The sequence below is a fragment of the Lacinutrix sp. MEBiC02404 genome (genome assembly GCF_053601575.1).
Genome location: NZ_JBSHNV010000153.1, coordinates 230687 through 271156 on the forward strand (window position 1 = coordinate 230687; position 40470 = coordinate 271156).

Sequence of the window (40470 nt, forward strand, 5' to 3'; positions counted from 1 at the left end):
CTCCATCATAAGTATGTAATTCATCTAAAACCAAAAACTGAAACAAACTAGGGTCGTTAAAATTATAAGCCCATAATTTGTGATAATTATGTTTCATTAAAGCATAATCTAACATCTTAAAATTCGTTAATAAAATATCGGGAGGCGAATCTAAAATACTATCACGATGCTCTATAATATGATTTTCACCCATAGATTTTGGAAACTGACCTTTTGGACCATTTCCTTCTCCAATAAATAAACCAGCAGTAATTTTACCACGTAAACGCACATCTTCATGAATCATCTCTGCTAAACGTTTGGCTTGATCTGTTGCCAAGGCATTCATAGGGTATAGAATAACTACTTTTATCCCAGGCCGATGTTGTTGATGATAACAATAGTCTAATACTGGATAAAGAAAGGATTCTGTTTTACCAGAACCTGTACCGGTAGTAACAATGGTCGGCTCTGGCTTTTTATCTAAAGTAGAAAGCCGAGTCCACGATTTTACCTGGTGGTCATAAGGTGGCCAGTTGGGTTTTATTGTAAGCGGTATTTGTGCCACTGCTTCAGAATTAGCCTTTACAAAACGTAACTTCAAGGAAACATAAGGTCCTTTAAACATACCTAAGGCAGGTCGGTCTATAAATGCCTCAAATGCTTCGGCAACCTCACGTTTTCGAAACGTAAACGTAGCTTGAAGATACGATTTAATCGATTCCTTTATTTCTATGGCTTGTTGTAAACTCAGCATGCTTTTTATGGATCTTAATTATCTTTATTATTAACCTTAAAATTAATTTTAAACTCGGTGGATTCGGCATTAAATTTAGAATTCATATCAAAGGTTTCTTCATCCTTAAAGTTAAAGGGATTTTTAATAATATGAATATTATTCTGGTTAACAATAGCAACATCATACTTTTCTCGAATCGCATCAGAAACAGCAGTTTGCTTTTCATAGATACTCATATAAAAATAACCACCAGAATCTTTCTTAACTTCTAAAAAACGCCATGCCTCGTCAGCTTTCTTGTATTCAATATCATAATGTTTACTGTCTGTTGTTTTAGAAACGGGGCGCACTTGATAGCCATTAGCTTTTAAAGCTTTAATCACCTTGTTTTCTTCTTTTTTGCCAGCTACAGCTTTTTTTCGTTCCCCTTTCGAAGTATGCGAACCTCCTTTTCCTCCAGATTTACCCGTTCCTGATGGTTCAGTACATAGTATATCGCTTTCTATAAGGATTAGATTAGATGCATCATCATTATCGGCATCAGCCTCACCTTGAACTTCCTTCACTTTATCTGCTTGTTGAGCATCTAAAGCTATCTTAATTTCTTTATCAAAACCTTCAAAGTAGAAAAGACTATATACTTCGGGTGTATCCGCTTTAATAATTTTCTCCATATCTTCTATATCAATACCAAAAGTGTAAGAATTAAAAAGCGTCTTGTATTTTGTTTCTATTAATAGATTATTATCTGGTATTTCTTTTAGATCAACAGAGAAGTTGCTGAGAATATATTCTGACACAGCATGCTTATAATTCGGCTCTAAATGGTATTGATTTTCTTTTAAGAATTTTTTGAAAGCTCCAGTATTGATTGGCGGTTCCAATTTACCCAAACGTTTAAAGAATTCCTTTTTATCTCTGTTATCATTCGATGCATTCGCTTTTGCCCAAAGTAATTTTTCGAAAACAGGAAACATATCTCTAATAACATCTTCTAAACGACCTTGATGATATTTAAATAAATCTGCATCCTTCAGTACTGTACTTAAATCAAAGTCTTTTTTAAGTTGTAACCATTTCAAGAATACAACCCCTTTAATGTTCCCTAGATTAATAAATTCCACATGTGAATAAAATTCTGGAAGCGCAACTCCTAATTCGTTTTCAATTTCTTTCTTTAATAATTCAGCATCTTCAATCGAACTCAAGTCCCTTTTTAAAATTTTGTTCCAAAAGAATTTTTCATCGTTACTAATTCCTAATAGTTTTTTTGCTTCTTCTAAAAGTTCTGATTTCTCATCAGAAATTAAATTATGCTTAGCATCGGCAATACCATTTTTAAAAATGCGCCAAAAAATATCTTTTAAATCATTTACCTTAAAAGTAATACACAACATTTCTGTTATCGCATCACAGAAAAAACGATCATTTTGTAAATCCTTAAGGTCTCTTTCTTTTCCATATTTAATCAAAAATGCTTTATCTTGAGGTATAAATTCACAATCTTCTAATTCACTGTAAGCTTCATCTCCAAGTTTAAATTTTGCTTTTTTAACCAATTGTACTTTAAAGGCCTTTATATTCCTAACAATTTCCTCTTTACTATCCTCTTTCTTTTGGCTCCCTAATCTATAGCATAGTAAATAAACCTTTAGTTGGTTTATATAAGATTCTAATTTTGTATTTAGTTTATTATCTTCGATGCCCGAAGTCTGAATATTCGAACTAACATCTTTAATCAGTTTTACTCCAAAAAAAGTTTGCACCCTGTTCTCTCCAATCCGTTTTGGTAAATTAATAAACCAATAGCGATCTAATATCTTTTGGGGTAACATTTTGTTATCCGAATAATAGACTTCCGAGTTCGGTTTTATTTCAAACGAATTGCCAAGGCCTCCTTTTCTACAAACATAATTTATAGCATCAAGTTCTAAGTCATAATCTTTTAATTGCGTTTCTTCATTCACTTTAAAATACTCATAAAATAGTTTATATACTTGTTGACTTTTTTTTACATTATCAAAATTTCCAAAATCCCTTAATAAAGAGTAGACGTGTTCTGGTTGTAACTCGTTAAACGAACTTTTAATATGTAATAAATCTAATATTTCTAGTATTTTATAATTTTGTAAGCCTACTAACAATGGGTGCTTAAAATTAACGGATTGAATATTATCCAGATGGCCTCCAGGAATTTCTGCAATTACGTTATTTGTTATGCCTGATTTAGATATTAAAAAAGAAAGATAAGATGGTTTTTCTATGTAGTCCTTTGGATCTACCCCAAACTTCGTGACAAATTTATCGGTATTATTCAAACGGAGTTTTTCCAAAAAGGTCACATCCTTTGAAATCCAGGCAATCAGTTTCTCCAATGTAAAATTTTCATCTACTAAAACATCTTCAATCCCCGTAACACTCTCTATAGAATAGGTTTTATAAATATCTTCACGATTAGGTTTTAAGTATTTAAATATAAAATCAACGTACTTATCGCTTTCCCAACGTCCCAATTGTTTCTCAATTATCTCATACTTAGAATACAAATTAACATTTAACCATTTAAAGAAATTTATTATATTTTCTTCGTCAGCTTCTAATTCCCATATTTTATTGCTAGCGAGGTAATGCTCTGCTGTTCTTATTCCATCAAAAATTTGCTCACAAAATACTCCATTTGCATAATCCTTTCCAAAATATAAATCTTCTGAATTCACTATCCTACCGCTACGTGATATTAGAGGTATATTATTAAGGGTACTAAGGTTACCTCTTCTATCTTTATTGCTATTAAAAATGGAAAACAGTAATTCCACCATTTCCATAACAATTCCTTTAGGATATGAAGCTGTAGTTTTAACCTGATTTGTTTTTCGGATAATATATTGAATTACAACGTTAATATCATCGGAACCTATATTGACAATGCTTTCTAACAATCTTTTTATGGCACGTGAATCTCCACTTTCATTATCTCGCCGATGCTTAGGAATCTCTTCAGATAATTCTTTCTTAATTAATTCATATAAATCATGAGATATAAAAGAAATATTTTTAAGGTGATTTGGGAAATTATATTCTAGATCCTTAACATCATTCGTAAAAACCTGTATTGCCGAAGGAACAACCTCATCTTTTGTATTTAAAAGTAATGATAGCTTAGTTTCAGAAACCTTTATATTATCAAAGTAATTATATTTAGTTTCAACAAAAAATTGGATAAGCGCTACCCTATTTTCAAGATCTAAATGAGGATTTAATTCCTTTATTATAGTTTCCCATTTTAGAAATGAATAGCGTCTAGGTATAAAAACACTTAATGACGCTATTGGCAACAATAAGTTATGAAAATACGCGCCAAATTCATTTTCCTGAACCCAATTGGTAAATTCATCTCCTTGATAAACAATTTTATCTTTAGATAAGTATTCACCATCTACCGTAGGATAACAACTAATATCTTCTCTTTTAGCTTCTATAGTTTTATAAAAGTTTTTAAAATGATCTCTACTATTACTTTTCAATGGAGTTAAAAAAGAATACGCATCCCAATCTGGGGTTTCCTTTTTTAATCGTGTTGTAACAATTTCTCCTAAGCTTTCAACAATACGATCTAAAATATATGTATTATCTACACTATTATTAATCTCTTTTCTATTATTGGTGAGGTTAAAAGTAGCATGAATAATACAAGGTAAACTCGTGGGTACGTCAGTTTTAAAATAGTTATAGAAGTAGCCAGCATCTTCCATTTTATCCTGCCAAGCAATAGCATAATTAAATTTCACATTATCTTTATAAACCTGATCTTTTTTTCTGTAAACATTCCAGGTTTTATCATTAACCGTAATCAGCTGCTCGGCATCTACTGTTTTATGGAGTTCCTTTACTGTTTCTCCATCTTTAACCACCACTATTTTTCTAATATTAGGAAGAAACAATAAAGTTTCTTCGCTAATTTTTTCTAGTTGTTCTAGTATAGGCTCTAACTGCCCTTCTTTAAATTGAAGAATAACACTGGTTATATATTCTGCTTCTTTGTCTTTAAGCAATTCAGGAAAAGCTAAAGTCGCTATCGGGATTTCGTTCTTAAGAAGTCTTTGTTCTGCTATTTCCTTTACAATACGTGCTTGTATTAAAGGACTGCCTTGTAAATATCTCTCATAGAAACTAACGGAATAATCTTTAGAAAAACGAAAACTTACATCTCTAGTTCTCACCTCAACCCAATTAACCCAACTTAATATAGAACGAAAACCTAATCCTTTATTACCGATGTACTCAAACTTGTTTTTTGTAGACAAACCGGTGTACATTAAAGATTCCACACCATCTAGACTAAAAGGCTCTCCATTGTTAGACACTGTTAGTTCTTGCTTTTGGGTATCTAATGCAATATAAACAACATCACTTTTGGCATCATCTGCATTTTGCATGAGTTCTAAAAGCTGACGCCCCTCATAATCTGCTACCGTTTGGTTTTCTTGACTATAACCAGATAATAATATAGAGGGATTACCAAGATATGTTGCTTTATAACGTTCTATTAAATCTGTAATTCCAGTTTCACTTAATTTTGTCATAAACAGTTATGCGTCTTTAAATCGTTCTTCAAAATGGCCCCAAGCTTTTTTATAATCTTCTACACGATCACACTTAGTAAAAGGTGCGTAATAGGTTACTATTTCTCCTTGATATAATTCTGATTTCGTTATAGTATGCGCATAAGTTTCTCCTGCCGGCATATCTATAATTTCATTCCAGTCTTTTCGGTCTAAGCCAACACCAACTAAACCTTTACTACAAGTAAATACAATATTCCCTTTTGCATCATACCAAGTATCGTCTTCATTTTGCTGTAAAACAGGGAATTGAATATTATACATTAAAATCAACTCCTCTAAAGTTAAGTTTAATGCCATTGCCGTAATAACATCTATTTCTACCAGTGCCATACGACGCTCAAAATAATTACGTAATGGTGTATCCCATGTCCAATCTGGTGTTAAGTTAGAAAATGGTTTAAGACGGGAATCTTGTACTGACCAGGAGTCTTCATTGAATTCCTCCTGATACATTTCTTCCCAAAGCGGTGCGTAATATTTAGTTATACAATTTAACTGAAGTGTTCGAACGAACAAACTTGATTTGAATTTAGGATGGACACCTATGGGGAATTTACTTATCGTTTCGTCATATAAATTTGATTTCCCTATTGTTTTTATAAAAAAGTCATAGACAATGGAACTAACTAATGCTTCTAATTCAACTAAAAAATCAATCTCCTTAAAAATAACAGATATTAACCCATTAACATGTGAAGTTTTTGGCGGAATAACCCCTCCGGATAATGTTCTTTCTCCAGCTTGATTTAACATTTTTCTAAACACTAGTTTATAATAATTCAACCAATTATCAAAAGTGCCATCTTTCTTTTCAAAACCTTGAATTATTGAGTCATATCCACCTATTACATTTAAAGGAAGATAGTTTGTACGCGCAACATAACCTTCTTCAATTTTAGTAAAATCTATAATATCATAATCAGCTTTTTCAACGCAGGTAGTTCGAGGTGTTTTATATAAAGGGTTTCCAGCAAAAACATGAGGCCCCGAATAAATCATTTCGAAATCCTCCAATTTTGGGTATTTCGTATTTCTAATTATATTAACATCTACATCATTTGTTTCATGCCACCCTTCAGAAACTTTAGTTTCGAAATTTTCAACAGAAGTAGGAAATTCTCCAATTTTACGAATGACATTTATTACTTCTTGGGCATGTATTGAAACTAGTTTGGTTCCTTCCCAATCCTCTGAGTTTTCAAATGTTTTTGACAAAATTCTTAAAACAGCTTCATCAATAAAAACCTTTCTCGAAGGATGCGATTTCGTATTCCATTCAAAAGATTGAGTGTTTTCATTCTTAGTTTTCAATCCATCACAAGGCTCCAAAATATTCTTATCGATAAACGTGCCTTCTATAGTTGAAGGATGAAAAATATTATTAATTGAATAAAATCCTAACTTTTCCTTTAAACCAGAATAAATATGAATACCGTATTTTTCTCTATGCGCTACTTCAGCAAAAAGATTAAAAGCATTTTGAAATTGAAAATGATATTTTAACCTTGGGTAAATTTCTTTTCGTAATTCATAACCTTTAGGTTCATCATAAATAGTCTCAGGGTGTATTAACCCTAAATAACCTTCCTCTTTAATCCAATGCAAGCCATTCTCTAGAACACATTTATATAAATTGGTTTGCTGCCCTTTTAATAGTGGGTAATTTTGGTAGGCATTCATAAACACAGAAGACGTCTCATTTTCTATGTTTTCACTAAAATAAATATCTTGTCTAGCTTTATCATTTAAAAAGTCTGTACGTAGTTTTTTAACTTGTGGCGCAGACACTTTACGAATTTCTAGTTCTGGGTATATTTCAGACATTAAACCTTTTTCTTCAAAGGTTACTTTTAACCAAGGTGGATTCCCTACAGCTACATCAAACCCATTATTTTCACGAAATACTTCTATAAATTCTAACTCATAATGAAAGTATTTATATTGGTCTGCATATTTATTAACGAGTATAGACCGTTCATTTTCAAACAAAGAATAAGGCGATTGCTTTAGGGCATCTACCAATTGGTTTTCAATGGTTTTTTTATCCTTACGGTAATCGCGTACGGCTTCTTCTTCAGTTACTTTTAGTTGGGAAACTTCTGCTAAATTAATATTTAATATTTGCTCTATATCCTGGTACCATTGGCTTCGTGTTGGTAAATCTTTAGCATCGCGCACATCCCAAAACCATAAACTACACCAATAGTCCATAATTTGTTTTAGCTTGTAATAAGGCGCATTGGGCTTTAAGCGTTCTTGTGCAAAAGTTTGCTTCTGCTCGTAAGAGTAGGATTGAAAATCTAGCGTTATTGCTTCATTTGGGTTTCCAAAATAATTGGCATTCACCTCAGTTACCAAAGCAATGTTTTTCTGTATCTCGTAATGTTCTAATAAAAGGGCATCAATAGCATTAGAAATGCGTTGCACTTTAATAAACTCTTCTTTTTTAAGCGGTGTAATAAAGTCTTTTCGCCAATCCGTGACATGTTTGGCCTCCTCAGGATAAGTATGTTTTAATAATTTAATATTCCCGGAAGATACCATTCCTTTATCTGGCAATAAGAAATGATAGATATCGTCTTCACGTCGTAAAATGCCTTTTTTACCAAATTGCAAATGTTTTGGAGCAATATCCCACCAGGCTTTTTTTACAAAACCCTTTCCTTTTGGCTCAAAAGAAAAATCTTTATGTTTAAACACTTTTAACCAAGATCCTACAACAGCATTACCCACACCCAAACGATAACCAAAAAAGGGTGTTTGCATGTCTTTATGAATAACGTTTAACCATAGAGATAGTTTACCCAACTCGACAGCTGTAGGATTTAAATCGACGCCGTACACATTGTTTAAAGCAATATGCGCTTTTATTTTTTGTAATTCTTCTTGGTATTTATTGGGGTCAACTTGTCTTTTAAGTTCTTGTTGCCTATACGTTAAATACGCATGCGCCAATTGATTAATAACCTCGTTATGAAAAGCTGCTGCTCCCATAGCAGGTTCTAATATTTTTAGATTCAATAAATCTAAGGCTTGAATCTCTCCTTTATCTAATCTTTCTAAAATGGGCTTTAGGGTATATTTTACAGTAGTTTGCGTTAACACTTCTGGCGTATAGAATGATGCTGATTTTTGTCGGTCACGTCCACTTAATCTATAAATAAAAGTCCCTTTAGGAATCACTTTCAAATCTTCAGAGCCATCTTCTTTTTCATCGTAGAAAATTTCTTTAGGATCAAAATCATCTAATCGATGGCGCGGTACTAAATAAGAACCATCTTTGTTTACTACCTTTTGTGAAGATTCTCCTTTTTTACGTTTACGATGTACTTCTATATAGTCTGTTTCTGCCAAGAAACCACGAAAAGCTAGTAAGCTTTCGTACACCGAGCCCAATTGGTTAATACCTAAATTGGCATACGAAATACGACCTCTATTTTTTTTGTGCTGTTGCTTAGATAACGATAATTGACAAATAACATCTTGCCATACAGCATTCCTAATTTGAATAGTATTCAAATAATGTAAATTGCGCGAGGCAAACATTGGAGAATCTAAATGACGTATTTTAAAACTCTTATTATGGCCTTCGTTTTCACGATGCCCTTCGTTTAATAAATCGAACAATTGGAATAACGATTGATGAAAGAAATTACCATTGATACTGGATTCTGTAATCAAAGGTACTTGCTCTAAATCACGCAACATTTCTAAAGAATAGCCACGGTCGTATACATCATCGTTAGCAGGAAGAATATCCAAGTCATCACGCGATTCAGCATAAAACAAAAACAGTAGACGATAAACCATATTTAAACAGTCTTCTTTTAGTTTATCTGCATCAATATCTTCATAATTTATACCTTGCTCGTTCAAACGATTAACAGCTTCATTTGCTAAACGCTCTACAGCATGAATTACACCTTCTTTTAAATCTTTAGTGACCTCATAAGCAGCTTTGTGAGCGTCTTCTTCTAACTGCTCCATCAACACGGTTTCTGCGGTAGGCGCTAATAACTTTTTACCTAACAATAAGTAGAATAAGGCATAGTTGTCTTTATGAACGGATGCGTCATCAAACAAAACTTCTAAATCCAACTGCAAGTAAGAACCACGAAACCAATTTTCTGCTTCTAATAAAAAATATTGATTACCACCGCATAGTAAAACATACTTAGGACGTTTATGTATTGGTAATAAAAACAATTCATTAATGGCCTGATTAATTATCATAGGTGAAATACTAACACCTTCTGGTACCGTAAAAATATCTGCCCATTGCGAGCGATGGTATTTTTGCTCCTTGCTTGTTTTACTATCTGTATCTTTTTTTACATGGTAACGTTGCTCAAACAAACCATCAGGTTCTTCGTCTAATGATGTTTTAATTAAAGCATGCATTTCCATGACCATTAAATGCGGCGTATCACCACGATATAAAATATGTCGAATAGGTAAAACCGCCTTATCAGTAATAGGATATAAATCGTGATAATCGGTATGAGAGGCATCATAACCCAGAGCTTCTAATACTTTTGTATGAAACGCATGCGTTAGATTTACTTTGTCTTTAACCCGCAAATGATCTTCTATAAACCGTTGTTTCAGTTTAAAATATTGAGGTTTAATTCTAGTGATAGCTTGGTTAATAGATTTAATAGCATCTTTACTAAAACCAGATTTATCGATTACTTTTTTAGAGAAGTCTTCATCAAAATAATTTGACGCAAAATAATCTCCTATATTATTTATAAAATGAATCATATGCTTTTACTTCTTCTAATTATTATAAAAAACAGCGATAACTTTTAAATAAGGATCTCCATTTAAACTCGTTAAATTCTTAAAATACTGGCTAGAATTATTTAAGATTGTTTCAATTTCATAAGCCTTATCTTTCCGTCTTTTCTTAACAAAACCATAATCTGATTTTTCACCAAATTCTAATTCCATCTGCTCCTCTTTACTTGCTTTCCAATTTTTAATTCTTTCTTGATATACAGCCATTTGTTTTTCCATATCGTGCTGTACCATTTGTTGTTCTTGGTCCATATGTAATTGATGTGCAAAGTCTATAGTTTGCGGTAATATCTCTTGAAGTTGTACGATATCAGCATCAGGAATTTCTAAAGTATGCAATTCTTTATCTAGTGGGTATTGTGTTAAGAAGTCCTCAAAAGGCAAAGGCCTATTTTTTAAACCACCACTTAAATTCATCGGTATTACAAAAAAATCTGAAAGAATAGACTGACCAAGATTATTAGCCACAATGCCTTGTATTAAAAAGTATGCAGTCTTTTCTGGCAAACGGGTTAATTTAGAAACTAAGGCTACATCTTTATCTACAGAAGCTTCTAGCTGCGTCATTAAATAACGCACTACCGGATGTAGCTCATAAAGCATTTGAAACTTTGCCCATTCTCCTTTTTTCTTTCTCGCGTCTTCAATAGCTTTTTGAACGTCGTCTTTATTTAGTGACAATTGATAAACATCACCAAACTTCTTAGGTTTTACTTCTTTAGGTAAATCATATAAAACACGATCTATTTCTTCTGTATGTTTCACCTCTAATAAATTACCTTCAAAAACAGCGGCATCCTCTTTTAAATATTGATCAGATTTTAACTGCTGAATCAACGCTTCATAATAGGCTTTATCATTGTTAAATAAAGAAATAGTATTAGCTATTGGTTGACTAACTTCTAGTTGAGGTGTAGCATCATCAAATAAAGCATCAAAAGCATCATCTTCAATTTCTTCAGTTACTTTGCCTTCTACTAAATCTGTATTTCCTGTTGCAATTGCTTTAGTAATTAAGTCTTTTTCTGCAGTAGAGTCATAAAGTTTGTAAACCGAAGCAGCATCCCCTAAAGATTCATAGACCGTTTCTTCTTTTTCTTTTAATTTATTAACAATATGTAGATCATCTTTAAGTCCTTTTAAATCTGATTTCGCAATCATATAATTAATAAATGGAGTCTTGGTTTGTCCATATCTATCAATACGTCCGTTACGTTGTTCTAGAGTAATTAGGGACCACGGAATATCATAGTTAAACATATGATTGCAATAGTAATGTAGGTTTACTCCTTGTGCACCAGCATCCGAGGTTAATAAAACACGAAAATCCGAATCTGCTTTACCAAATTCATCAATAATACGCTGCTGTTCCATATCAGTTAGCGAGCCATGAAAATCAGCGATAACCTTGTCATCAAGATTAAAATCTTGTTGCATTTTTCTCTTCAAAGATTTTAGAGTTTCTATGCGTTCTGCAAATACTACAATTCTAAAATCATTTTTTCTACCGTTCCATTTTAAACGAATTAATTCATTTCTAAACGCTCTATATTTAGCATCTTGCCCTTCATCGATAATCAATTCTAATTTTGTCTTTAAATCATTTAGAATCTCAAGATTATCTTCTACGACATCTTCATTTACATAATTATCTTTTAGCTTATTAATCCTTTTCTTTATGGAACTTAAAGCAGCCTCTGGAGAAGACATATAAGATTTAAATAAACCTATTGCGAACAAAAGATCTTTCTTTTCTTTCTTTTTTCGTTTTTTACCAAACAAATCCTCCTGTACTTCAGTTTCTTCTAAACCCGATAAAGCATCAAATTTTATTTTCTGCTGCAGCGATAGAAAATCATTTTCTGCGGAAGTTAATGGTGCATGAATAGAGATAACCTTGCGGTCTTGAAAGTTAGATCGAACAGCCGCATCATCAATATCATTTTTAAATCGACGTACGTAATAGGGTAAAATATCATCCTTGGTGTAGTTCTCTTCATCTTTGATAGCCAAAGGCTCAATCATATTAATCAAGTTCGCAAAATTTTGCTTTTTCCCATTATGTGGTGTAGCAGATGTTAAAACCAAAGATTCACATTTCGTACTTAAAAGTTGCGCCAAGCTCCCGCGTAAAGAATCACTATTTGCAACTGTATGACACTCATCAATTACAATAATATCCCAATGGGTCTTTTCAATATATTGTTGAAATTTTTTGTTTTGTTTTAAAGTATCTATAGAAACAATGGTTTTATCATAGTACTCAAATGGGTTTTTGTTTATAGGTAAGGTAGATTTTATTTTAGAAATCCCATCGGAATCTAAACGCACTAAAGGAATAGCAAAACGATTCCATATTTCTTGTTGAAATTGTGCTAGAATGGACTTTAAAGCCAATACCATAATTCGCTTTCCTTTTCCTCTCTTAATCATTTCTGAAAGAAAAATACCAACCTCAATGGTTTTACCCAATCCAACCCCATCGGCAATTAGAATTCGGGGTCTTGGTAACTGAAAAGCTTTTAATGTAGGCTCTAATTGATATTCAGCAAGATTAAAAGCAGCCTTATGCGCTATTGTTATTTGCTTACTATAAACAGCGGCATTTCTAATTTGATTCTCTACAAAAAGCTTTGTTTTACGATAACCATAATCTCCATCTGGCACCAAACGTGTATATCTAGGATCTAAAACACGGATTTCCGTATCAATTTCTGTATCAAAAATAAAGCGCTTCCCTTTAACAAGTTCTGAGATTCCTTCTACAGTAAGAATCCATTTGCCATTATTTTCATCGATGTCATTTATAATAAAATCCTCATCACGATTTGTGATGCGTTGCCCAGGAGTAAAATTCATTCGGTTAATTAGATATGTAGTTATTTGCTATCAAATATAGGAAAGAAAAGATAAAATATCCCTCACATAAACTTAGAATGTTTTTAAATACATTTAGGTGTTATCATTCCTTAAAAACAGGTTTCTGTTAGAAATAAAAAACAGAAATTAGACACCTAAAAGAAGTGATTTTTGTCAAACAAATCTACCCCATCATAATCCAATAGCAACTGTTCCCAATCAAAAGGCGTTTGTAATACAGACACCTCCTTACCTCCTATAGCTTTTAAATCCAATGCTTCAATATGTTTTTTATCTAATGAAAATCTATGCTGTTCAAAATAGTTACACTCCTTAATAAGTCCTTCAAGAGACTCCTGTATTCCAGCATCAAACCGTTCTAAATAATCTAAATAGCGAATACCGTGAATTAAATATTTTTCTACAGTCTTTTTTGACGAGTCTTCAATAACCATATATATCTCAATCCCTTTATCAAAATCGGGTGAAGATTTAAATCGAGCATCCTTTCCTCCTAGTTCAATTGCATTCCCTGAATCCAAATAGCACTGCAAATCTATACGAGCTTGAGCATCCGAAGTTTGCTCCTTACCTAAACCCTCATATAGCACGTCTATAATACTATTAAAATGATTAAAAGCTGCAGATCTAGCTACAAGTGGTGAATCATTTTTATACAAAGTACTCGTTTCGGCTATATCCGAATGGGTAGGCACCCCAACCGAAAGTGCATCATGAATATTCGGTACTTCCCTACGCCAATATTTAGTTTCTACTTGGTAATATATATTTGTATTCATTTCAATTTTTCTATTAAAAGATGTAACTCAATATTCGCCATCTTTGTTCCTTTATTATATTATAAAACAGGAAGATTCCTTTACAACCATTCCATAATATTTTGCACCAAAATAGTACTACTATTTAAATAAGTTTTATCGCTATTCTCTAGACTTAACTTCTTTATCGTTAAACTATGGCTTTTAAAAACATTTCTAATAAACACATCCATATCGGCTATATAATGTTGCGATTGTGGAATCTTAGCTTCTTGCACCAACTGCACAAAACGAAATGTAGTTTGTAAAAATGCATATCCATTATTTAAACCAGGTTCTTCACATCTATACATTATACCTTTGCTTATTTCATTGGCAGAAGTAGCGCGTTTATTGATCCCATTATTAACCAATACTCGAAACAATTTCTGATCATTTAATTCTGTATGAAATGAAAATATTTGAGACAAACCTCTATTTCTATTTTCAAAACCAACAGCACCTTTTGTGCCTTTTGAAAACTGGGTAAGTACATGCATTAAAATGGAAAGCGTGATTAAAGTTTGCTCTCCATCTACGACTTCTAATTGCTTTTTTTCGCGCTTTTTCACAACTATAGTTCCTAAATCAGTAGCCATGGTGCCGTGCGCTTCTTTAGTTCCCAACTTTTGGTCTTCATGAGATTTTAAAAGCTTTTGCCACAAAGCATCAACTTCAAGTGCATTATAGATATAGACATCTTGGTAAACAGGGAACGTATACCTTTTGTTACCTTTAAAAAGGGAAACTAAATGCAACTGTTTTGTTTCAGAAAAGTTATTGCTACTACTATTTGTAGTGTTGTAATTGGTATTCCTACTTGCTAAGAAATGATGAAGAAAAAGCCTATATTTAAGGAATCCAATCCGCATTGCTTCCAACGCCTTAATAGGTATGTCTATATCCTTACAAAATCCATTGTACTCCATTTTATCTAATACCTTCAAAATTATTACCTCAACACCTTGAGGATTATTACAAATTATTTCATTTTCCAATGCATCCATAAAATCAAATGGAAACTCATTCCCTAAAACAAAAATGCTATGTATTTTATTTATTTGGTAACTGTAAAAGGAAGATTTAAAACAAAGGGTTTCGTTTTGTAAATCTAGCCAATGCGTAAATTCATCTTGGAGCAAATATTCATTTTTCATAACAGATATTTTTAATTATAATACAAACATCGATACCCACTCCGCCAAATGATGTCGGACTCATAAAAACTTTATAAATTATAGCTAAATAAACTCCAATCACCTTGTTATAAGCAATGGAAATTCTATTTTTGAAGGAAACACCTACTATGGCAGATTATAAAATTCTTAAGCGATTAAGTTGTATAGCACAACTAATTAAGGCCAATCCTAACTTTAAAAAAAAGGAGATTATTAATCGATTACGCCAAGATTATGATGTAGACCTTACCGAACGCACTTTCGAGCGTGACAAGAATATATTAGAAGTAGATTTTGGTATTGTAATCACCTATAACCATAAATCACGTGGCTATACCTTAGAGGAGAATGAAGAAGCTTTAAGCCAATTTTTTAAATTTGCTCAGTTTGCTGCTATGGCAGAACTTTATGAAAACGGATTTAAAGATTATAAGTCCTTTCAAAAATGGGTACTCCCTGAGGACACTGCCAACTTCTCTGGAGTACAACATTTCAAAAAATTAATTCAAGCAATAGCCGCAAACCATAAAATATCTTTTCTAAAAGAAAATTACTATGGGGCCACAAACAAGCCATATATCGTTTCCCCACTTTGCTTAAAAGAATATGCCAATCGTTGGTATTTAATTGCAGTAGTGGATGGCGAAAGTGAAATCAAAAATTTTGGAATTGATAGACTCTCACAAATAGAAATTAAAAACATCAAGTCCCTTCAACTGGATGATTTTCAAAAACAATTAAAACAATACGATGATGTGGTCGGTTTAAATTATACCGAATCGAAAAAAGAAGTACCTGAAAAAATTGTACTCAAAGCACATAACAACCAGATTAAATATTTACGCAGCTTACCAATACACAAATCCCAAATTTGTATCGACGGCATAGATAACCAATGGGGTCAAGTCACCTATGTTTTAAAACCAAATTACGAGTTTGAAATACAAATCTTAAAACTGGGCAATATGGTTGAGGTTCTAGAACCAATATGGTTTAGAGAGAAAATCAAAAAACATATTAGTGAGATGTATCACTTGTATAACTAATTATTAAGGATTATAAGCGTCAGTTATAACTACAAATGCCGAAACATTTTTGAATTTAGCATTAGTAATAATATAGAAATAAAAGCCCATAAAAGTCAAAAAAAGGAAAAAACCATTGGTATTAGTTAAACATTTATGGTCTCTTTCAATAAGACTTAAAAATTAAGAATGAATCTTCTTATCTTTTTACATATGTTTTATTCCCATTTGAATTAATATAATATTTACCACCACGAGCTCCTGTATAAATAGTTCTAGTAGATTTTATAGATTGACCAGGATTACTATTTGGAGTCGAATATTTTAATCTGGTCTGTTTTATTGTAGGAGTTGAGTAATAATTAGGGGCATTTACCTTATATGTACTATACGTATTCGTTTTTGCCCTCGTAGATCTTTCTCTTGCAGTTTTAACTTTGTGCTGATAAACGGTTAGTAGTTGCATATTTGATGGATCATCTGTACCTCCTTGCGATAACGGCACTATATGATCTATTTCATAACCATAAGGTGTTCTGTTATATCCCTTTGATTTCAAAAACGCACTCTTATTTGCTGCACTCCTAACAACTTTAGGCTTTCCTGTTGTACTATAATATTCTCCATAAATATATTCGGTATTACCAATAGTGTAAGTGGATTGCGCATTTGAAATTGCAAAGCCAACAAAAATAGCTAGAACGGATAAAATGTTTTTAATGTTTTTCATTTTGAAATAATTTAATAGTTAAAATAATTTATTCCTTAATAGCAACTAGATTATAAGGTAACCCAATAAAAAATTATTTTACTTCAAAAAAGAATTTGAAATTTATGTTCCAACATAGTTTACGTTAATAAAAATTTAAAATAACATGACAATTTAAAACCATCAAGGGTTACCTTTTTAGAGTTGTGTTATTAATGGTAAATTATTAAAACATAATATCATGAAAATCCAAAATACAGAATCCTTATACCTGTCATGGGAAGTTACAAATGCAGAATTAAACAAGTCTGAAACATTAAGTTTTAACCATTCCAAACATTCTTTTAAAAGAGCAAACGAGAGAAACATAAATCATGAAAACATATCAGATGTTATTGAATATGGTAAAGCCTTTTTTAAGCAAGGATTAGTTTTTTATGTTTTAGGAGAGCATCAATTGCCGGATGCATTGATTCAAAAGGGTCATGATAAAAGCCAAAATATAATAGTAGTTATAGCAGGAGATTCAAATACAATCTTAACCTGTTATAGGTCAAAGAATCCCTTTAAACACATTAAGAAAAAACAAAAAAACCTATCTATAAAATGTAAGAACACTGCTTAAAATCCTGAATTAAAATTCACTAAGGACGAATTCACAAAAAACTCTAATTAGTTTTATTAACACAACACCTTTTTCAAAAAACAGAAATTCAAACAATCTATAATTTATTCTATTAAAATAAATGGTGCCCAATAAAATGGCTCTGGAAATTCATCCTTAAGTTTCAATTTTGCCAAACGGAAGGCTTCTTGTTTTGGTATATTTTTTTCAATCCAATTAGTGTAAAAATAGATCATCAATTTTTGTGTGGTTTCGTCATTAACATTCCAAAAACTCATAATAACACTTTTAGCTCCAGCGAGCATAAACGAGCGTTGCAACCCATAAACACCTTCACCTACCATGCGATCCCCTTTCCCTGTTTCACAAGCACTTAACACTACAAGATCCGTCCCCTTTAAATCTAAACTTTTTGCTTCTTGAGCTGTTAAAATCCCATTATTAGACAACTTAATAATATTTCCGTCAACAGTGTTCTGCGCTCCTGTAAATAATAATCCTGATTTCAAAAGGCTATTATCCTGAACATAATTAGCAGATACTCCGAAAAATTTATTATCACTTAATGTTGAATTTTTATCACTAATAAAATAGCCATGTGTGGCAATATGCAAAACTTTAGGTGATTCAACTTCTTTTAAATTATCCTCCGTAGCTGTTTTTAAATGATATAATTGAGAATCCCAGTTGGCAGTCTTTAAAATAGAAGATATAGTTTGTATTTCTAGCTCTGTCCCTGGCAAATAAGATATAGTTTTTGAAGAGTTATAGTCTCTTAATATTTTAGAAATAGCTGGGTCCAAAACAACCTCATCAGGTTTTGGAATAGTAAAATTTTCCAATTCAAACTCTGGGTTCCCTATTAATACAGCACTTAAGTTTTTAGAATCCGTTTCTATTTCCATTTCTTTTGTTAAACTTCTTGCGCTTAATATGGGGTTAATCTGGAGGTAATCTATAACATACTCATTCTTTTCAGTATTATAGAAAGCTTCCGTGTTAATAGCGTTATAAACACCATCAGTAACTAAAAATACTGATTCAAAACCAGATAACTCTACCTCAATAGGCTTAAAAAACAAGTTATAGCTATAAGTATCTTTTTCAAATTTTTGTGCTCCTAAACTATAATTTTGGTAAGTTTTTAAAAAATTATTTTCCAACTCACTTGTACTGTCTATAAGTATAAATTTAGGCACTTCATACTTCTTTACAATAAATGCACCATAATAAATAGAGTCCGTAAATTTATTCAGAATGTTTAGTTTATCTTTTGTTGCATTTCTAGATTGCTTATTTATTCTTATAATTTCCACATAAGCTTCCTTATCTTTTAATTGCTTCTGAATCTTTTCCAAAGTTGGAGATTCAAGTGCACTACTACCATGCGAAAGGGTCTTTTCTAGTTCTCTATTTTTATATTCGAGTTCTTTAATCTCTTTTGAAAAATCTTCACTTTGTTCTAAATATTTATTTAACAAAACAGTATTTTCTTTAAGTTCCTTATAATTAATTAGATCTAGATTCTTTAGGTTATTTTCATTTTTACTACTAGATAAAAGTAACGACTTAAAATAGAATCTTAAATTAAGATACTCATTCAAAAAAGCTTGATCAGAATTAAGTAGTAAATGTGTGTTAAGAAATTCAAACTCATCCGTAAAATCTATATATAGCATTTCTCTTTCAAAATTGCTTAAAAGATGAAAATACGCATCATTTTTAGAAATAATCCCATGAATACCATTTAACAAAAGCAACCTGGCTTCATCATCTTGCTCTGTATTGAATTTTAATAAATATATTATTTTTAAAACTTTGGCAACATCTCCATTGACCTTATAAAATTCCTCTAACTGTGTTATGGTTTTATGAACATCATTCTCAATAAAATAATCTGATAAAATATAATTCATTTTCCTGCCTTTAGATAGTTCATCTCCATAAAATGAGAAGCTCTTTTCATAAGCAAGTTTAGCTTTTAAAAAGTCGTCCTGATAAAAATAATAATGCCCTAAAGCATCATAATAGTCCCCTTCGGCTATGGGCATCAGATTATTCTGGCTTTCCATAAACACTCGTATTTCTTCAAGATAATCCCAACAACTAGAATAGTCTGCTTGAAGTAATAATGTGTTTGCCAAGCCTAATAAACAAGAATTATATAAAATCGGATTAGTAACATCTTCTTGTTTACTATAAATTTCATAAGCCTTATTAAAATAGCGTTTGGCATCTTTATAATTATTTTTCAATCTAGCTTCTGCCCCTAATACCCCCATAATTGGGCCGCTATATCAGTGTATTTCAGATTATTAGCGTAAATTACCTGAAGAGCCTCTGTAGCAATTGCTGTAGTTCTATTATCATTTCCATAAACATTTATAATTAATGGGAGTATTAAATAAGGTAGTATTTGTGGATTATTATTGCCATATAATAATCTGGCATATTCAACAGTTTCATATGCACTTTCTTGAGCATTTGGTAGTCTAAGCATATGCTCGGAGATAGTTTTAAGCTTAAGAAATAATAATTTATACTCATCTATAGCCCTACCTAAGTTTCTATTACATAATTTTAATGTTGTTAAAAAATCTTGTGTGAAAAACGAAAACTCAGCCAACAGCAAATCAAAAAGAATTTTGTCTTCTTCACTTAATTCGCTTCTATACAATTTCAAAAAATTTAGTTGACCTTCAATCGTTTTTTTATCATATAAGACACTGCGTTCAAAAAGAGTAATTGAAAGCGTATAAATGGAAAGTAATTCACCGTAATTCTGTTCAGTTTTTAATATCGTTTCATAGATATTAAATTGATTTATAAAGGCATTGTAATCGGATGCATAAATTAGTTTATTTAATTCTTCATAATAATCAATATCATCAACATTCGGGAAATATTTATATTTTAATTGTTTATATTTTTCTTCGTTAATATTATCACCTATTTGATTATATGAGTGAATTAAAAGTGTATACATTAATTCTTGCTCAGACAATTCATTTAATTGTAACTTTGTATTTGTGTCTAACGCTTCCTCTCCATACTTTATAGCATTTACATAATTTTCATTACCATAATAATACATGGTTAACTCAACTAAAATTTTAAGCAATAAAGAACTATTATCTAATTGTTCTGTTTTGTAATTATTTAGAAAGGTGATTAAAACATTTTCTTGCGTATCAATTTGATCTATATATAAATAAGCCTTAGCATAATTAAAATCATATAATTTGAATGCTGAAGTTCTATTTAATTCAATATAGGTTTGTGCATACTGCTTTGATAAATTAAAAGTCTCATTTTTCTGATGTAAAAAGGCCAAAAAATAGATACTCTGATTATAATTTTGATTAAACTCTAATTCATTTTCCTCATTTATGATAGAACACAATTCAAAATGCTTAATAGCTAAAGTATTATTTTTATCGTAGAAATAATTTAAGCCAATAAAATAATGCAACTTCATGAACTTATAAGAATTCTTTGAGCCCAATTTATTTCTTAAAGTCAAAGATTCTTGAAAAAAATCTAAGGAAGGTTTCCCTTTATAAAACGACACTAAACCTTTTCTGTACAGAAAATCGGCATAAACCGTATCTTTAATAACTTTCGAATCACCAATTAATTCATTAGTCAATTCTAAAAAAACTTCAGCTTTTTCAATATTATCATTTAAAATATTATTGTAAATAGAATCCGATAATCTGTGCCAATCTTGACCTTGACATATACTAAAACATAGAGTTATTGTAAATAATAGAAGTTTCTTTTTCATATAGTATAAATTATTCCAATAATACAAAACCAGCCCAATAATATGGTGAATATTTTAATTTCATTTCTGCTTGAGCCATTCTTAAGGCTTGATGAATGCTTTCCCCATTAAAGCAAAACCCGTAAAACAATTCAAATAATTCGGCTGTTTGTGCATCAGGCACTTTCCACAAGCTCATAATAATGTTTTTTACACCTGCCATTTTAAAAGCACGCTGTAACCCAAAAACACCTTCACTACTTTTAATATCACCTAATCCAGTTTCACAAGCACTTAATACAACTAGTTGACAGGCACTCAAATCTAAATTAGATATTTCTTTAGCTGTTAGTATCCCATCATCATTTACTATTCCTTCTATAGGTTTTCCCCAATAACTATTAACACCTGCAAATACTAATCCTGAACGAAGCATTGGATCATCCGACGCTTTGTATAAGCTGTATATTGAAGGATCTAATGAACCTCGATTACTTAATGTCTTTTCTTGTTCTAGTAATGTATTTTTAGGGTTTTCAAAGAAGTAACCATGGGTAGCTAGATGCAATACAAAAGGAGTTATTTTACTATCTAATTCTAGAATACTCGATTTAGTTGCATTTTTTCCATTTACAATACGGGCAACATACCCATTAGCATCACTCTGTTCCTTTATTATGCTAACCTCTCTTTCAGTACCAACCAAATAGCCCCAGTTAGAAACACCACTCCTATTTGCCATTTCAATAATTTCATTATTTGATTCAACAATTGGACTATTACTTATATCTCGATTAACAACACTTTGCTTATCATAGTCTATATCGCCATATAAAAGAAGTTCTAAATTCTGTTGTTGCATAAATACAGTTAAATCATAATTTATCAAACTAGATGAAGAACCTAAGAGATGTACTTTAAATGATTCACCCAATGTTTTATTTCCAGAAAATGGTAATGCTGCAAAATCTATTTGATGCCCCAATCCTGAAGGAACAATATAAATGGTAGAAATTCCTTCTAACTCTTTAGATAAAGGTTTTAAAAACAAATCACTAATTGCCTTATCGGTATAGAGCCTATTTATAGAAGTTTCAGGGACATCTGTTTGATTCAATAGTAAATCTAACTGTTCTTGTTCAAAAAGAGGTAGATATTTCGGCGATTTATAATTCTTTCCTATGATAAACGCACTATACATAATATTATCAGTCCATTTTTTATCATAATAATTAAAGGCTACTAGGTCTATAATTAATTCATTTGATTTAAGCTTCTCTTGCACCTGATTAAAGCTTATTGAAAGAATATTTTCTGATGTTTCAAATTCAGAAGAGTTTCTACTCAAATATTTTTCTAGCTTTTCAGTGTCTATATCAAGTTGCTCATAAACTTGAGGTCTATTAGAAAGTGGAAGTTTCTCCCATTGTGCCAATTGCTTTTTTTGTTTAATAAATTGAGAATAGCGATTAACAAGAAGGGTGTCTTTTGTTTTTAAAATATTATTCTTAATGCGTTGTTGATTACGCAAGGATAAATTTTTAATCAGTATTTCGTTTTGATAACTAGAAAGTTTTAAGCTATCCGACAAAGGATAGTCCGTCATAAAAGATAATGTGGAATAATGAAGATTTAAGTTTACTTTCTTAAAAAGCGCGAGTTCGTCTTGAGATAAAAATGTAAGAACTTCTAAGTAATTTTCATGAGCCAATTTAGCCCCTTTTTGTAAATAAAAGGAAGCCTTTTCATATCGGTTCATTTCTATATATAGAAGTGCAAGGTTGTTAACAGTACTATTATAATATCTACTATCTATTTGATCAATATTTTCTAAAATGGTCAGTGTTTCATAATAGGTAATCTCAGCTTTATCAATCTGGTTCGTTTCAACATATAGTAAGCCTAAATTACCAAGAGTTATAGCATAGTTTAAACTACTCTCACCATAGATGTTTTTTTTTACTTTAAGAGTAGCTAATAGAATAGGCAGTGCTTCCTCGTAATATTTTTCTTCAAAATATAATAACCCCAAATTATTAAGTGCAGTAGTATAGATTCCGCGAAAGCTATCCACTTCTTCACACTTTTTAATAACATGAACATACCACTTTTCGGCTTCCACCTTATTTCCTAAATTATCCAAACACATAGCATAATTATTTAATAACAACAGGTAGTTTGGATGTTCTGTTGATATTAAAGGAAAAGCCTCAACAAAAGAATCGTATGCCTTTTGATACTGTCCTATATCTAAATAAAAACTACCTAAATTGTTTAAAGCTAACCCATATTCGTAACTATTATGATTTGATAATGATTTATGGATATCAATAATTTCAAGATAAAATTTCTCTGACTGGCTCAGTTCTCCTATATCAAAATATATTTCTGCTAGATTACCAAGTATGGAAGTATAGCCTAAATTATTTTTTCCATATTCTTCTTCCTGAACCGCTAATGCTTCTAAAAATAATTTTTCTGCTTTTTCTAATTCACCTTTTTTATAATATAACAAAGCTAAATTACTAGTTGGCTGTATAATAACAACTCGATGTATTTGTGTAAAATCTTGAGCTTTTTGTAGAGTAAATTCTAGCTGTTTTTCTGCTATCTTGAGTTGATCAAGTTTTAAATAACCTAAACCTTTAAAAGATAAATACCCCAAATAAATTATAGAATCCATTTGTGTATTTAACTCATGCCTTGCAATCAGTTTATCAGTTAAATCAATTACTTTTTGATATTTCCCTTTAGAATAGAATAAATTGAGGCTGTCAATACCATTCTGGCAAAAAACAGTTGATTGCCAAATAAATAAAGAAATGAGAAGTAGTTTCTTTTTAATCATTTTATAAATGCTAAATAGTTATTTCAATAATTGAGAAAAAGTAATAATATTCCTTACTCTAACAATACAAATCCAGCCCAATAATACGGAGAATATTTTTTCTTCATATCTGCTTGTGCCATTCGTAAAGCTTCATGAATACTTTTTCCTGTAAAACAATATCCATAAAATATTTCAAATAACTCTGCTGTTTGGGCATCAGGTACTTTCCACAAGCTCATAATAATATTTTTCACACCAGCCATTTTAAAAGCACGCTGTAAACCAAAAACACCTTCACTACCATTAATATCCCCCAAGCCCGTTTCACAAGCACTTAAGACAACCAGTTGACAGGCACTCAAATCTAAGTTAGAGATTTCTTTGGCTGTTAATATTCCATCATCAATGACAGAACTTTCAATAGGTTTTCCCCAATAATTATTAACACCAGCGAATACTAACCCAGATCTTAGCATAGGGTCTTCAGAAGCCTTATAAAAGGAAGCTTTTGTTAATCCCTGGTTTTCGTAATTTATTGGAAAACCTTGTTTTACAGACAAATCTGTTTTAAGGTTTTCGAAAAAGAAACCATGAGTTGCTAAATGCAAAATATAATTATCCGTTTCACCGTCTAACTTTAGAATACTAGATTTTGTGGCTTGCTTCCCATTAATAATCTGCGATTTGAAGCCAAAAGAATCACTATTCGCCTTGATAATATTAATTTCATTTTCTGAACCTGATAAATAGCTCCATTTTACTATTCCACTTCCTGATCTCATAGCATAAAGATCATCTTTAGCTTTAGGATTAATAATATCATTAATAAATGCATTAGGATTTGTCTCAGCGTTATCAAAATCAATATCGCCATACAGCAACAACATCAAATCATCATTCTTATCAATAACAAGATCCTTTGACTCCAACAAAGCAGCAGAAGAACCTAGTATATGTACCTCATATTTTCCACCTAAAGTTTTACTGTCGGAGATAGGTATAGCGGAAAAATTTATCTGGTGACCCAGTGATGACGGTATTATATACAAGGTTTTAATGTTATTTAGACTTCCCAGAAATGGTTCTAAATAGAAATTTCTAAGGATAAATGAAGAGTACAACGAATCAATCTCACTAGAAGATTTCATTTCATTTAAATCCGTTATTTCTGAATTAGTAAATAAAGATTTATATACAGGGAAGTCAAACTCTTTATTTACCAGAAAAGCACTAAAAATCTTGTAATCTATATTTTCTAATTTATCTCCATATGAAACATCAACGAAATTAATAATTGCTTCATCAGGTTTTAATTTTTTAAACAAATCCTCCCAACTTACAGCAAATTCATCCTCTAAACTTAAATTTGATTTTGCTAAATTTGTTATTTCTTTTTCTAATTTGAAATTCTCATTAATTATTACTTCATAATCTTTTGTTCTTGATAAAATCGATTGATTTTCTAATTTGAATATGTATTTTTTATTTTCAATATATCTTTGATATTTTTCTGATAATTCTTCATTTAATTCACTCTTAATTCTGTCTTTAATAATTTGGAAATTTTTTAAGGAAAGGTTTTTCACCAATATTTCATTTTCAAAAGCTCCAATATTGATATATTTATTCTGGTTGGTAAATTTATTAAGATACTCCAAAGGTACTAAGATATTATTTTGATATTTCAGTTTGTAAAGTGCCAATTCTTCAGAGTTTGTAAATGAAGAAACATCTATAATTTTTCCTTTAAAAATCTCAAAAGTGCGATTAATATAAAATTGTCCTTTTTGTAAATTATCCGTATCATAATAAAGTCTTGACAATAATAATAGATTATAGTTATATATATCACTATTCTCACCAACCGTTTTTCTAATAAGTTCTAATGACTTAAGATATAAGTTTTCAGATTCAATTAATTTATCATTTTTATGCAAGGTCATGGCTAGATTAAATATTGAATTGGCATAAGCGTAAGAATTTTCACCAAACTTGATTTCCCTAAAAATCATTGCTTTCCGAAGTATTTTTTCTGATTCATCGTATTTTTTCTGATTTTGATATATAACACCAAGTCTATTTAAAAAATCTCCATATAATTCATCATTCTCATCAAATTCACTATTCATTATTTCTAATCCCTCCAACCAAAGCTCTTCTGCCATTTCATAATTGTCAGCAAAAAAATAGGCTGCTCCTAAACTATTTAGAGAATTCAAATATGGTATACTTTCGGTTCCAAATGTATTTTTATATATTTCGAATGCTTCTTGCATTAATTTTAATGCTTTATCATAACTACCTATGTTTTGATAGAACTTAGAAAGAGCTTGTAAGGAAATACCATAAGTATTGCTCATTTCTCCAACAGTGTTTTTTTTAATTTCAAGTGATTCTAATAAAAGCATTTCTGCTTTATGATATTCTTTTAATTGATAATATGTCTCGGCCAAATTTCTTGAAAATTTCGCGTAACTTACAGTATTCTCTCCCCGTAAGCTTTTTTCAAATTCTAAAGCCTTTAAAAAAAGCTTTTCAGATTCAATTACTCTTCCTGTACTTTGGTATATTAATCCAAGGTTAGCTATAATTTGTGCGGTACTTATATTCTTTTCTCCGACTGAATACTTTAAAATTCCCAATGCCTCTAAGTATAATTTTTCGGCTTCAATGTATTTAGACTGATCGGAATAAAATAATCCTAGGTTACCCAAACTTATAGCATAATTCTCATGTGTTTCACCAAAATGAGTTTTAGCATATTCAACATTTCTCAAGTAATACACTTCAGCTTTAGAAAATTCACCTAAATTTCTATGAACGGCAGCTAATTTACTAATTAGACTGTAATAGGCTCCATTACTTTCGCCTCTGGTTTTAATTAAACCAAGGAGATCTAAATATAATGGTTTAGCCTCCAGGTATTTACCTTGTATATAATAAATATAAGCTAATGTGTTAAGTGTTGTTTCTGAAAATTGCTTATTCCCTTCAGGATACTTTTTACTCAATTCTAAAACTTTATTATAAGTGTTTTCCGCTTCTATATATTTTTCTTGCAAATAGTAGAGATATCCCAAGGAATTAAGATATTTAAAATATTTGCTATCATATTCTGGAACTATTTTTTCTTTAATATTTATGAGTTCAATATATGATGATTCAGCTAAAGTATATTTGTTAAGGTTAAAATATGTTGTAGCTAAATCAGAAAGTCGAAACATATATTGTTCATAATCATTTGGGGATAAATTCTTAGAAATGTTTAAAGATTGTTTTAATAAAGACTCAGACTTAATATAGTGTCCTTGTTCTTGGCATAAAAAACCAAGGTTATTCATTATTGTTCCCTTTAGGACTGAGATTTTAGAATCAAAGCTTTCTGTGACTTCTAAAGCGTTTATAAATAACTGCCCGGCTTTTAAGTAATCTTTTAAATTTAAATAATATAGTCCAAAATCATTAAGTGAATTAGCTAATCTAAGATTATTTGCTCCAAACACTTTCTCATAATTTGTTTTTGACTCATTATAAAAAAACTCGACTTTATCCTTCTGTTCATATTTTAAGGATTTAAATATTAAGGAATCTAAGGATTTAAAATAATAGCTAATATTTAAAGTGTCTTTTAAATTTGAATATTCTTCAATATTTAAATTTGCATGATTTACAACTTTAGTATATGCATTCTGACTATAATATATCTCAAGACTATCTGAACTTAATTGCGCTTTTAAATTCATAATGAAACATAAATTCAAAAATATCAAACAAACTGATATTGATTTTCTTTTAAACATTCTTTACATTTCTAACTTCTTCCATATTTCCAAAGCCTTATCTTCCATTTCCAGATTATAATAAGCAATCGCCATAATTCGTTGAGCACCTCTACTATTTTGTTGTTCTTTTGAAAGTTCATTTATTTTCCCAATAGCAGCCATGGCATTACCCAAAAGATCAAAGACACAGGCAAGATTAATATAGCTTTGAGTATAAGTATCATCAAGGCTAATGGCTTTTTCAAAATCTTTTTGGGCTCGTTTCAATAAATCTTCCATTAATTGGTAACTAGCCTCATCTAAACTACGTTCTTGTGATGGCTGTTCCAATCGACTATTTATATCAATCCCTAATGGATATAGAAAACGTTCCGGATTTTTATAGGCTTCTCTACTTAATGGCTTATACTTTAAAGCTTTTAATGTTCTGCTCACCCCTAGATTATTATAATTCTCTCTGGATGGAAAATAGCTATTTAGAGTTTCAAAATTTGAAATAGCTTGATCATAATCCCCTTTATTATTGGCTGCAATGCCTTCTAAAAAAAGGATGTAAAGTTCATTAATTTTTTGTTGGGCTTGTAAATTTATAGCCTTACGCTCTTTTTTAGTTGGGTAGCCATCGTCACTGTCTACTAATTCATAATAATTATAGATAGCATCTAGCAATTCAGGATATACATCAAATGGTTTATATCCAGCCATACAGGAATAAAATAAACCCTTGTGATCTGCCTCTGTTTCTATTGCCAATTTTTCATTTTTAGAAAAAGCCTTCAATTTATTGCTAAACTCATTATCCTTTTTTCTAACAGCAAAAGCAAAATCTGTACAAAAGGTATGGTCATTATAGTAATGTGCTAATTCATGAGCAATAATAATGGCTAGTGCGCTATCACTATCTGCTCCAAAACGATTACAAATTATTAATAATTTTTTATCAACACTAATTGTTGGGACAGGTTCGGCAAAGTATATGGCAGGTGTTCTTCTCTCTTTTGTTGAAGTAATTTTAAGGTTAGGCGCTGTTTTAGAATTGCCATAAGCCGCTACTAATTTATTAAATACCACAGTTATTTGCTCTTTTTCATTCAAATTTGTTTGAGCAAATGATATATTAAAAACTAAAAATATAAAATACAATAACGGTTTATTCATTTTCAAAAATAATTTTTTCCAATTCTTCAACTATGGTTTCGTCTTTTACAACAACCAATTTTGCAGGAGAATTAGTCTTTATAATATGATAAAAGGCATCATCAATCTTCAAGTAAAAATCAACATCATTTAAATGAATAAAATGAAATTTCTGATTTGTATTTTCTAGATTGAGAGTCAATTGGTTATTATCATAAACATAGGTGTTTTCTAACAGTTTTAAGTTATCTAATTCATTTTTATATAACGAATCATTTTCATAAGTATCATCATTTAATATATCTTTTATAGAAACAATCCTATTAGTATAATCTTTAAAAATAAGTTCAACTTGCTGATCTTTCTCATTTGAAATGTAGCCCATTCCTTGATTTTCTAAAATAGATACTGTTTGATTTGAGGTTTCAACATTAGCTAAAACAGGATCAATACTATCGGTACTATCAAAAGATTTGAAATAAAATATACCAGCCATAATTAAGACACTAGCTGCAACAGCATACTTTATCCATGATAAAGAAACTACACGTGATTTCCTTGAATTATATTCATTACTTTCCTCTGACACATGGGTGTGTAATTGTGGTATTTCTTTTTTATTTTTAACTCCTTCAAGTTCTGTATCCCAGGCACTAAACTGCTCCTTTAAATCAGTCCGAGCCTTTTTTTTTAAAGCAGTTTCTAGTGTAGATTCTGCAATCACAAAAGCTGCACGTTGGTCCATTTCATCTAAATCCCCAACGATACGTTGACGCTCAGTTTTGGTGATTACAGCTTTTAACTGCTGCAATGCAATTATTTTATTATCTAAAACAGAATCCTCTTTACGTAATAACTCAATAATAGATTTCTTGTTTTTCCCTAAAACAAAATCTTCTGCAAGATCAGTCATAAAAGTATCGTGTAAATCGTCTAATTGACTTATTACATGCTCAGGGTCTCTTAACTTCATCCTGTATAGTTCTGCATATAGAGGTTTAGGATCCAATTCATATAATAAAAACCCATTAAAAATAGATTCCCATTTTATAGTGGTATCAGTTACCTCTAATCCTTGCTCCTGAAAAACTGGTTCTAATATTAATTTAATATGTGATATTAATGGTGTCATTTTATGCATTCAATTCATTATAAGCTAGTTTTTCTAAACGCTTTTGGCATTTTGCTTTTTGATTTTTTGTGTTTGCCGAGTTAGTATATCCAAAGTGCTCTGTTAATTCTAACATAGACTTTCTATGGTACCAAAATAAAACAAGTAATTCATAACATTTTCCTCCACTATTTTTCAATACTTGTAATGCAGCCTCGAGTGCAGTAAACTGTTCTTCTTTTTCATTACTTAAATCATCTAAATCGTCTTGAATTCTAGGGTCGTATTGTTCGTTAATTGAATCAACATCCAAGTATTCATAGGCTTCAAAATTCAATTGTTTTCCTACAGCCTTAAATTTGTTTAATACTTGAAATCGACAAACTGAATTTAAATAAGTTTGTAATGAACATGTTAATACAAAACCCCCTTTTACAATTTTTTCATATAAAATCAGCATCACATCCTGATAAACATCACCTAATTCTTCTTCCTTGATCTTACTTCCAAAAGTCATTTTTCTCATAAACAATACGCAGTAGTCTTTATGTGTTTTATATATATAACCTAGGTAATCTTTGTCTTGTTTTACTAATTCAACGAGTTCCTGATCTGTCAACTTTGTAATATTCATACTGCTAATTCACTTAAATTTAGGATAAACATATCATTGTAGTCTATGTCCTAAAAATAGATAAATAAGATGAAATAGCATAACAAATGGTCAAATACTACCTTTTTACGAGTTATACATATATTGAACAAGCTTTTAACTTATTTACAATCTCATTTTTTTTTACAAGAATGACAACATTCCAAACCAAAATGTTCTAATGTAACAGTGTCAATACTATGTAACGTACTTCTATATGTCCATTTAAAATAATCAATAAGTGCATTATTAAGGGCTTTCTTAATACGTTTGGATATGGCAAACATTTTTTTTACTCTATCCACTCCATAGTTGGTAATAAATTCTGGTGTAAATAACTCTGAAATTTTATTCGCTATTTCTGTATCGCTTCTTTGTAATAAATAATCAAATTTTGACAATGTTCTAGTTACACTGCATTGAAAATGAAAATCGTAATCTTTTTTTAAATCTTCAATATTTTGCAAAAATGTATTGTAATCAAATTCAGAATCTTCCTTCTCTATCGATGAATTAGGTATCTCTTCAATCAAACTGTACTTTTCATTTAATCTAGTTACATCATATTTTAAAGGAAATATATTATTATATCTGAAAACAACAACACTTACATCTAATATCCCATTTAAATATTGTTCAGCATAATTTTCAGTTTTAAACCAGCTTCTATAATCCTCTATGGCAACATCACCTAGCTCTCTAATTTCTTGTGGTATATTAAAATTTAAAAAATCTTTTCTTAAAAAAGAACAAGTAGATGACAAATGATACTTAAGTTTTCTTTTGGTTTCAAAAACATACTTTTTATCATCTTTTTGCTTTGGCACATAATTCAAATAACGGTCCATTTGTTCCTTGTTGTTTTCAAACAATAATTTAAAATTAAATAAATATTTTAACTCAACACTACTAAATATATAGTAAAGCTTTTGATCATTTAATATATGCTTCATAAAGAGTTGCTGACTCACTTTTGTTTTTAAATCTATTTTTCTACTTAATTTACTATATGTGTGTTTTGTTAGATAAGCCATAATTAGATATGTTTTATTATTTATCTATTAATAGCATAATCATAAAAAGGTAACCCAGATATCTAAAAAAATTAATTTGAATAAGCATCCATATAACCGACATAAATATTTTTTTTTGAATATTCATTAAATATCGTAGCCCTAATCAAAGTGGAATCAACATTTGTTTCTTCTACTATTGCAACCTTTACAACACTCCTTATGTCAGCAGTATTCTTTATATATTTCAAATTATAAGACAGAATGTTTGTCGTAGAGTTTTCAATTTCGAAATCGTTCTTTATTTTAATATCTGATATGATACCATAAGCCAAGACTTTAAATTGCGGGTGCAATTTGGCAAAATAAAAATCTTGAGCTCCCTCAATAATATATATTGAAAAACGAATCTGGTTACTTACTAATGTTTCGCTGATTTCTTTACCGTTTGAAATAACTTTAGTACGATATACTGCTCAAAACAATAAGATTATCCTGTGCAAAAAGGGAATTTCAACCAATTAATAAAATAATAGTATTTAGTTTCATTTGTTCTGAAAGCTTTTGTTAGCGTAATTTTGTTTAACTAAAAGAATAGAATCTAAAGCTGCTCTAAAAGTTGTGAGCCCATTTGACGCGCTGAACTATTTAAAATAAAGTGATAATCTGTAGCTCCAGACTCTTTTAACCACTTTTCCCAGATATAAGTAATCTTTTTAGTTTGTAAGATGTCCAAAGAGTTTTTACTTTCAATACCCGATACAATCCAGTTCACATGACTACTTAAAGTTATTGGAATTAGACCATAATCTTTTTCATTTGCTATGGACACCCAATCAACTCCTTTTAGTTCCTTCAAAAATTGTGTTGATGTGAATCTGTTTTCAGCCTTTAAAACATGATCTTTTTTCTCAAAATCAAAATATCCATCTGTTATAATTAGAGCTACATTATTATAACCATTTTTCTCAAAGCTATTACCTGTATTTAACAAATAACTCCAGATATCGACACCAAAATAGTCTTGATTTGTTTCACCATATTTACTAACATTCAATAACTCCTGTAAAGTGCTTGGCAAAGTCGATGCAAAAATACTTATAACCGTATTTTTATCTTTTACAGCAACTTCATCTAAATATATTTGCAACTTATTTTCATAATAATTTACATTTAAAGGACTCCCATTTTGTGGTATGATTTTTACTGAGAAGCGATCTTTTGAGGTTAATATTAATCCACGTCGCGCTTGTATTTCAAAGACTTTAAACATCTCCTCAATTAATAGTATATCCTTTTCCAACTGATAATCTTGCATTACCCGATCGCTCAAATCAAGAATGATGGTATAATTAAGGGGTGCTCTTTTCCCTTTCTCAAAAGCATGAACAATAGAGTTACTTAATAAAAATATTATTAAAATTATTTTAGTGATTGCGAAAAGTGAATGTGTAGTTTTCATAATAATGAATTTGTTATTTTAATTTGATTTTTAATTAAATGATGGGCTTGTTTTGAATTGTGTAGACATAAAATTTTCATAAGCAACAGTACATGCTTCTTTTTTGTCATTCAATTCTGTTGATCCGTTTAAGAACTGTAACCAACCCATATAAAAACTAGTTAAACTTTGTGAAAGTAAGTCAGGGTTTAACATCGTTCGATCTAGATCTCTTTTTAAATGCTCTATTTGTGATTTTAAAACGGTTATTTGTGATTCCAATTCAATCACTTTTGTCTCTAAAGAAGCTATAAGTCGACGCTCTTCTCTTATTTTTTTCTTTAAACCTTTTGTCAGTAGTTCAGCAGAAATATGAGCATTTTTCTTGTCTTTCTCTTTAATCATTAACTCAAACATATATCCCCAGACTAAGTATGCTAAAAACCCAAAAGCAAGTACAAGGTAGAAATTGATACTAGTTAAAAAATCCCAATCTTCCTCAGCAATTCCAGCCATCACTTTTAAATCATGAATACCTTTATCTATTTTATATGCCAATAATGCATCAACAACTAAAGATCCTAAAATGGCTAATCCGGATTTCAATTTTCTATATTTCCCTTCCATAGTATGTGGTATCATACCTATAGCAAAGAATAAAAAAGCACCTAAATAAACAATAATCAAAGAATAAGAGGGTGTGAAAATTCCCTTAATATCAAAAATAGAATCTAGATACAAAGCGATATCATCTCCTGCTAATTCTATTAAAGTACTCGCATTTCTGAAAAATGAAGCATATATGGCTGACGCATAAAATAAAATCAGGTAAACGGATAACAATACAACCAATGTCATATAAGTATAATGTTTAATAGACTGATACCCCGTATTTATTTTATTAGCAGCTAAGTCTAGTTTCGTTTGTTGTATATCAGAATCGAAATCTTTTATTTTTTCTTTAGAAGAAGGGATCTCTACGGATTCTATATTTCTTCTATTACCTTCAATGCCTTCCTTTTCGTCTTGCTTTAAATCAATTCTTTCTACTATCTGTTGCTTTCTATTTTGATGCTCATTTTCATTATAGGTCTCATCTACAATGTGTCCATCTTTTATCCACTTTAAATAAGTCTTTAATGAAGTAGCATCCCCATTATTTAAACCAGCTTTTTGAATGGCATAGCTTAAAAAATTTTTTACACGCTCTACATTTGTCCCTTGATCGTTAGCAATTATTGAGTTTTCTGATAAATCGGTTGATTCTTTAATTTGTAGTTTCATACGGTTATGTAGTTTTTCTAAAAGTTTCATAAGGTTTAGTTTATCCTTAATAACTGAAACTTTTAAAGGTAACCCCTCATTGTTTTTTATTTTGAATAAAAAATAAAATAAAAGTTTAAAAGCGAAGCTCGATTTTATTTAAAACAGAAACTTAGGTCACCTTGTTTATAATGTACATACTATATAAAATAATGTCCAACAAACAACAAATCATAAATGCCATTAAAGAAATGGATATTCAAAAATTAGAACAACCTTTAGATGACAATCGCTCTTACATGGATGTTACGAAATAGTTATACTTTGAAAAAATAAAGCAACAATTTAACTATAAACTTGTCTATTGGTTATTAACTACTTATAGTTTGACTTATTTAGGTAGTTATGGGTTAAATAGATTAGAAGGCTGGAAAGAAAGTAGTTTAATCATTATGACAGAAACTAAAAATCTTGTTATAGATTGTTCTAGTTGTCATGAATCTTTAGAGTTCAGTTATCTATACATGAAGCATGAAAATGAGTTATTAGAAAAACACAAACCGACGGAAGATCAATATATAAAATCAAAAACAGGTATTGAATATTCATTTATAAGTCATTTAAGAATTCAAGATCTCTATTTAGATATTTTACTAGATAACAATTAGATTGTTTATAGAAAATAAAGAGCTGCAACATTCTATATTATTTCCTATAAAAAACACACAATCCTATTAACCATAATAGATAACATCAAAATCAAGGTAGGCAGGTAATAAGGTGTTCGTCAGTCGTTCCATTTAGTTCCATAAAACATAATCACAAATACTTCTATCGTCGCATTGGTGCTTACCATAAATAGTACCACTGCGGCGACACGTCCTCGTTGGCACTTTTTATTTGTTTTATTGCACACATTCTCTCCTTCCTCACCCATAGCTACTCTTGTGCCTTAAAATCCAAAGCAGTTTTGCGCTATGCGCAAGTTGTAATTATTAAGGCACAACCGCTATTTAATGTTATGCGAGCCTGCGGGTCGCTGCGGCCAAAACCCACAGAAATCTTAACAAAAACAGAATATGCAGTACTTTTAATTCCAATAGATGCATACATTAATAAAAATCCAAATAAAATCTGTGGGCTACGGGTGTCACATTTTTTGACCATCCCATATTGCAAATAAGATAACCCTTAATCCCTGCGTAGGCAGGGACCTCTTCCATGCAAACGGAAACATCAATATAAATAACATCTACCATACAAAAGGGGTATCCCATTTCGCAAACAGCACACAAGAGCAAGGCTTTCATCCGGTCCATGTCATCACCTCTCCATAGTTTTTTAAATAACGGATTGGCTAACTGCATACCACCATAATAAACTCTTGAAAATACATTACATCTATTAGCTACTAATAGCAAACACAAAAGTAAGCCACCAAACCGCAATTGAAAACTATCCCCTAGCCTTCCATGGCCTACTTCAAACCTTGCACTTGCCTAAACAGGTATATTCCGGAATACCATCAAAACACAAACTAACGATAACAAAAAATCAAAAAATCCGCCTCCCTTGCGGTAAACCGTTGCTGTTGTACGCACTTTTGCTCAAAAAGCAACGTGCTATTACCACACCAGCCTTGCTAATCTCGCAGTCGGCTCGCGCCTTTTAGATTACCTGCTTATCAACATAGGAATTCAGAAGAAAATTTTAAAATAGAATCCGATTGCATTAGTAAATGGATTCCAACGATAGAGAGTGTAATATTTAAAATAAAATAAAAAAAGGCCACAAATATAGTTGACTTCCTTCATCCAACGCCATAATGCTATAAAGCTCAAGCCTAAAGGTTTTGAAAAAAATAATACGCCGAAAAAAAGCGTATTATTTTTTTTTAACCTAATCCTAGGCATATTATTTTGTCCAAAAAGCTTGACAGCATTGCCACGCCACCAGAACTATTGTTTTCTTTTTTCCTTTTAAAATAATAGGAAAGGATTTTGTGCTAGAAAGGAAACATTCCGTAATCGAAAAAGCACTCTTTGGTTATTCATTCCGACGCTGAAAAAACTGATGTATACGTTTAGCAAAAACGGAAACGATATAACTAACCACAGCACCGAAAGCTGCCATGATAGCTGTTTTAAAAAGATCCTCAGATGTGATTTGAAACCACACGGAAGAAATGGTACCACCTAGAATAGAAAAGCGAATATGTGAGAAATGTTGTGTCATTAGGATTGCTTACTGGGTCCGGAATCTTTTGGATCCTTGTTAGATTCTTTTGTTGCCTCATGCTTCGGAATCTCCGTGTTTTCATCGATAGTCACTGCTTGACTGACTGCAGTTACAACAGTTCCGGCAACAGTCATATAAGTGGCAACAGTTACTAGGATAGCTGGCAAAGAAATTGGAGCAGCGATGATTGCGCCACCTGCGGTCGCTAATGCGATACCGATATTACGCAAAGTTCTAAAGAACTTTGGCGTTGGTTGTTTATAACGATCTGCTATATTCATAATAATATGTTTTTAAATTAATACCTTATTTCCCCTTCCCTTTGGGAAGGTTCAGGGATGGGCTTTTAATAGTTAATAATACATTTTCGTTTCTATCAAATGCTTGATAGCATAGCGACACCAGTTTTTGAAGTAATACTTTTGAATTAGTACCTTTTCCAATACCGGTTAACTGGCTAATTGGAGCAATACAACCATGAAGATCACGCTTCGCATCATTCGCTGGATGAAGTAGTATCAGACTTCGATCTTTCACATTTATAATGTGTAAGTGATGACCAAATTTTGCCGAATGCCTCGCTTTCAGCGCGTATTTGCCTTCCGGAATACAGGACACACTTCTTTGGTTATTTAACCAAGGCAATTCAATAGCAAAGCCTAAAAACTGACCATTATAGAAGAGAGCACTGTTCGTGCCCTCTTCAAAATAGGTCCTATGTAATAACACATCCATTTAGACGGTATCAATTTTCGCTACAGATAAGGCATTAAATGCACCGTTTTTCAACGGATACATTTGACCATTCACCTCTTGGTAAAACGAAACACCAACTACTTGCAGTACCGGAAGTACAGAACCTGCAGTAAGAGCAACGGTAAGGTTAATAGCAGCAGTATCCACACCATCATATGGAAGAATGGCAGTTTCGGCACTTTCAAAAACAGAAGCTTCATTTACAAAGTCCAATTCTGCAGCACCCATTACAAGTTTGTAATGTGTGGTTCCTCCTGGAGCAGCAATTCGCACCGTTGGTGCAAATGCAGCAATGTCCGCATCCACATCACCAGTTGCGCGATCATATGTGGTCACATATGGCGTGAAAAGTGTCGTACCTAACTTCCCATTCACATTGAATTCAAAGCCTTGCAATAAGTTCATATCGCCATCTTGAATGGTTCGAAGTCCACGATCGTTAATAGCATCCGTTTTTGTGACTGCTACTAAAATTTTTGTCAAACGACTTACCACTCGTTTGTCTTTTGCATTTTGCAAAAGCACACGAATAGCATTTCTTATCACCTTCCCTCCTTTTCCAGAGCGTCCAAATTCAGAACCATTCTCGCGAGTTCTTTGAAACGCAGGATCACTAGCAATACGCTTTGCATCGACACCACCTTTGTAACGCGCAAGGTGTCCGTCTGCGCTTTTGTAAAAAGAAATATCTCCGATAGTTCCTTTTAATTTGATAATACCTGTCTGTCTAGCCATAACTTATAAAATTTTGATTATTAAACAAAAGACAGTAGATTTATAAGAGAAATCAAAAACACACATACATCCATTCCTATTCGTTCGTTTTATGCCATTAGAGTACATATAGACGACTCCAAGATGAGGTATGGACCAAGTATGGATAAAGTATAAAATGAGAATAGTAAGAGCTTGCATATATCCAAAAGACATCCAACGCATCACTGGAAGAAGTGAGCGCTACGGACGTAAGCTTTTAAATGATATTAAAGCCCACTTCGGCAAAAAGTCCTATCAATTTATCACTGCAGAAGAATTTGCAGAATACAGCGGTATCAAAGAAGAAATAGTAAATCAATATCTAGAGACTATTTATTAACTACACCCTTACAGGTATAATTTAATCAAAACACAATGATATCATACCCTAACGGGTATAATATAGTGTAACACTTCATAGCATTTGATACGATTTATGTAGGTTTGAATCTTTATTTTTATTAAATTGTACTAGGTTTAGAAAGTCAATTAAAACCAAACTCGTTCATTTCAAAATGTTACAAATCGGTTACCATTTAAAATTTAAATGGTGAAACCCCAACAATATCAATAGGTTGACGACTGCGTTTGAATCCAGTCGAGGTCACTTTAAAGAATGAGAATTCTAACTAAAACCACTCAATCACTATGATTTGAGTGGTTTTCTGGTTTTAAACATACAATTAACAGAAGCCAATTCTACTTAAATACTTACAATTGAACTAATATCACTTACGTGTAGTCAATGAAACTTCTAAAAGCATACAATAAACAAGTTTTTAAGTACTATTCTAGAGCACTTCGATAAGAAACCACACGACATAGCACAACATAAGAATTCGCCAAATGAGACAGTATTAAAAAGAGAGTTTTAAACACTTATTTGAAGAAAAGTTAATGGACTATAGAATTACAGTTATTAAGGCCATAAAAAAGGCACCCTTAAATGAAGTTTGTTTTCCCTTTTTAGCATTGTGTCTAGTCCTAAATAATCAATACAGATTATTAAAGATTAAAAATAATTAATTAAACCTGAACAATAGATTTATTGTTCAGGTTTTTTGATTTATATGTTTTTCTTTTTAGAATATTTTGTTGATGCATTTTCTCAGGTGTTAGCATATAATTAGATAAATGAGGTCTTTTAGTATTGTAAATTTTAATTGCGTTCTTAATTAAAGCTGTCTTTATAGTCAGTTTAACATCGTGCTTTGCTATATCAAACTCCTGTTTTAAAATACCATTTACACGTTCTGCTATTGCATTTTCATAAGGATCGTATTGTTCTGTCATACTTGGTTTTATAGCACTAGCTTTTAATGTGTTTTGATATTCATCAGAACAATATTGCAAACCTCTGTCAGAATGATGTATTAAAGGTTTTGTTTTGTGTTTTCTATTATTAATAGCCATTTCTAAAGCCAATATTGAACCAGAAGCATTTAAACTATTAGACACATTATACCCCACAATCTTCTTCGAATAAGCATCTGTAACTAAAGCTAGATACGATGGGTTTTTTCTATTTCCTGTGTATGTAATATCACTAACCCAAACTTGTTCTGGTCTTTCAATTTCTAATATATTCACTAGGTTTTTATGTTTTCTAAAACGATGATGAGAGTCTGTTGTAATATGGTAACTTCTTTTGGGTTTTATTAGTAGATGATTAGCTTTTAGTATTCTAAATAGCTTATCTCTTCCAACATTTATTAATTTTAATTTTGTTTTTAGTAAATAATAAAGCTTTCGCGTGCCAAGTTTAGGCATGGTCACACGAACGGATTGTACTAGTGTTATTACTTTTTGTGCGATACTTTGTTTTCTTGTTTTGGATTGTATCTGTCTATAGTAAACCTGTCTGCTAATCCCGAGTAAATAACAGGTAGAAACTACTGTTTCTTGGTGTGCTTCTTTGAAGCGGTCAATAACTCGGGTTTGTAATTTTTTCGCACATCGATGTTATATTCTTTTTCAGCCATATCGACCATCATATCAAAAAGAATCACTTTTTTATCTGCACGCTCTACTAAATATTCAGCTCTTGCTTTCTGCTTTTCTAAAAGTTTTACTTGTTGTTCTAATTCTAAAATACGTTGTTCTGGAGTTTTAGACATACTTGTGAGTGATTGTTGTTGCCAATCAAAGTTACCATATTTTTTTAACCATCGAGTGATTGTAGAACCAGCTTGGATCCCATATTTGTCGCATGCTTGGCTTCTGGTTAGAAATCCTTGCTCGATTTCCATGACAACTTCTAACTTAAAAGAAAGAGAGTAATCCTTTTGAGTACGCTTGACGTAGTCCGTCTTTTCTATTGGTTTCATTACACTAAGGTTTTAGTGTATCGCTATTTCAGGACGTGACA

At 31.1% G+C, this 40470-nt stretch carries 27 protein-coding genes (1 of these 27 running past the window's edge); 4 read left to right on the forward strand and 23 right to left on the reverse strand.

Annotated features, from left to right (window positions below):
* The 6 genes from ACVCXO_RS07455 to ACVCXO_RS07480 form a co-directional block, all read right to left on the reverse strand.
* Positions 1-736, reverse strand: partial view of a DEAD/DEAH box helicase gene (locus ACVCXO_RS07455; protein ID WP_452228964.1) — the start only. Its footprint begins 5540 nt before the window's first position; the window shows 736 of its 6276 coding nt (coding positions 1-736); it begins with the start codon at positions 734-736; its stop codon lies beyond the left edge, outside the window.
* 14 nt (positions 737-750) lie between these two features.
* Entirely contained in the window at positions 751-5301 is a 4551-nt protein-coding gene (locus ACVCXO_RS07460; RefSeq protein ID WP_452228965.1) for a sacsin N-terminal ATP-binding-like domain-containing protein, read from the reverse strand.
* Positions 5302-5307: 6 nt separating this feature from the next.
* Positions 5308-10107, reverse strand: a complete 4800-nt coding sequence (locus ACVCXO_RS07465) for an Eco57I restriction-modification methylase domain-containing protein (protein WP_452228966.1) — start codon at positions 10105-10107, stop codon at positions 5308-5310.
* Between the two features lie 15 nt (positions 10108-10122).
* The gene (locus ACVCXO_RS07470; RefSeq protein ID WP_452228967.1) at positions 10123-13002 is read right to left on the reverse strand and encodes a helicase-related protein; all 2880 of its coding nucleotides are present in this window, start codon (positions 13000-13002) and stop codon (positions 10123-10125) included.
* 155 nt (positions 13003-13157) lie between these two features.
* Positions 13158-13802 (reverse strand): hypothetical protein, encoded by a 645-nt coding sequence (locus tag ACVCXO_RS07475; RefSeq protein WP_452228968.1) that lies wholly within the window; start codon positions 13800-13802, stop codon positions 13158-13160.
* A gap of 80 nt (positions 13803-13882) precedes the next feature.
* Positions 13883-14977: a DUF262 domain-containing protein gene (locus tag ACVCXO_RS07480; RefSeq protein WP_452228969.1), complete on the reverse strand. Its 1095-nt coding sequence runs from the start codon at positions 14975-14977 to the stop codon at positions 13883-13885.
* Between the two features lie 149 nt (positions 14978-15126).
* Here ACVCXO_RS07480 and ACVCXO_RS07485 point away from each other — a divergent pair, with 149 nt between their 5' ends.
* Positions 15127-16044: a helix-turn-helix transcriptional regulator gene (locus tag ACVCXO_RS07485; RefSeq protein WP_452228970.1), complete on the forward strand. Its 918-nt coding sequence runs from the start codon at positions 15127-15129 to the stop codon at positions 16042-16044.
* A gap of 178 nt (positions 16045-16222) precedes the next feature.
* Here ACVCXO_RS07485 and ACVCXO_RS07490 read toward each other — a convergent pair whose 3' ends face one another.
* Positions 16223-16753 carry an HNH endonuclease signature motif containing protein gene (locus ACVCXO_RS07490; RefSeq protein WP_452228971.1) on the reverse strand — a complete coding sequence of 177 codons (531 nt, stop codon included), beginning with the start codon at positions 16751-16753 and terminating at the stop codon, positions 16223-16225.
* 220 nt (positions 16754-16973) lie between these two features.
* Between ACVCXO_RS07490 and ACVCXO_RS07495 the strand changes: the two genes are divergently transcribed.
* The gene (locus ACVCXO_RS07495; protein ID WP_452228972.1) at positions 16974-17357 is read left to right on the forward strand and encodes a DUF4258 domain-containing protein; all 384 of its coding nucleotides are present in this window, start codon (positions 16974-16976) and stop codon (positions 17355-17357) included.
* Positions 17358-17461: 104 nt separating this feature from the next.
* Here the strand turns inward: ACVCXO_RS07495 and ACVCXO_RS07500 are convergent, their stop codons facing one another.
* The 10 genes from ACVCXO_RS07500 to ACVCXO_RS07545 all read right to left on the reverse strand — a co-directional run bounded on the left by ACVCXO_RS07500 (position 17462) and on the right by ACVCXO_RS07545 (position 34403).
* Positions 17462-19639, reverse strand: coding sequence for a CHAT domain-containing protein (locus ACVCXO_RS07500; protein ID WP_452228973.1), 2178 nt, complete (start codon positions 19637-19639; stop codon positions 17462-17464).
* Positions 19627-21144, reverse strand: coding sequence for a hypothetical protein (locus ACVCXO_RS07505; RefSeq protein WP_452228974.1), 1518 nt, complete (start codon positions 21142-21144; stop codon positions 19627-19629). Before ACVCXO_RS07505 ends, ACVCXO_RS07500 begins: the two co-directional genes overlap by 13 nt.
* A 10-nt stretch (positions 21145-21154) precedes the next feature.
* A complete protein-coding gene (locus ACVCXO_RS07510; RefSeq protein WP_452228975.1) occupies positions 21155-23971 on the reverse strand; it encodes a CHAT domain-containing protein in 2817 nt (938 codons plus the stop codon).
* Between the two features lie 53 nt (positions 23972-24024).
* Positions 24025-27696 carry a CHAT domain-containing protein gene (locus ACVCXO_RS07515; RefSeq protein WP_452228976.1) on the reverse strand — a complete coding sequence of 1224 codons (3672 nt, stop codon included), beginning with the start codon at positions 27694-27696 and terminating at the stop codon, positions 24025-24027.
* Positions 27697-27756: 60 nt separating this feature from the next.
* A complete protein-coding gene (locus tag ACVCXO_RS07520; RefSeq protein ID WP_452228977.1) occupies positions 27757-28923 on the reverse strand; it encodes a hypothetical protein in 1167 nt (388 codons plus the stop codon).
* Positions 28886-30004: a hypothetical protein gene (locus tag ACVCXO_RS07525; protein WP_452228978.1), complete on the reverse strand. Its 1119-nt coding sequence runs from the start codon at positions 30002-30004 to the stop codon at positions 28886-28888. The genes ACVCXO_RS07520 and ACVCXO_RS07525 overlap by 38 nt, the downstream gene beginning before the upstream one ends.
* 1 nt (position 30005) lies before the next feature.
* Positions 30006-30617: a sigma-70 family RNA polymerase sigma factor gene (locus tag ACVCXO_RS07530; protein WP_452228979.1), complete on the reverse strand. Its 612-nt coding sequence runs from the start codon at positions 30615-30617 to the stop codon at positions 30006-30008.
* A 152-nt stretch (positions 30618-30769) separates the two neighbouring features.
* Positions 30770-31669 carry a hypothetical protein gene (locus ACVCXO_RS07535; protein ID WP_452228980.1) on the reverse strand — a complete coding sequence of 300 codons (900 nt, stop codon included), beginning with the start codon at positions 31667-31669 and terminating at the stop codon, positions 30770-30772.
* A gap of 580 nt (positions 31670-32249) precedes the next feature.
* Positions 32250-33110 carry a hypothetical protein gene (locus ACVCXO_RS07540; RefSeq protein ID WP_452228981.1) on the reverse strand — a complete coding sequence of 287 codons (861 nt, stop codon included), beginning with the start codon at positions 33108-33110 and terminating at the stop codon, positions 32250-32252.
* Between the two features lie 30 nt (positions 33111-33140).
* Entirely contained in the window at positions 33141-34403 is a 1263-nt protein-coding gene (locus tag ACVCXO_RS07545; RefSeq protein WP_452228982.1) for a hypothetical protein, read from the reverse strand.
* A gap of 335 nt (positions 34404-34738) precedes the next feature.
* Here ACVCXO_RS07545 and ACVCXO_RS07550 point away from each other — a divergent pair, with 335 nt between their 5' ends.
* The gene (locus ACVCXO_RS07550) at positions 34739-35020 is read left to right on the forward strand and encodes a hypothetical protein (protein WP_452228983.1); all 282 of its coding nucleotides are present in this window, start codon (positions 34739-34741) and stop codon (positions 35018-35020) included.
* Between the two features lie 1378 nt (positions 35021-36398).
* On the opposite strand, the gene ACVCXO_RS07555 is transcribed toward ACVCXO_RS07550, so the two are convergent.
* Genes ACVCXO_RS07555 through ACVCXO_RS07570 form a run of 4 tightly spaced genes read right to left on the reverse strand, consistent with a single transcriptional unit; the run spans position 36399 to position 38081 of the window.
* Positions 36399-36587, reverse strand: a complete 189-nt coding sequence (locus ACVCXO_RS07555) for a hypothetical protein (protein WP_452228984.1) — start codon at positions 36585-36587, stop codon at positions 36399-36401.
* The gene (locus tag ACVCXO_RS07560) at positions 36587-36871 is read right to left on the reverse strand and encodes a hypothetical protein (protein ID WP_452228985.1); all 285 of its coding nucleotides are present in this window, start codon (positions 36869-36871) and stop codon (positions 36587-36589) included. The genes ACVCXO_RS07555 and ACVCXO_RS07560 overlap by 1 nt, the downstream gene beginning before the upstream one ends.
* 25 nt (positions 36872-36896) lie before the next feature.
* On the reverse strand, positions 36897-37325 hold the full coding sequence (locus ACVCXO_RS07565; protein ID WP_452228986.1) for a DUF5675 family protein: 429 nt from the start codon (positions 37323-37325) through the stop codon (positions 36897-36899).
* Positions 37326-38081, reverse strand: coding sequence for a hypothetical protein (locus ACVCXO_RS07570; RefSeq protein WP_452228987.1), 756 nt, complete (start codon positions 38079-38081; stop codon positions 37326-37328). It lies immediately after the preceding gene.
* 157 nt (positions 38082-38238) lie between these two features.
* Here ACVCXO_RS07570 and ACVCXO_RS07575 point away from each other — a divergent pair, with 157 nt between their 5' ends.
* On the forward strand, positions 38239-38442 hold the full coding sequence (locus ACVCXO_RS07575) for a hypothetical protein (protein ID WP_055435793.1): 204 nt from the start codon (positions 38239-38241) through the stop codon (positions 38440-38442).
* A 686-nt stretch (positions 38443-39128) separates the two neighbouring features.
* Here ACVCXO_RS07575 and ACVCXO_RS07580 read toward each other — a convergent pair.
* Both ACVCXO_RS07580 and ACVCXO_RS07585 read right to left on the reverse strand, forming a co-directional pair.
* Positions 39129-40031, reverse strand: a complete 903-nt coding sequence (locus ACVCXO_RS07580) for an IS3 family transposase (RefSeq protein ID WP_452228993.1) — start codon at positions 40029-40031, stop codon at positions 39129-39131.
* Complete coding sequence (locus ACVCXO_RS07585) at positions 39995-40429, reverse strand: helix-turn-helix domain-containing protein (RefSeq protein ID WP_452228988.1); 435 nt, start codon at positions 40427-40429, stop codon at positions 39995-39997. Before ACVCXO_RS07585 ends, ACVCXO_RS07580 begins: the two co-directional genes overlap by 37 nt.
* Between the last annotated feature and the right edge of the window lie 41 nt (positions 40430-40470).

Excerpts from the sequence above, each read along its gene's own strand:
- ACVCXO_RS07460 (WP_452228965.1), bottom strand. The coding sequence starts at position 5,301 with ATGACAAAATTAAGTGAAACTGGAATTACAGATTTAATAGAACGTTAT.
- ACVCXO_RS07465 (WP_452228966.1), bottom strand. The coding sequence starts at position 10,107 with ATGATTCATTTTATAAATAATATAGGAGATTATTTTGCGTCAAATTAT.
- ACVCXO_RS07470 (WP_452228967.1), bottom strand. The coding sequence starts at position 13,002 with ATGAATTTTACTCCTGGGCAACGCATCACAAATCGTGATGAGGATTTT.
- ACVCXO_RS07475 (WP_452228968.1), bottom strand. The coding sequence starts at position 13,802 with ATGAATACAAATATATATTACCAAGTAGAAACTAAATATTGGCGTAGG.
- ACVCXO_RS07480 (WP_452228969.1), bottom strand. The coding sequence starts at position 14,977 with ATGAAAAATGAATATTTGCTCCAAGATGAATTTACGCATTGGCTAGAT.
- ACVCXO_RS07485 (WP_452228970.1), top strand. The coding sequence starts at position 15,127 with ATGGCAGATTATAAAATTCTTAAGCGATTAAGTTGTATAGCACAACTA.
- ACVCXO_RS07490 (WP_452228971.1), bottom strand. The coding sequence starts at position 16,753 with ATGAAAAACATTAAAAACATTTTATCCGTTCTAGCTATTTTTGTTGGC.
- ACVCXO_RS07495 (WP_452228972.1), top strand. The coding sequence starts at position 16,974 with ATGAAAATCCAAAATACAGAATCCTTATACCTGTCATGGGAAGTTACA.
- ACVCXO_RS07500 (WP_452228973.1), bottom strand. The coding sequence starts at position 19,639 with ATGGGGGTATTAGGGGCAGAAGCTAGATTGAAAAATAATTATAAAGAT.
- ACVCXO_RS07505 (WP_452228974.1), bottom strand. The coding sequence starts at position 21,144 with ATGAAAAAGAAACTTCTATTATTTACAATAACTCTATGTTTTAGTATA.
- ACVCXO_RS07510 (WP_452228975.1), bottom strand. The coding sequence starts at position 23,971 with ATGATTAAAAAGAAACTACTTCTCATTTCTTTATTTATTTGGCAATCA.
- ACVCXO_RS07515 (WP_452228976.1), bottom strand. The coding sequence starts at position 27,696 with ATGAATTTAAAAGCGCAATTAAGTTCAGATAGTCTTGAGATATATTAT.
- ACVCXO_RS07525 (WP_452228978.1), bottom strand. The coding sequence starts at position 30,004 with ATGACACCATTAATATCACATATTAAATTAATATTAGAACCAGTTTTT.
- ACVCXO_RS07530 (WP_452228979.1), bottom strand. The coding sequence starts at position 30,617 with ATGAATATTACAAAGTTGACAGATCAGGAACTCGTTGAATTAGTAAAA.
- ACVCXO_RS07535 (WP_452228980.1), bottom strand. The coding sequence starts at position 31,669 with ATGGCTTATCTAACAAAACACACATATAGTAAATTAAGTAGAAAAATA.
- ACVCXO_RS07540 (WP_452228981.1), bottom strand. The coding sequence starts at position 33,110 with ATGAAAACTACACATTCACTTTTCGCAATCACTAAAATAATTTTAATA.
- ACVCXO_RS07545 (WP_452228982.1), bottom strand. The coding sequence starts at position 34,403 with ATGAAACTTTTAGAAAAACTACATAACCGTATGAAACTACAAATTAAA.
- ACVCXO_RS07555 (WP_452228984.1), bottom strand. The coding sequence starts at position 36,587 with ATGACACAACATTTCTCACATATTCGCTTTTCTATTCTAGGTGGTACC.
- ACVCXO_RS07560 (WP_452228985.1), bottom strand. The coding sequence starts at position 36,871 with ATGAATATAGCAGATCGTTATAAACAACCAACGCCAAAGTTCTTTAGA.
- ACVCXO_RS07565 (WP_452228986.1), bottom strand. The coding sequence starts at position 37,325 with ATGGATGTGTTATTACATAGGACCTATTTTGAAGAGGGCACGAACAGT.
- ACVCXO_RS07570 (WP_452228987.1), bottom strand. The coding sequence starts at position 38,081 with ATGGCTAGACAGACAGGTATTATCAAATTAAAAGGAACTATCGGAGAT.
- ACVCXO_RS07575 (WP_055435793.1), top strand. The coding sequence starts at position 38,239 with ATGAGAATAGTAAGAGCTTGCATATATCCAAAAGACATCCAACGCATC.
- ACVCXO_RS07585 (WP_452228988.1), bottom strand. The coding sequence starts at position 40,429 with ATGAAACCAATAGAAAAGACGGACTACGTCAAGCGTACTCAAAAGGAT.